This is a genomic window from Flavobacterium sp., from assembly GCF_031423415.1.
GTDB lineage: Bacteria > Bacteroidota > Bacteroidia > Flavobacteriales > Flavobacteriaceae > Flavobacterium.
In genome coordinates this window covers 1-47,676 of sequence record NZ_JANPFL010000054.1, presented here as the reverse complement: position 1 = coordinate 47,676, position 47,676 = coordinate 1, and the positions used below count along the sequence as shown (strand labels likewise).

The 47,676-nt window shown below is 34.1% G+C and carries 44 protein-coding genes, 2 tRNA genes and 1 pseudogene; 33 read left to right on the top strand and 14 right to left on the bottom strand.

What is annotated here, in order from left to right:
- The first annotated feature begins 189 nt into the window (after positions 1-189).
- From RMO83_RS05910 to aroA, 13 genes are all read left to right on the top strand, one after another.
- The gene (locus RMO83_RS05910) at positions 190-1,110 is read left to right on the top strand and encodes a M20/M25/M40 family metallo-hydrolase (RefSeq protein ID WP_310558749.1); all 921 of its coding nucleotides are present in this window, start codon (positions 190-192) and stop codon (positions 1,108-1,110) included.
- A gap of 374 nt (positions 1,111-1,484) precedes the next feature.
- Complete coding sequence (locus tag RMO83_RS05905) at positions 1,485-2,369, top strand: prephenate dehydratase (protein ID WP_310558748.1); 885 nt, start codon at positions 1,485-1,487, stop codon at positions 2,367-2,369.
- A gap of 145 nt (positions 2,370-2,514) precedes the next feature.
- Complete coding sequence (locus tag RMO83_RS05900; protein WP_310558750.1) at positions 2,515-3,660, top strand: aminotransferase class I/II-fold pyridoxal phosphate-dependent enzyme; 1,146 nt, start codon at positions 2,515-2,517, stop codon at positions 3,658-3,660.
- Between the two features lie 42 nt (positions 3,661-3,702).
- Complete coding sequence (locus RMO83_RS05895) at positions 3,703-4,554, top strand: prephenate dehydrogenase (protein ID WP_310558747.1); 852 nt, start codon at positions 3,703-3,705, stop codon at positions 4,552-4,554.
- Positions 4,555-4,657: 103 nt separating this feature from the next.
- Entirely contained in the window at positions 4,658-5,737 is a 1,080-nt protein-coding gene (locus tag RMO83_RS05890; protein WP_310558746.1) for a bifunctional 3-deoxy-7-phosphoheptulonate synthase/chorismate mutase type II, read from the top strand.
- A gap of 166 nt (positions 5,738-5,903) precedes the next feature.
- On the top strand, positions 5,904-6,881 hold the full coding sequence (rsgA, locus tag RMO83_RS05885; RefSeq protein ID WP_310558745.1) for a ribosome small subunit-dependent GTPase A: 978 nt from the start codon (positions 5,904-5,906) through the stop codon (positions 6,879-6,881).
- Between the two features lie 108 nt (positions 6,882-6,989).
- Positions 6,990-7,472: a D-aminoacyl-tRNA deacylase gene (dtd, locus tag RMO83_RS05880; protein ID WP_310558744.1), complete on the top strand. Its 483-nt coding sequence runs from the start codon at positions 6,990-6,992 to the stop codon at positions 7,470-7,472.
- A gap of 53 nt (positions 7,473-7,525) precedes the next feature.
- Positions 7,526-9,433, top strand: a complete 1,908-nt coding sequence (locus RMO83_RS05875) for a DUF3857 domain-containing protein (protein ID WP_310558743.1) — start codon at positions 7,526-7,528, stop codon at positions 9,431-9,433.
- Position 9,434: 1 nt separating this feature from the next.
- On the top strand, positions 9,435-11,444 hold the full coding sequence (locus tag RMO83_RS05870; RefSeq protein WP_310558742.1) for a transglutaminase domain-containing protein: 2,010 nt from the start codon (positions 9,435-9,437) through the stop codon (positions 11,442-11,444).
- A gap of 5 nt (positions 11,445-11,449) precedes the next feature.
- Entirely contained in the window at positions 11,450-12,925 is a 1,476-nt protein-coding gene (locus RMO83_RS05865) for a DUF3857 domain-containing protein (RefSeq protein WP_310558741.1), read from the top strand.
- 72 nt (positions 12,926-12,997) lie between these two features.
- Positions 12,998-13,459, top strand: a complete 462-nt coding sequence (locus RMO83_RS05860) for a hypothetical protein (RefSeq protein WP_310558740.1) — start codon at positions 12,998-13,000, stop codon at positions 13,457-13,459.
- A gap of 49 nt (positions 13,460-13,508) precedes the next feature.
- Positions 13,509-13,835: a nucleotide pyrophosphohydrolase gene (locus tag RMO83_RS05855; RefSeq protein WP_310558739.1), complete on the top strand. Its 327-nt coding sequence runs from the start codon at positions 13,509-13,511 to the stop codon at positions 13,833-13,835.
- A gap of 100 nt (positions 13,836-13,935) precedes the next feature.
- Positions 13,936-15,237, top strand: coding sequence for a 3-phosphoshikimate 1-carboxyvinyltransferase (gene aroA, locus RMO83_RS05850; protein ID WP_310558738.1), 1,302 nt, complete (start codon positions 13,936-13,938; stop codon positions 15,235-15,237).
- Positions 15,238-15,244: 7 nt separating this feature from the next.
- Here the strand turns inward: aroA and RMO83_RS05845 are convergent.
- Positions 15,245-15,318, bottom strand: a tRNA-Pro gene (locus tag RMO83_RS05845).
- 370 nt (positions 15,319-15,688) lie between these two features.
- On the opposite strand from RMO83_RS05845, the gene queA reads away from it, so the two are divergent.
- Positions 15,689-16,738, top strand: coding sequence for a tRNA preQ1(34) S-adenosylmethionine ribosyltransferase-isomerase QueA (gene queA, locus RMO83_RS05840; RefSeq protein WP_310558737.1), 1,050 nt, complete (start codon positions 15,689-15,691; stop codon positions 16,736-16,738).
- Positions 16,739-16,841: 103 nt separating this feature from the next.
- On the opposite strand, the gene RMO83_RS05835 is transcribed toward queA, so the two are convergent.
- The 4 genes from RMO83_RS05835 to RMO83_RS05820 all read right to left on the bottom strand — a co-directional run bounded on the left by RMO83_RS05835 (position 16,842) and on the right by RMO83_RS05820 (position 20,336).
- Positions 16,842-17,936: a hypothetical protein gene (locus RMO83_RS05835; RefSeq protein ID WP_310558736.1), complete on the bottom strand. Its 1,095-nt coding sequence runs from the start codon at positions 17,934-17,936 to the stop codon at positions 16,842-16,844.
- 47 nt (positions 17,937-17,983) lie between these two features.
- A complete protein-coding gene (locus tag RMO83_RS05830) occupies positions 17,984-18,673 on the bottom strand; it encodes a hypothetical protein (protein ID WP_310558735.1) in 690 nt (229 codons plus the stop codon).
- The gene (locus tag RMO83_RS05825) at positions 18,660-19,220 is read right to left on the bottom strand and encodes an RNA polymerase sigma factor (RefSeq protein WP_310558734.1); all 561 of its coding nucleotides are present in this window, start codon (positions 19,218-19,220) and stop codon (positions 18,660-18,662) included. Before RMO83_RS05825 ends, RMO83_RS05830 begins: the two co-directional genes overlap by 14 nt.
- A 138-nt stretch (positions 19,221-19,358) precedes the next feature.
- The gene (locus tag RMO83_RS05820) at positions 19,359-20,336 is read right to left on the bottom strand and encodes a polyprenyl synthetase family protein (RefSeq protein ID WP_310558733.1); all 978 of its coding nucleotides are present in this window, start codon (positions 20,334-20,336) and stop codon (positions 19,359-19,361) included.
- Between the two features lie 316 nt (positions 20,337-20,652).
- Between RMO83_RS05820 and RMO83_RS05815 the strand changes: the two genes are divergently transcribed.
- Positions 20,653-21,519, top strand: a complete 867-nt coding sequence (locus RMO83_RS05815) for a hypothetical protein (RefSeq protein ID WP_310558732.1) — start codon at positions 20,653-20,655, stop codon at positions 21,517-21,519.
- Positions 21,520-21,633: 114 nt separating this feature from the next.
- On the opposite strand, the gene rlmN is transcribed toward RMO83_RS05815, so the two are convergent.
- On the bottom strand, positions 21,634-22,674 hold the full coding sequence (gene rlmN, locus RMO83_RS05810) for a 23S rRNA (adenine(2503)-C(2))-methyltransferase RlmN (protein ID WP_310558731.1): 1,041 nt from the start codon (positions 22,672-22,674) through the stop codon (positions 21,634-21,636).
- 92 nt (positions 22,675-22,766) lie between these two features.
- On the opposite strand from rlmN, the gene RMO83_RS05805 reads away from it, so the two are divergent.
- Genes RMO83_RS05805 through RMO83_RS05795 form a run of 3 tightly spaced genes read left to right on the top strand, consistent with a single transcriptional unit; the run spans position 22,767 to position 23,963 of the window.
- Positions 22,767-23,060: a hypothetical protein gene (locus RMO83_RS05805; protein ID WP_310558730.1), complete on the top strand. Its 294-nt coding sequence runs from the start codon at positions 22,767-22,769 to the stop codon at positions 23,058-23,060.
- Positions 23,050-23,322 (top strand): type II toxin-antitoxin system RelE/ParE family toxin, encoded by a 273-nt coding sequence (locus RMO83_RS05800; RefSeq protein WP_310558729.1) that lies wholly within the window; start codon positions 23,050-23,052, stop codon positions 23,320-23,322. Before RMO83_RS05805 ends, RMO83_RS05800 begins: the two co-directional genes overlap by 11 nt.
- On the top strand, positions 23,322-23,963 hold the full coding sequence (locus tag RMO83_RS05795; RefSeq protein WP_310558728.1) for an O-methyltransferase: 642 nt from the start codon (positions 23,322-23,324) through the stop codon (positions 23,961-23,963). The genes RMO83_RS05800 and RMO83_RS05795 overlap by 1 nt, the downstream gene beginning before the upstream one ends.
- Before the next feature lie 34 nt (positions 23,964-23,997).
- Here the strand turns inward: RMO83_RS05795 and RMO83_RS05790 are convergent, their stop codons facing one another.
- The 5 genes and pseudogenes from RMO83_RS05790 to RMO83_RS05770 all read right to left on the bottom strand — a co-directional run bounded on the left by RMO83_RS05790 (position 23,998) and on the right by RMO83_RS05770 (position 28,677).
- Positions 23,998-24,561, bottom strand: coding sequence for a phosphatase PAP2 family protein (locus RMO83_RS05790; RefSeq protein ID WP_310558727.1), 564 nt, complete (start codon positions 24,559-24,561; stop codon positions 23,998-24,000).
- Between the two features lie 140 nt (positions 24,562-24,701).
- Positions 24,702-25,025 (bottom strand): annotated as a pseudogene (locus RMO83_RS16990) (twin-arginine translocase TatA/TatE family subunit); the annotation flags it as partial.
- A gap of 72 nt (positions 25,026-25,097) precedes the next feature.
- The gene (locus tag RMO83_RS05780) at positions 25,098-27,347 is read right to left on the bottom strand and encodes a M1 family metallopeptidase (protein ID WP_310558726.1); all 2,250 of its coding nucleotides are present in this window, start codon (positions 27,345-27,347) and stop codon (positions 25,098-25,100) included.
- Positions 27,348-27,386: 39 nt separating this feature from the next.
- Complete coding sequence (locus RMO83_RS05775) at positions 27,387-27,887, bottom strand: DUF6702 family protein (RefSeq protein WP_310558725.1); 501 nt, start codon at positions 27,885-27,887, stop codon at positions 27,387-27,389.
- A 67-nt stretch (positions 27,888-27,954) separates the two neighbouring features.
- Entirely contained in the window at positions 27,955-28,677 is a 723-nt protein-coding gene (locus RMO83_RS05770) for a hypothetical protein (protein ID WP_310558724.1), read from the bottom strand.
- A gap of 162 nt (positions 28,678-28,839) precedes the next feature.
- Between RMO83_RS05770 and pepE the strand changes: the two genes are divergently transcribed.
- The gene (gene pepE, locus RMO83_RS05765; RefSeq protein ID WP_310558723.1) at positions 28,840-29,538 is read left to right on the top strand and encodes a dipeptidase PepE; all 699 of its coding nucleotides are present in this window, start codon (positions 28,840-28,842) and stop codon (positions 29,536-29,538) included.
- Positions 29,539-29,572: 34 nt separating this feature from the next.
- On the opposite strand, the gene RMO83_RS05760 is transcribed toward pepE, so the two are convergent.
- A tRNA-Gly gene (locus RMO83_RS05760) sits at positions 29,573-29,648 on the bottom strand.
- A 227-nt stretch (positions 29,649-29,875) separates the two neighbouring features.
- Between RMO83_RS05760 and RMO83_RS05755 the strand changes: the two genes are divergently transcribed.
- Positions 29,876-31,459, top strand: a complete 1,584-nt coding sequence (locus tag RMO83_RS05755) for a L,D-transpeptidase family protein (protein ID WP_310558722.1) — start codon at positions 29,876-29,878, stop codon at positions 31,457-31,459.
- On the opposite strand, the gene RMO83_RS05750 is transcribed toward RMO83_RS05755, so the two are convergent.
- Positions 31,448-32,170 (bottom strand): murein L,D-transpeptidase catalytic domain family protein, encoded by a 723-nt coding sequence (locus RMO83_RS05750; RefSeq protein WP_310558721.1) that lies wholly within the window; start codon positions 32,168-32,170, stop codon positions 31,448-31,450. The two genes, RMO83_RS05755 and RMO83_RS05750, sit on opposite strands and share 12 nt — an antisense overlap.
- A 189-nt stretch (positions 32,171-32,359) precedes the next feature.
- On the opposite strand from RMO83_RS05750, the gene RMO83_RS05745 reads away from it, so the two are divergent.
- From RMO83_RS05745 to RMO83_RS05685, 13 genes are all read left to right on the top strand, one after another.
- A complete protein-coding gene (locus RMO83_RS05745) occupies positions 32,360-34,789 on the top strand; it encodes a DUF5916 domain-containing protein (protein ID WP_310558720.1) in 2,430 nt (809 codons plus the stop codon).
- Positions 34,790-35,010: 221 nt separating this feature from the next.
- Positions 35,011-36,528, top strand: a complete 1,518-nt coding sequence (gpmI, locus tag RMO83_RS05740; RefSeq protein WP_310558719.1) for a 2,3-bisphosphoglycerate-independent phosphoglycerate mutase — start codon at positions 35,011-35,013, stop codon at positions 36,526-36,528.
- A gap of 264 nt (positions 36,529-36,792) precedes the next feature.
- The gene (locus RMO83_RS05735; RefSeq protein WP_310558718.1) at positions 36,793-37,458 is read left to right on the top strand and encodes a hypothetical protein; all 666 of its coding nucleotides are present in this window, start codon (positions 36,793-36,795) and stop codon (positions 37,456-37,458) included.
- Between the two features lie 48 nt (positions 37,459-37,506).
- Complete coding sequence (locus RMO83_RS05730) at positions 37,507-38,292, top strand: DUF2490 domain-containing protein (protein WP_310558717.1); 786 nt, start codon at positions 37,507-37,509, stop codon at positions 38,290-38,292.
- 40 nt (positions 38,293-38,332) lie between these two features.
- Positions 38,333-39,130 (top strand): Fic family protein, encoded by a 798-nt coding sequence (locus RMO83_RS05725; RefSeq protein ID WP_310558716.1) that lies wholly within the window; start codon positions 38,333-38,335, stop codon positions 39,128-39,130.
- A 176-nt stretch (positions 39,131-39,306) separates the two neighbouring features.
- The gene (locus RMO83_RS05720; RefSeq protein WP_310558715.1) at positions 39,307-39,981 is read left to right on the top strand and encodes a TetR/AcrR family transcriptional regulator; all 675 of its coding nucleotides are present in this window, start codon (positions 39,307-39,309) and stop codon (positions 39,979-39,981) included.
- A gap of 2 nt (positions 39,982-39,983) precedes the next feature.
- Positions 39,984-41,642 (top strand): ATP-binding cassette domain-containing protein, encoded by a 1,659-nt coding sequence (locus RMO83_RS05715; protein WP_310558714.1) that lies wholly within the window; start codon positions 39,984-39,986, stop codon positions 41,640-41,642.
- A 6-nt stretch (positions 41,643-41,648) separates the two neighbouring features.
- Entirely contained in the window at positions 41,649-43,007 is a 1,359-nt protein-coding gene (locus RMO83_RS05710) for a biotin/lipoyl-binding protein (RefSeq protein WP_310558713.1), read from the top strand.
- On the top strand, positions 43,007-44,413 hold the full coding sequence (locus tag RMO83_RS05705; protein ID WP_310558712.1) for a TolC family protein: 1,407 nt from the start codon (positions 43,007-43,009) through the stop codon (positions 44,411-44,413). The genes RMO83_RS05710 and RMO83_RS05705 overlap by 1 nt, the downstream gene beginning before the upstream one ends.
- A gap of 40 nt (positions 44,414-44,453) precedes the next feature.
- Positions 44,454-45,272 carry a type I methionyl aminopeptidase gene (gene map, locus RMO83_RS05700; protein ID WP_310558711.1) on the top strand — a complete coding sequence of 273 codons (819 nt, stop codon included), beginning with the start codon at positions 44,454-44,456 and terminating at the stop codon, positions 45,270-45,272.
- Positions 45,273-45,342: 70 nt separating this feature from the next.
- Positions 45,343-45,717 (top strand): GxxExxY protein, encoded by a 375-nt coding sequence (locus RMO83_RS05695; protein WP_310558710.1) that lies wholly within the window; start codon positions 45,343-45,345, stop codon positions 45,715-45,717.
- Positions 45,718-45,793: 76 nt separating this feature from the next.
- Complete coding sequence (locus RMO83_RS05690) at positions 45,794-46,627, top strand: methyltransferase domain-containing protein (protein WP_310558709.1); 834 nt, start codon at positions 45,794-45,796, stop codon at positions 46,625-46,627.
- Positions 46,628-46,829: 202 nt separating this feature from the next.
- A complete protein-coding gene (locus tag RMO83_RS05685; protein ID WP_310558708.1) occupies positions 46,830-47,504 on the top strand; it encodes a DedA family protein in 675 nt (224 codons plus the stop codon).
- Between the two features lie 67 nt (positions 47,505-47,571).
- Here RMO83_RS05685 and RMO83_RS05680 read toward each other — a convergent pair.
- On the bottom strand, positions 47,572-47,676 hold a 105-nt coding region (locus RMO83_RS05680; RefSeq protein ID WP_310558707.1), incomplete at its 5' end, for an IS3 family transposase.

Genomic DNA, 47,676 nt, shown 5'->3' with positions numbered 1-47,676 from the left:
ATAAAGCTGAAATAGAACAATTATCTTTTTTTTGACACCTTGTTTTTAAAAATGACAGAGTATAAAAAATAAACAACTGAATAACAATAAGATAAAAAATAGAAATAGCCGTTTTTATTTTTTATCGGACATTAATGATTTTGAATTTATATATTTACCAATATTCTAAAACTCAAAATTAAATAATAAATGGAAAAAGGAAGTGTATTATTTTTTCTCTTTCTTGGACTTGTAATACAAGCTCAAGAAAAACCGATAATTCAACAACAAGAAATTGTTAGGATCGAAACCGAATTGGCTTCGGATAAAATGCAAGGAAGAGCTATTTTTACAATGGGCATTGATTCGGCTTCGGCATTTATTGAAAATGAATTTAAAAAAATTAATCTTAGCTATTTTAAGGATTTAAAGAATTACCGACAAGAATTTGTTGTCAAACGAAAACCTGCAAATAATATAATTGGCATTTTGCTGGGAAAATCTAGACCTGAAGAATTTGTCATTTTTTCAGCGCATTACGATCATTTGGGAGTTGTTAAAAGCGGAGAAGACAAAGTCTACAATGGTGCCAATGATGATGCTTCAGGAACTACAGCAATAATAGCTTTAGCAAAGTATTTCAAAGAATTGAATCAAAACGAAAGAACAATTATTTTTGTAGCTTTTACTGGTGAAGAAGTGGGCGGTTTTGGCTCAAAGTTTTTCTCTGAAAACATTGATTCAAATAAAGTTGTTGCCATGTTTAATATTGAAATGATTGGCACAGAAAGTAAATGGGGCAAAAATTCGGCTTACATAACGGGTTTCGAAAAATCGGATTTTGGGGAAACTTTGCAAAAAAACTTGAAGGGCTCTAATTTTAATTTCAATCCTGACCCTTATCCAAGTGAGCAACTTTTTTATCGTTCTGACAATGCTAGATTAGCCGCTTTAGGAGTTCCCGCTCACACAATTTCTACTTCAAAAATGGATTCAGAACCGAACTATCACCAATTGAGTGATGAGGTTTCAACATTGGATTTAGATAATATGACCGAAATTGTGAAGTCTATCGCCATAAGTTCGCAGACCATTATAAATGGACAAGATACCCCTACAAGGATTAAATAACTAATTATCATATATGATTATTGAATTAGAGTGGTTTTTTTATGCCGAAAGCACTTAAATTTATTTGCTTAAAAATTCGATTTTAAACTCGATTTTTAAATAATATTCAATGAAAAACGAATTTTGTAGATAATTCTCTTTTTTGTTCAATAAATACAATTATTATTTTGGGTTACCAAAAAATAATTTATACATTCGCAAAGAATTTTTAACAAAAAGCAGAAACATAATGTCAACTAACCGTTTTTATTTTAGCAATACTTACTATTTCTTCTTTAGGAAGTAGGGATTGTCTATGGTTATTTGAAAGATTAAGAAACAAATAAAACTAATATGCAATCCTGATGAAAATCAGGATTTTTTTTTGAATATTTATGAGCACAACAAATAAGCAAACTACTTCCATAGCTTCTCCCTCTCCTTTGGAGAGGGTCGGGGAGAGGATTGCAATCCAAGGCATAATAGGCTCCTTTCACCATCAGGTGGCGCAAGAATATTTTGGTGCTGCTGTAGAAGTTGATGAATGTATGTCGTTTGATAAATTGATTGATAGTTTGCTATCTGGAAAATCAGATCAAGCAGTTATGGCAATTGAAAATTCCATCGCTGGTCCCATTATTCCGAATTATGCCTTGATTGACAAAAACAATTTACACATTATCGGTGAACATTATTTAGATATTCATCAAAATCTAATGGCGCTGAAAGGGCAGCATATTAAAGATATTTTAGAAGTTCATTCCCATCCAATGGCACTGTTGCAATGTATGGAATTCTTGAAAAAATATCCGAAAATTAAATTAGTTGAAGATAAAGATACTGCCGAAACTGCTCGTAGAATTCAAAAAAAACAACTTTCAGGAATTGCCGCAATAGCGAGTAAAACAGCAGCTGAAATGTACGATTTAGATATTTTAGCCCCGGAAATACAAACTATTAATAACAATATGACACGTTTTGTTATTATTAAAAAGGAGAATTCATTTGTTGAGGAAAGCGAAATAAATAGAGCTTCGATAAAATTTGAGTTGGATCATAAACGTGGAAGTTTGGCTGCAGTTTTGAATGTAATGAGCGATTGCAAATTGAATTTAACCAAAATTCAATCCTTGCCAAAAATTGAAACACCTTGGAAATATTCGTTTTTTGTGGACGTTACTTTCGATAAATACGAAGATTACGCCAAAGCAAAATCATTAATGGAAATTATGGCCGAATATTTCAAAGTATTAGGAGAATATAAAAATACAAAACCGTAGCTCCCTAACCCCCGAAGGGGGAATTATGGCGCAAGAAATTATATAATTTTTGAATTAAAAAAACAACAAATTGAAAGATTTACAAAAAAATATCATTTCAGAAAACGCGGCAGTCTCAGCCCCCTCCCCTTTGGGGAGGGCTGGGGTGGGGCTCGCAAAGCGTTTAGATATAGTTGAAGAATATTATTTCTCCTCAAAATTGAGGGAAGTAAGACAATTGGCTTCCGAAGGGAAACCCATCATCAATATGGGAATTGGAAGCCCGGATTTGAGACCGTCACAAGCGGTTATTGATGCCGTTACTTTGGCAATGCAGGAAGAAAATGCGCATCAATATCAAAGTTACCAAGGATTACCAGAATTGAGAACTGGAATGGCTGATTTTTATCAGAATAATTATGGAGTTGCCTTAAATCCGAATACCGAAATTTTGCCTTTGATGGGTTCCAAAGAAGGAATTATGCATATTTCGTTGGCTTTTTTGAACGAAGGAGACCACGTTTTGATTCCGAATCCAGGTTATCCGACTTACTCTTCAGTGACGAATTTGGTTGGAGCAGTTCCAGTTTATTACGATTTAGCAGCAGCTAATAATTGGGAACCTGATTTTGAAGCTTTGGAGAATTTAGATTTATCGAAAGTGAAATTGATGTGGTTGGGTTATCCTCATATGCCAACAGGTGCGAGAGGAAGTTTAGCATTGTTCGAAAAGTTAGTGGCTTTCGCCAAAAAACACAACATATTGTTGATAAATGATAATCCATACAGTTTTGTTTTGAATGATAGTCCAATGAGTTTGTTGCAAGTTGAAGGGGCGAAGGAAGTAGCATTGGAACTAAATTCTCTATCAAAAACATTCAATATGGCAGGTTGGCGAGTGGGAATGGTTTTAGGAAATGCAGCTTGTATCGATGCTGTTTTGAAAGTGAAAAGCAATATGGACAGCGGAATGTTCTTCGGAATCCAAAAAGGAGCGATTGCCGCTTTGAAAAGCGATCAATCTTGGTTCGATTCGATGAACGCTGTTTACAAAAAAAGAAGAATTTTAACGGAACAATTAGCTGAAAAGCTAGGTTGTGAAGTATACAAAGAAGGTGTTGGATTATTTGTTTGGGCAAAATTGCCAGCAGGAATAACTTCATCGGAAGATTTTATTGATAAAATATTATACGAAAAATCAATATTCATAACGCCGGGAACTATTTTCGGCAGCAATGGTGAAGGATATATCCGATTCGCACTTTGTGTAAAAGAAGAAAAAGTACAAGAAGCAATAGATAGATTTGCGTAGAGACGCGATTTATCGCGTCTAAATAATTTGCAATTAAAGAAAATGAAAGTACACGTAATAGGAATAGGATTAATAGGAGGTTCGATGGTTTTGGACATCAAATCAATACATCCAGACGCGACTATTTATGGAATTGACACTAACGAAAGCCATTTGGCGGAAGCCATTGCTTTGGGAGTTGTTGACAAGGCTGCCACATTTGATGATTTGTCGGAAGCCGATTTTGTGATAGTTTCGGTTCCTGTGGATGTTGCCTTGACGCTGTTACCTAAAGTTTTGGATGCTATCGGAGAAAATACAATAGTTTTTGAAGTCGGTTCGACCAAAACGCCTATTTGCGAAGCAGTAACAAATCATCCAAGAAGAAGAAATTTTATTGCCACACATCCTATTGCGGGAACTGAATTTTCTGGACCTTCGGCTGCGATAAAAAACTTATTTCAAGGGAAAACGAATATTATTTGCGAGGTAGAGAAAACAACTTTCAAATTACAGGAAAAAGCCTTGGAATTGTTTAAAAGGATGGGAATGAGAATCCGATATATGGATCCAAAATCGCACGACAAGCACATTGCTTACGTATCGCATTTGTCGCATATTAGTTCGTTTATGCTCGGAAAAACGGTGATTGATAAAGAGAAAGTCGAGCAGGATATTTTTGATATGGCAGGTTCTGGATTCGAAAGTACGGTGCGTTTGGCCAAAAGTTCACCAGCCATGTGGACACCGATTTTCAAACAAAATAAAAAGCAAGTGGTAAAAACATTGGAAGAGTACATTGCCAATTTAACTCATTTCAAAGAGTTATTGGAGCAAGATGATTACGATGCGATTTTCAACGAAATGCAAAGCGTGAATAAAATTAAAGAAATATTAAACGGAATGAAGAAGTAGGCAGTGGTCAGTCCCGAAGCTTCGGGATAGTATTCAGTCGCAGCTTACAGTTAGAAAAAAGAACAACACCTAATAAAACAATAAAAAAATAAAATTAGAAAAGATGGAAAACAAGAAAGAAATGAGAAATTGGTTGAATGAATTCAATTTGACTCATCCATTCGTAATTGCAGGACCTTGTAGTGCTGAAACAGAAGAACAAGTTTTGAAAATTGCTCACGCGCTAAAAGATTCAGATGTAAGCGTGTTTAGAGCGGGAATCTGGAAACCAAGAACACGTCCGGGAGGATTTGAAGGTGTGGGTGAAATTGGATTGAAATGGTTGAAAAAAGCAAAAGCTGAAACCGGTTTGCTAATGGGAACTGAGGTTGCTACTGCTGCTCATTGCAAGTTGGCTTTAGAAGCTGATATCGATGTTTTATGGGTTGGTGCTCGTACGACTGCAAATCCGTTTGCTGTTCAAGAAATTGCCGATACATTGAAGGGAACCGATAAAATTGTATTGATAAAAAATCCAGTAAATCCAGATATGGCTTTGTGGTTGGGTGGTGTAGAGCGTTTGTACATGGCCGGAATAAAAAAATTAGGAGTAATTCATAGAGGTTTTTCTACGTATGAAAAAACAAAATATAGAAACATTCCTGAATGGCAAATTGCTATCGAATTGCAAAATAAATTTCCTGATTTACCATTAATTATCGATCCTTCGCACATTACAGGAAACCGTGATATGATTCTTGAAGTGACTCAAGAAGCTTTGGATTTGAATTATGATGGGATGATTATTGAAACTCATAATGATCCTGAGAATGCTTGGAGTGATGCTGCTCAACAAGTAACTCCAGATGCTTTGAAACAAATTTTCAAGGATTTGAAAATTAGAAAAGTAAGCGGAGATAGTGATTTTGAAAATAAAATGACCAAACTAAGGGCTAATATTGATGTTTTAGATGCCAATTTATTAGAGCTTTTAGGAAAACGTATGAAAGTAGCGGATGAAATTGGTCAAGTGAAAAAAGAAAATAATGTGGCCGTTCTTCAAAACAACCGTTGGAATGAAATTCAAGCAAAAATGATTGCCGAAGGTGCTAAAAAAGGACTGACCGAAGAGTTTATTGTGAGGTTATTCAAGGATATTCACCAAGAAAGTATTGAACACCAAGAGAAAATATTAAATTCATAATTCGGTATTTTAAATAAAATAAGTCCCCATGATTTTTTAAAATTGTGGGGATTTTTTACATGTAAGCAATTCAAAAAAAGCAGACATTAAACTTGAATCGAAAAACATTCATTTATCTTTGCAGACATTCGAATCTAAAATCTAAAATCAGCAATCTAAAATTTCAATGACAGGAACCGTTTATAAATCTACAGGAAGTTGGTACACCGTAAAATCCGATCAAGGCGATTTTATCGAGTGTCGTATGAAAGGAAAGTTCCGGATCAAAGGAATTAAAAGTACGAATCCAATCGCCGTGGGTGATAGTGTAGATTATGAACTCGAAGAAACCTCAGATACGGTTACAGGAACCATTCACAAAATCCACGAAAGAAAGAATTATATCGTCAGAAAATCAGTAAATTTGTCGCATCAAATGCACATTATTGCATCGAATATTGATCGGGTCTTTCTTTTAATCACTATCAATAATCCGCCAACAACGCCTAATTTTATCGATCGTTTTCTGGTAACTGCCGAAGCTTACGGAATAGAAACGGTTTTGGTTTTTAATAAAATTGACACTTTCGATAAGGCAACATTGGACGAACAATTGTATTTGCAGCATATTTATTCCACCATTGGATACAAATGCCTTCGCGCTTCTGCCAAAGAACGTACAGGTATTGACGAATTGAAAGCGATGATGATAGGCAAAGTGAGTATGTTTAGTGGGCATTCTGGTGTCGGAAAATCAACATTGGTCAATGCTTTGGAACCGACTTTGAATCTAAAAACTAAAACCATTTCCGAAGCCAGCAAGCAGGGACAACACACCACAACTTTTGCCGAAATGTATGATTTGAGTTTCGATGCTCGAATAATTGACACGCCGGGGATCAAAGGGTTTGGGATTGTCGATATGGAAAAGGAAGAAATCAGCGGTTATTTTCCGGAGTTTTTTAAGTTGAAAGTCCAATGTAAATTCAATAATTGTTTGCACAAAGAAGAGCCACATTGTGCCATCAAAGCAGCTTTAGAAAAAGATGAAATCGCTTGGTCGCGCTATAATAGTTACCTGAAAATCCTAGAAGGCGACGACGAAAATTACCGCACCGATTCCTTTGACGAAGACCGAAAAGCAAGTGATGAAACGAGGAAATAAGCCCCCTTACCCCCGAAGGGGGAACAGTAATGATGATTTTAAAAAAGGAAAATGAGAAATACTATTTATAACAATTTTACAAATTCCCCCTTCGGGGGTTAGGGGGCTATGAAAACCGTAATCCAAAGAGTTTCTTCCGCCTCCGTTTCCGTCGATGCTACAATTGTAGCCGATATCCAAAAGGGATTATTGGTTCTTGTAGGCATCGAAGAGGCCGATACTCAAGAAGACATCAATTGGCTTTGCCAAAAAATTGCTAATCTTCGCATTTTTAGCCCCACCCCAACCCTCCCCGAAGGAGAGGGAGGAAAAAGTGAAGTGATGAATTTTTCTGTAAAAGACATTAATGGCGATGTCATTGTTGTTTCTCAATTTACCCTTCAGGCTTCGACCAAAAAAGGCAATCGCCCTTCCTATATCAAAGCAGCAAAACCAGAAATTGCTATTCCACTCTATGAGCTATTTGTGAAGCAGTTAGAGGCAGCATTGGGTAAAAAAGTGCAAACCGGAGTTTTTGGTGCCGATATGAAAGTACTCCTCCTTAATGATGGGCCAGTAACGATAATTATAGATAGTAAAAATAAACAGTAATTTAAGATTATTCTTAAGAATGTTTTCCTAATTTTGAAAAAAACATTACTTGTATGAATTCTCTTTTTTATTCGTTTATTCTTTTTTTAATTTCTTCTACAATTTTTGCTCAAAAACCAGAATATTCTATAACACTTATTCCTGATAGTTTAAAGCTAAATGCCAATGCTGTGGTCCGTTTAGATCAAATAGACATTTTGATCACATCGCAACGAAGTATGACTCTGAAGAACAAACGAGTGGTTACGGTGCTCAATGAAAATGGTCAGGACGCTGTTCATTTACAAGAATTTTATAGGAACGGCACCACTATAAAAAACATACAAACCACTTTTTTGGATGCAGCGGGCAACTTAGTGAAGAAAATAAAAAGAAAAGATTTTGTAGATTATTGCGCCACTGATGGCGGCACCGTTTTTTCGGATAGTAGAGTGCTGTTTTACAATTATACCCCTATTCAGTACCCATTTACGGCTGTTTATGAAAGCGAAGTCGAAACTTCGACCACTGCTTTTATTCCGCAATGGCAACCTTTGCGGGCTGATTTAGTAAGCCTTGAGAAATGTATATTGAATGTAAATTATCCTAATAATTTGGGTTTCAAAAAAAAAGAGTTCAATTTTTCTAGATTCAAAATCGAGAAAACCGTGGATAATGCCAATCAGCTTTCTTATACAGTAAATGCTATCCCTGCTCAAAAATACGAGGAACAAAGTCCAGCCTACATTGTTTATCCCAGAGTAATGATGAGTTTAGAACTTTTTCATTTGGAAGGTGTTGATGGTTATGCAAAAACCTGGAAAGAATACGGACAATGGTATGCGGATAAAATTTTAACAGGAACTGCTGCAATACCAGAGGAAACGAAGTTGAAAATAAAAAACTTGATTGGTGCGGAAACCGATCCTCTTAAGAAAGCAAGAATTGTGTATAAATATTTGCAAGAAAAATCAAGATATGTGAGTATTCAAGTGGGTATTGGCGGCTGGAAACCAATGCCTGCAACTGATGTTGACCGTTTGGGTTATGGCGATTGCAAGGCGCTGAGCAATTATGCAAAATCCCTTCTAAGCGCTGTTGGAGTTCCGTCCTATCTCACCTTATTATACGGCGATGGAAACAAACACAATATCGAAGCAGATATGGTATCTATCCAAGGCAACCATATGATTTTAACTATTCCGGATGGCAATAATTATGTTTTTTTAGAATGTACCAGTCAAGATAATCCTTTTGGATTTCAAGCAAACTTTACTGACGACCGCGACGTAGTTATCATCAAACCCGATGGGGCAGAAATTGTTAGAACAAAAAGCTATGAAAATAAAGATAATACCCAAATAAGTATAGGGGAGTATTCTATTTCCGAAAACGGTGATTTTTCAGGTCAGATTACAATGATTTCTACTGGAACACAATACGGTCAAAAATACCATATTGAAACGGCAGCTCCTACCGATAAGGAAAAGCATTATAAAGAGTATTGGGAGAACATTAGTAATTTGAAAATAGAGAAAGCTACTTTTGTTAATGATAAAGAAAAAATAAGTTTTACTGAAAATATCGCCATTAGCGCCGTTAACTATGGCAGTATTACCAATAATAAAATGATGTTCGTGATAAATGCTTTCAACCCAAATTTTAAAACAGTTAGGCGAATTCGGAATCGCAAGAATCCTTTTGAAGTCCCGAGAGGCTACTATGATGTTGATGAAATTGCGATAGCATTGCCTAAAGGATTTGCAATAGAATCTTTGCCCAGTAAATTTGAATTGACCAGTAAATTCGGAGAATACAAAATAGAAATAATAAAAAAAGATGCTCTAAATCTACTATACAAACGTTCGATTTTACTTAAAAAAGGGTTGTATATAGACACTGAGTATGAGGAATACCGTCTTTTTATGGATCAAATTTCCAGATACGATAATTCGAAAATTATACTTTCTAAAAAACTATAAAATGAAAAACAATTTACCATTAATTATTGTATTGTTACTATTTTATTTCGCAACTGTTACTGCCCAAGATTTCAAACTAGGCAAAGTTTCGGTTGCGGAATTAGAACAAAAATTTCATCCTAAAGACAGCTCGGCTGTCGCGGCAATCTTGTTTAAAAAGGGAGATGTGCAGTTTGATTATTCGCCCGAAACTGGTTTCGAAATTATCACTACCGTAAAAACTAGAATCAAGGTGTATAAAAAAGAAGGGTACCACTTTGCCAATTTCAACGTCCCGTATTATCTATACAAAGGGTCAGATGCCAACGTGAAAATAGAAAATGCAGTGACCTATAATTTAGTAGACGGCAAAATGGAGAAAACCAAACTAGGAATTGATGGCATATTTGTTGAAAAAATAAACCAAAACTTTGCACAAAAGAAAATTACAATGCCCAATATAAAAGAGGGATGTGTAATAGAATATGAATATTCAACCAAATCGAATAATATTGGTTCTTTGATGGAATGGCGTTTTCAATATGAGGTGCCAGTAAATTATTCTGAGTTTGCAACCGCTATTCCAGAATATTTTGATTTTAGAATTAGCCAAAAAGGATTTTTCCCTATTGCAATACTCAACAATAGAGAAGGAAGAAGCATCAACTATACAGATCCTAATCGTGTTCAGACCGGCAATAGTGTTTCCTATCAGAATCAAAATCTAAGTTTTACAGAGGCCAAAGCTACGTATTCCGCCAAAGACCTGCCGGCCATAAAAGAAGAGCCCTTTGTAAATAATATGGAAAATTATATTGCAGGTATTGATCACGAGTTGTCCAGTATTAGCTATCCTCAAACTAAAATAAAATATTATTCGACTAATTGGGAAGCAGTAGTAAAAACCATATACGAATATGATAGTTTTGGAGCAGAACTCAATAAGTCGGGGTATTTTGAGGAAGATGTTAAAGCGCTATTAGTAAACTTAAAGACACCATCCGAGATTATCACTGGACTATTAAACCATGTAAAAAATACCGTAAAATGGAACAATAACGCTGGTTACGGTTGCAACGAAGGCGTAAAAGCAGCCTATAAAAACAAAACAGGCAACTGTGCCGAAATCAACTTGATGCTTACCGCTATGTTGCGTTTTGCAGGACTTACTGCTAACCCCGTTTTGATTAGTACACGCGCCAACGGCATTCCGGTTTTTCCTAGCAGGAACGCCTTCAACTTTGTACTTGCAGCTGTAGAAACGCCAGAGGGTTTGGTATTGCTGGATGCTACCGAAAAATATTCTGAACCTAATATTTTGCCCCTGCGAGATTTAAACTGGCTGGGTCGATTAATTCGCAAAGACGCCACTTCTATTGAGGTTGATTTAACGCCTAAAACTTCCGCCTTAGAGGTCAAGAGTATGATGGTTACACTGAAACCCGACGGTGCCATTGAGGGTCAAGCCCGATTTCAACATTCCAACCATGCAGCGCTTGAATTCAGAAAAAAATTCTTAGCACAAGACCCTACTATTTATCTAGAAAATTTAGAAAACAGAAACGGAGCGATCGAAATAAGTGACTACAGCCGCGACAACGACAAGAATTTATCGGAACCAATAATAGAAAAATTCAAATTCAAACAAAACAAAAATGTAGATTTCATTGCTGGTAAAATGTATATCAAACCCATGTTTTTTTTGAATTCAGGCAATAATCCTTTTAAGCAAGAGGATCGATTGTATCCTGTAGATTTTGGTTTCCCGAAACAAGAACGCTACAACATCAGCATCAGTATTCCAGCGGGTTTTGTCGTGGAGTCGGTTCCTGCTTCACTGAATATTGCTGTAAATAAAATAGGGACATTTAAGTTTTTGATTACCAAAACTGAAACTAATATTCAGGTAGCTATTACTAAGGACGTTACCACCGCTATCGTCTCGCCAGATTATTACGCCGATTTAAAAGGCTTTTTGCAACAAATAATGGACAAACAAAATGAAAAAATAGTCTTAACTAAAATCCAATAAATCTTATGAAAACTAACCTACTACCATTTATTTTATTTTTTAGCTTTTTCTTTTCTAATTCCCAAGAATTTAAATTAGGAAAAGTATCGATTGCTGAACTTCAAGAGAAATCGCATCCCAAAGACAGTTCAGCGGTGGCAGCAATTTTATTCAAAAAAGGAGATGTGCGATTTCAATACGATCAAAATAAGGGTTTTGTAATTGTTACAACGGTCAAAACTCGAATCAAGATTTACAAAAAAGAAGGGTATGAATGGGCAAATCAAGAAGTAAGTTATTATATTGATTCTGATTCAAAGGAGAGTGTAAGTTTTGCGGATGTTATTACCTATAATTTAGTAAACGGGAAAATCGAAAAGACAAAGCTGAAAAGTGATGGAGAATTTGCCATAAATGTGAATAAATATTGGAATCGAAAAAAAATAACGATGCCTAATGTAAAAAAAGGTACTGTTCTAGAATACGAATATGAAATAAGGTCGCCAAGGTACGGTTCCTTAAACGAATGGTTTTTTCAGACTAGTATTCCAGTAAATTACTCTGAATACAACACCTATATTCCGGAATATTTTAATTACAATCAAAATCTAACGGGTGCATTTTCTCCAAAAATAAATGTCGAAAAGAAATCAAATTCGATTGTATTGATGAACAAGGAAAGAGAGCAAAATGGTTACGTTTCGCGCACCACTTTTTCTAGCGATAAAATAGATTTTAGCGAAACCCATTCTTCCTATTTATTAGAAAATCTACCAGCGATGAAAGAGGAAGCATTTGTAAATAATATTGATAATTATACCTCTAGGATTTCTCATGAATTAGCAATGACTAAATATCCAAATTCTCCAACAAAAATGTATTCTACTGATTGGGAATCCGTGGTTAAAACCATTTATGATTATGATGATTTTGGGCCAGAACGCAACAAAACTGGTTATTTTGATGATGATATTACTAAATTGCTTACTGGAATCAATCTTCAAAATGAGCGCATTGCAGCGGTATTCAATTATGTCAAATCGAATGTAAAATGGAATAAATTTACCGGATATTCGTGTGATGATGGAGTAAAAACAGCTTATAAAAATAAAACTGGGAATACTGCCGAAATCAATTTGATGCTCACTGCCATGTTACGTTTTGCGGGATTCAATGCCAATCCAGTTTTAATTAGTACTCGCGATAACGGCATTGCTTTTTTTCCGAGTAGAACCGCGTTTAATGCCGTGCTTGCCGCAGTCGAAACTCCAGAAGGATTGATAGTAATGGATGCAACCGAAGTATATTCGGCGCCCAATGTTTTACCTTTACGAGATTTGAATTGGGTGGGACGATTAATTCGCAAAGATGGCACTTCGACCGCTGTAGATTTAATGCCAAATACACTATCTAGAGAAGCAATAAATATGAATGTTGTGTTGAAAAACGACGGTTCAGCCGACGGAAAACTGAGGAGACAACTCACAGACCATGAAGCCTGATCCTATAGAAAGAAACATTTATCAAAAACGAATGATGTTTACTTAGAAGAGTTAGAAACCCAAAATAACAATATGGAGATTAGCGATTATAAAAGAGAAAACGACCTCGACTTATCGAAACCAATAATTGAAACGTATTCCTTTAAGGATAATAGAAATGTTGAGGTGATCAACGGCAAAATTTATATTTCACCAATGTTGTTTTTAGCATCAAAAGAAAATCCATTCAAACAAGAAGCGAGAGAATACCCAATAGATTTTGGGTATCCATCTCAAAATAAGTGCAACATCAGCATCAGCATTCCCGAGGGATACGCAGTAGAATCTATGCCAGCATCGGTAAATATTGGTACAGGTGACGGAATTGGTTCTTTTAAATTTATGATTGTCAACAACGGTACTATAATACAAGTTGCCAGCACAACTACGGTCAATTCCGCCATAGTTTCGGCCGATTTTTATCCGGTTTTAAAAGGCTTCTTCCAGCAAATGATCGACAAACAAAATGAGAAAATTGTTTTGAAGAAAATATAAGGAATCAATTTTTAGATTAAATATCTTTGGGTTTTAAATAAATATACAAATGAACCTAAAAAACTCCCAACTCGTCGTTGACACTTGGATCAAAGAACACGGCGTTCGCTACTTCAACGAATTGACCAATATGGCGCAACTTACAGAAGAAGTAGGTGAGGTTGCCCGAATAATTGCCCGTCGTTACGGCGAACAATCCGAAAAAGAAAGCGACAAAAACAAAGACCTGGGCGAAGAACTCGCCGATGTAGTTTTCGTAGTTTTATGTCTCGCCAACCAAACCGGAATCGATTTGCAAGAAGCTTTCGACAAAAAAATGGACTTGAAATCAGTTCGTGACAAAGACCGCCACAAAAACAACGAAAAGCTGAAATAATTATGAATTGTGATGGAGTAATAGTAAATTGCGCCCCAAAATTAGTTGGGGTCGAAAGTTAGAACTCATAACATAGAACTCATAACTCATAACTACAAATATGAATTTACTACTGCAATCTGCAATCTGCAACCTGCATTCTGATATTAAAATAACTGGTTCAAAAAGCGAAACCAACAGACTATTGTTATTGCAAGCTTTATTCCCATCTATTACTTTAGAAAACACTTCCAATTCGGATGATAGCGAAGTAATGCAAAAAGCCTTGGTTCTCAACACCCAACACCCAGCACCAAATACCCAGAACCCAGAACCCAGCACCCAGCACCCAACACCCAACACCCAAATTATAGACATTCATCACGCAGGTACTGCAATGCGTTTTCTAACGGCCTATTTTGCTGTCAACGAAGGGCGAGAAGTGGTTTTGACAGGTTCGCAAAGAATGACAGAACGCCCGATAAAAGTATTGGTCGAAGCCTTGCAACAATTAGGGGCACAAATTTCTTACGAATATGAAGAAGGCTATCCGCCCATTCGAATCAAAGGACAAAAAATCACAAAGAATAAAGTGAGTATTCCTGCAAATGTAAGTAGTCAGTACATTTCGGCTTTGTTGTTAGTAGCTCCAAAACTAGAGAACGGCATCGAATTGACTTTGGTAGGCGAAATTACCTCTATTCCTTATATCAAGATGACCTTGGCATTGCTGAATGAAATAGGTGTCGAAACTATTTTTGAAGAAAATGTCATCACAGTAAAACCGATAACCCAAAACCCAAAACCACAAACCTTAACTGTGGAATCCGATTGGAGTTCAGCTTCTTACTTTTTCAGTATAGTAGCTTTGTCGGAAGTAGGGACACAAATCACATTGTCAAGTTACAAACAAAATAGTTTGCAAGGCGATTCCGATTTAGTCGAAATTTATGCCAAAATGGGAGTGGAGACTCATTTTGAAGAAAACAAAATAACATTGGTCAAACAACCCAACTTTAAACTTGAAACATTAAACATAGATCTCAATAACACTCCAGACATCGCTCAAACTATTGTCGTAACCTGCCTTGGACTAGGAATAGGTTGTCATCTAACAGGACTGCATACATTGAAAATTAAAGAAACCGACAGATTAGAAGCTTTAAGAATTGAACTGACAAAATTGGGAGCCATTATTTCCGTGACGAACGATAGTTTGACTCTTGCCGCTACAACCGATGTCATTGCGAGGAACGTGGCAATCTCTACTTATAACGACCATAGAATGGCAATGGCATTCGCCCCATTAGCATTAAAAGTGCCTATTATTATCGAAAATGCTGAAGTAGTTTCAAAATCATACCCAGATTTTTGGGAAGATTTACGACAAATAGGTTTTGATATTGAGAACCAAAAAATTTAGAAAAAAGTCGGGATGACTGGATTCGAACCAGCGACCCCTAGCACCCCATGCTAGTACGCTACCTGGCTGCGCTACATCCCGAATGTTGTGCAAATATAGTATATCAATTATAATTTTTGGATAAAAGTAGAAAGAATCAATTATTGTCGCATTGGAACATTTATACATCAAATCTTACCATATAAGGCATATAAGTTCACATAAGCGATACAATCAAAAAACGTAAATGTTCTTATATGTCTTAAATGGTAAAAAAAATCGACACCATTTTGTTCTTTCTACTTATTTGTATAGTGAAAGTAAACTTCGTGACCTGCCGTCTTTACGGCAAAAAGCAAAATAAACCGCAAAACACTTGACAACGCCTATCTCACAATCGTATATTTGCACTTGGTTAAAGTTGAAGGCGAAAAACTTCTAACTTCTAACTTCTAACTTCTAACTTTATCAAATGAAATTATCCCATTTTCAATTCAATTTACCAAAAGAACTTCTTGCAGAATATCCAGCCGAAAACAGAGACGAATCTCGTCTTATGGTTATTGACAGAAAAAAGCAAACTATAGAACACAAAATGTTCAAAGATGTTATCAATTATTTTGATGAAGGTGACGTCCTAATTTTGAATAACACGAAAGTTTTTCCAGCACGTTTGTACGGAAATAAAGAAAAAACGGGAGCTCGAATCGAAGTATTCTTGTTAAGAGAATTAAATTCTGAACAACGTCTTTGGGATGTATTGGTAGATCCAGCACGTAAAATCCGTATTGGTAACAAATTGTATTTTGGTGATGACGATTCGTTAGTAGCAGAGGTAATCGACAATACAACTTCACGCGGAAGAACTTTGCGTTTTCTTTACGATGGTTCTTACGAAGAATTTAGAAATAAATTAACTGAATTGGGTGAAACTCCAATTCCAAAATACATCAACAGAGAGGTAACTCCGGAAGACGCCGAGCGGTATCAGACGATTTATGCCAAAGAAGAAGGATCTGTTGCAGCACCAACTGCAGGTTTACACTTTTCTAAGCATTTGTTGAAAAAACTAGAAATCAAAGGAATTAAATTTGCCGAAGTAACGCTTCACGTAGGTTTGGGAACTTTCAATCCTGTTGAGGTTGAGGATTTATCAAAACATAAAATGGATTCAGAAGAATTAAACATTACGCAAGAAGCTTGTGATATTGTTAATGATGCAAAAGTAAAAAAGAGACGTATTTGTGCTGTAGGAACAACTTCGATGCGTGCTATAGAAAGTTCGGTTTCGTCACAAAGAACACTAAACCCTTATAATGGTTGGACTAATAAATTTATTTTTCCTCCACACGATTTCAGCGTGGCAACTTGTATGATTACTAATTTTCATACCCCAAAATCAACTTTATTAATGATGATTTCAGCTTTTTGTGGACACGATCTAATGAAAAAAGCATACGAGGAAGCCATCAAAGAAGGTTATAAATTTTATTCTTACGGCGATGCAATGTTAATCTTGTAGTTATTGCGATGCGATGCGAGTCAAGAAGCAAAGCAATCTCCTAATTTAAAATAAAAAAATCTCGTCAGCAATGGCGAGATTTTTTTGTTATGATTCAAAAATTCTAATTGAAATCGAAGCGAACACCAAGTGAAATGTTATTTTGATCTACTCCGTTATTTTTGAACAATGGATTTAAATCATATTTCAAGTACAAACTCGTTTCCTTGTAGCCAAGATACGTACTTACGCCATAAATAAAATCATTGGCATTAAAGTCGCCTTTTGTTTTTATTCTAATTTTATCATCGTCAATAGTGTAATACATTTTTTGCTTTGATTTTACTCTAAAACCTCCATAGCCGCCGATTCCAAAACGAACGCCTTTGTGAGAAGAAAAACTAGAATTTCCTAAGTTTGATTTATTGCCCGAAAAGTCGAATTCCAAATGCAAAGGCGCAACTAGATACACATTTTTGAAACGAGAGTCTTCTAATTTGTATGGGAAAATTTCTAGGTTGGTTTGGTTATTCGGAGCTGCTACAAAATAACGATTCCCAGTGGGGCAAATGGTATTGTACATTACAGAAAACCCATATTTCAAATGCAATACATTGTGATTTTTGAAAATTCTTGTATTTTCAGTAAATCCCCATTCGAAGAAACGAGATTGCCAGTAATAAAAGTCAGAGTTGGCAACCACTTTGTTTGTTACTAGATTGTTGGCTCCAAATGCTAAAACAAATTGTGAAGTGGTTCTTTTTTCCGGAGCATTAGCAATAGAGTCCTGTTTTCTTTGATATTTTTCTCTATTTTTCCCAGACGATTTTGAGAAAACGAAAGCAAAAGAGTTTGGTTTATATTCTTCCGCAATCTTGCCATCAACTTTCTGTTGCACTAAATTCTTAAGGTTTTCTTGTTCGAGGCCTATTCTGTTTTCAATGTTTTTAGCTCTAGTTTCGGCTAATTTTTGTTTTTTGGATTCTGCTTCTTCTTTTGTGATTTTGCCATTTTCTAAGTCTACATTAACCGCTTCGACTTCAATTTTTAAAGCTAATTTTTCTTCTTTTGTAATGTTTTCAATCTTTGAGGAGATCAATTTTACTTGCGATTCAAAGGATTGATGAGAGTGTTCGTCTTTAAGGATCGAGTCCTGTGCCTGTATTTTACTGATAAAAAGTAGAATAAATACCGTTAGATAAAAGATAATTTTTGTCATAATGTTAAAATTTTAATTGTTCGTTTTTTGACTATCGATGATGATTATTATTGATTGTTTCTGTTTACTAATGCTTCTCTCGTTTCTTTATATTTCTGGGTTATGGTGTTTAATGCTTTTTCTCTGAATGAAACTTGTAATTCTTCGTCAACTTGATGTAATAATGCTGATGAATTTATTTTTATCGAAGGTTTTTTTAGATCTAAATTTGAATTTTTCTCTACGGATTCAATCAAATTATCAATGTTTTCAGGAGTTCCAGTACAAGTTAAAACAATTTGATTCTCTTGAATCGCAGTATCCAATTCCCCTTTTTTATCTAAACTCGGAATTAAATTTTTAATGATATTTACGCGTTTTCTTTTTGATTGAACTAACGAATTTGTTTCCTGATTTATCTTGATTTTAGACGTAAGTATTTCGGTTTTTGGTGCTAAAATTGTTGTTCTTGAACTTTCTGCAGGGATTGTATTTTTAATTGCAACCGTATTTTTTTTGATGTTTATTGTGTTTTCTTTTTTATTAAAAAAAACAGTTGCAATCAAAAGAAAACCAATAAAACTAGCCGCAATATAAAGCCAATTGAACATGCGTTTTGGTTTCTGAACTTGTCCGCTATCACTCAACGCAGCAACAGTCAACATGGCGTCCAATCGATCCCAAGCCATTGCTGTTGGTTTGATTTCTCGAGAATTCAATTTTTCCTTGAACTGTGTTTCTAATTTATTCAGTTCCATTGCTATAATTTTTTAGCGTCAGTATTTGCTCTTTTAATATTTTTCGAGCGTGTGACAATTGTGATTTTGATGTCCCTTCGTTAATGCCCAACATATTCGAAATTTCCTTGTGTTTGTAACCTTCTATCGCATACAAATTGAAAATTATTTTATATCCATCAGGTAAACTGTCAATTAAAAACTGAATATCATCAACAGAAAATTGGCTTTCAATATTGTTGAAACTGTCTTCAACGTACTGTTCCTCTTCGAGAAAACTAACTTTTTTTTGAACCCTAATATGTGAAATACATTCGTTGACCATAATTCGTCTAATCCAACCTTCAAAACTTCCTTTTTTTTCAAAATTTTTCAAATGAACGAACACTTTCGTAAAAGCAGTAATCATAACGTCTTCGGCTTGATGAATGTCCTTGATATATTGTCTACAAACACTTAACATTTTAGAAGAAAATTTGGCGTATATCTTTTGTTGGGCAAATCGATTGTTGTCGATTGCCAATTGAATGATTTCATTTTCTTGTTGATGTAAGTAAAGTACTTTCAAATTGTATTTATAAAGTGTTTCTATAAGTAAGACGAGATGGGTTGCAAAAAGGTTGCATCGGCAATGAAAAATTTTTACATAAAAATAAAAACCTTAATAAAATTAAGGTCTGAGAAGGTGTAAATTTATTTAAAAAATTTATTTTTTTCTTTCGATGACATAGTTTACCATCAAAATCAAGGCGTCTCGAAACTCAGATTTTGGATAATTGTCTAAAAGTAGAAGTGCTTCTTGCTGGAATTGCTCCATTTTTTGTTCAGCATAGAGCAGTCCATTCTGGTCTTTTACAAATGCAATAACTTCTTTTACCCGTTTCTTGTCTTTATTTTGGTTTTTGATGGAATTGATAAGCCAAGATTTTTCTTTGGAGGTGCAATTATTCAAAACGTGAATTAATGGCAAAGTCATTTTTTGTTCCTTGATGTCTATTCCGGTGGGTTTGCCAATGGCCTCTTCAGTATAATCAAATAAATCGTCTTTAATTTGAAAAGCCATGCCGATGAGTTCTCCAAATTTCCTCATATTCTCGACCTGAATATCATCTTCAATCACTGATTTTGCTCCTAATGCACAACAGGAAGCAATTAATGTTGCTGTTTTTTTTCGGATGATTTCATAGTAAATGTCTTCAGTAATATCAAGTCTTCTGGCTTTTTCTATTTGCAATAATTCGCCTTCACTCATTTCTCGTACAGCCACTGAAATGATTCTCAGTAAATCGAAATCGCCATTGTCAATAGATAGTAACAGCCCTTTAGAAAGTAAATAATCGCCAACAAGTACTGCGATTTTATTTTTCCAAAGTGCATTTATTGAGAAAAAACCCCTCCGTCTATTGCTGTCATCTACCACATCATCGTGAACCAAAGTGGCAGTATGAATCAATTCAATTACTGATGCGCCACGATACGTTCTTTCGTTTACAATTCCCTGCGAAACCATTTTCGCAGTCAAGAAAACAAACATTGGACGCATTTGTTTTCCCTTTCGATTGACAATATAATACGTAATTCTGTTGAGCAAAGCTACTTTTGAAATCATCGATTCGTAGAACTTTTTTTCGAAAAGTTCCATCTCGTTTACGATGGGCTGCTTTATTTGAGAAGTGATATTCATTAGAGTTCAAATATACTGCTTTCGGATTAAATAACGGTATGTACTTTAATTAAGTAACTGTGATTTTTTACTAACTTATTTTGTTAAATAGTGAATATCACTTTTGGAGTATGTAACTTAAAATATAAAAACTGTTTTACAATAAAAACTGCAATTCTTTGTTATTTATTGATATACAAAACGATTAAAAACGTGTAGTTGATCGATTATAAACCTTTTACGCGTTTAAGTTCTAATTTTTTACATAAATTTAAAGTCCCATTTAAACCTTTTGCTAATTTATCTGTCAAAGAATTAAACCTAAAAATTAATTATTATGAAAAACAAAATTTTATTATTCGCTACATTGTTATCCGTGAGTTTTTTTATTGGTTGTAACAATGAATCCGCTACTGAAGCAGCAACTTCAAACGCAATTACGGCTGATGAAACAGTTGTAAATACAGAAATCGATGCCACAGTTGATGATATATCTATCATAACTGAAGACCAATTTGATGTACAAAAAAGTACGGTGGGCAAACTGAGCGCGCCTATTAATAGTATGTTGCCTCCGTGTGTAACTATTACGTCAGTTTTAACCAATGATACTTATACACGAACTATTGATTTTGGTACTCTAGGATGTGCATTACCGAACGGAAATGTTTTAAAGGGGAAAATTATTATTAGTTTTTCTAGAGACTTTACAACTCCAATAAAAGTGATTTCTTACAAATTAGAAGGTTTTTATCACAACGACAAATTAATTGAAGGAAGCAAAACGATTACTCGTGAACTTAAAGCATCTGATTTATTAGCAGCAATACACCCGGTAACTACACATTCTATTGATGTGAAAATCACATTCCCAGATGGTAAAATTTACACAAGAATTGGAACAAGAGTTCGAGAAATGGTTGAGGGATTTGCAACTTTTGCTAATTGGGAAGACAATGTTTTCAAAGTTTGGGGATACCATATCACCACTTTTCCTAATGGTTCAAAGTATACTTGCACTACACAAAAAACACAAGCACTTCTATTTAAAATGAGTTGCAAAATGCCATTTCCAGTTTCGGGTGTTGTTGAAATCGTAAAAAACGATGGAAAAGCTACCTTAGATTACGGCAACGGAGATTGTGATAAATTGGCAACCATTACAATAAATGGAGTTTCAAAAGAAATTGTGCTAAAAAAATAGAATCCTCACTCCTTCCGATAGCTATCGGAACTCTCCAACGGAGAGGGAGTTTAGAAAGTAAACAAAATTTATATTTGATAGAAAAAGGAGTTCACCGCTATGAACCCCTTTTTTTTATGCTTCCTTATTAGCTAATTGTCCGCAAGCTGCATCAATATCTTTTCCACGGCTTCTTCGCACTTTTACAACGATTCCTGTCGCCTCTAATGCTTTTATATAGGCATTGATTGATTCCTCGGAAGCTTGTTGAAATTCTCCGTCATCAATGGGATTGTATTCAATTAAATTTACTTTGCAGGGAACATATTTGCAGAATTTGACTAAGGCATCAACGGATTCTTTATTGTCATTGATTCCTTTCCAAACTACATATTCAAAGGAAATTTTACTTTTAGTTTTTCGGTACCAATATTCCAATGATTCTCTTAAATCTGCTAGAGGAAAATTTTCGCTGAAAGGCATAATTTTGGAACGAATTTCATCAATAGCGGAATGTAAAGAAACGGCTAAGTTGAATTTCACTTCGTCATCTGCCATTTTTTTAATCATTTTCGGAATACCAGATGTGGAAACTGTGATGCGTTTTGGCGACATTCCCAATCCTTCGTTGGAAGTAATCATTTCGATGGCTTTCATTACATTGTTGTAATTCATAAGGGGTTCGCCCATTCCCATAAAAACAATATTCGACAACGGATGATTGTAATACAAACGACTTTCTTTATCTATGGCAATGACTTGGTCATAAATTTCTGCAGGTTCCAGATTTCGCATTCTTTTCAGTCGTGCAGTGGCGCAAAAATTACAATCCAAACTGCACCCCACTTGGCTCGAAACGCAAGCCGTTGTTCGAGTATTGGTGGGAATTAATACACTTTCAACCACCAAACCATCGTGCAAACGAACCGCATTTTTTACCGTTCCGTCCTCACTTCGTTGCATTGTATCGACCTTGATGTGATTAATGACAAAATTATTTTCGAGCATTGTTCGCGTCGCCTTAGCCACATTGGTCATATCGTCAAAACTATGCGCACCTTTGCTCCACAGCCATTCGTAGACTTGGTTTCCACGAAAAGCTTGATCATCATTGGCAACAAAAAAGTCACGTAATTGTTCTTTGGATAAGGCCCGAATGTCTTTTTTTTCCATCATCGTGCAAAGTTAGTTACAAATTTGAATAATTTTGAATTTTTCTGACGCTCAAAATTTTATTTTGTAACTTTGTTTTTGTAAAACCAAAAGCTATGGGACTTCCAGAATTAAAACAGAAAATTCAATTGCAAATCGAAAATGCCGACGAACGTTTATTACGTATCGTTTCTTCTGTTTTTGATAATTATTTAACTGATGATGAGTTTGTTGAAACTACTATTGATAGTGTTTCTGAACCAGTTGTTGCTTATGATATAGCTGGAAAACCATTGACCTTAAAACAGTATAATGAGGAAATCGACAAAGGAATTGCTGATTTTGAAAATGGAAGATATATTTCTCAGGAAGATTTGGAAAAAGAAATAGACAGTTGGTATGATGAATAAATTTAAAATAATTTGGTCATCAGAATCTAAAAGAGATTTAAGAAAAATAAAAAATAATCTATCAAAATCTAGACTAAAAAGTATTTCATTAGCTCCAAGACAAATTGTTTTTCCTGACCAATTTCAAATTGATGAATACAGAAAAGATTGTAGAAGAATAATTGAAGGTAACTACAAAATTTTATATCAATTTAAAAACGATGAAATTAGAATAATTAAAATATTCAACTCTCTTCACGACCCAATAAATAGTTTACTTTAATGCACTTCATTTCCCAAGATTTAGAAAATTATATCGAGCAACATTCCGAAAAAGAACCCGAATTGTTGGCGGCTTTAAACAAGGAAACATATCAAAAAGTCTTGTTGCCTCGAATGTTAAGCGGACATTTTCAAGGAAGAGTTTTGGGTATGTTGGCCAAATTAATTCGCCCCTTGAATATTCTTGAAATTGGGACTTATACGGGTTATTCGGCTTTGTGTTTGTGCGAAGGAATTCAGGAAAACGGAATACTTCACACGATTGACATCAAAGAAGAATTGGTTGATTTTCAGCGCAAACATTTTGACAAATCACCTTGGGGTAAACAAATTGTGCAACATCTCGGGGAAGCTTTGGATATTATTCCAACTTTGGAATTTAAATTTGATTTGGTTTTTATCGATGCCGACAAGGAAAATTACATCAATTATTTTGAATTGATTGTTCCAAAAATGAACAAAGGAGGCATTATTCTTTCGGATAATGTATTGTGGAGCGGAAAAGTATTGGAACCTCTACAAAAGAATGATATCAGCACCAAAATTTTGTTGGAATACAATCTTTTATTGAAAAACGACCCAAGAGTTGAAACGGTTTTATTGCCTATTCGCGATGGTTTGACGGTAAGTAGGGTTTTGTAATTCACCTGAGATTGATTCGTTCCTCGCAATGACCTTAGGTTGGAAAATTTCTTTTCTGCGCTTTTTGATACAATTTGAACATCAAAAATCCCAATAGCGTTCCAAACAAATACCCACAAATAATATCTAAAGGATAATGTAATCCCAAGTATATTCGGCTATAAGCGAAGATTAACGGCCATAAAAAAAGCAACCAAAAGTATTTAAAATTCTTTTTGAAAATCAAGTACAAAAATGTGGTCACAGCCATTGTGTTAGCAGCATGACCTGAGAAAAAACTAAATGATGTTCGGGATTGTACTACTCGAATAATAGAATTTATTTCTGGATTGTTACAAGGGCGAAGTCTTTGAAAACCGTTTTTGAATAAGTTGGTAATTTGATCCGTAAAAAGCAACAAAATAGCCACGAACAAAAGCAAATGCAACGTTTTCTTTGTTCCCAATTCCTTTAAAATTAAGTATAATAAAACCAAAAAAAGCGGTATCCAAGAAGTTTGTTTTGTAATTAATAGCCAGATTCCGTCATATTTTTCCGAGCCTAGACTATTTAAATAAATAAATAATTTTTCGTCGAGCGAAAGGATTTTTCCCAACATTATTTTTTGCGTTTTATGGGTCCAGTGTGTTCTTCAATCTCTGCTGTTTTTGTTGTTGTTTCGGGAATTACAGCATCTTTAGTATTTTCAATTTCTAACGCTTCAGGTGTCGAAGGTTCTGCTGCTGAAGTTAAATTTCCGGTGCTTATACTGCTTTTTACTTTGTCAATTTCGGACGAAAAGTTATCCGAAATTCGTAAGGGATTGGAATCTCCAAGCAAATTGGTTTTGGCAGTATTGATTTCTGAGGTGATATTGTTCGTTAAATCGCTCAACATATTTTGGTCGAAACCATTGGCTTCAGCTCCTTTTTGAATTTCATTTTTGATGTCGTTTGTGGCGTTTTTTAATTGTGCCATTGCTTTTCCCATTGTACGCGCCATTTCAGGAACTTTATCAGAACCGAAAAGCATTAGAACAACAAATAGTATAAAAATTAATTCGCCTCCACCAATTCCAAACATAATCTATTTTTTGAGTTGCAAAGTTACAAAGATGTATAGTTACAAAATAGAGTAATTAAATATTAATTAACATTAATCAAATTTCGATTTCGGCTCAACTTTAGGCCAGCGATTATTGGTTACATCAATATCTGCAGTTTCAAGTTTTGGGTCAATCTGAATAGATCTAATCAGTTTTTCAGTCGCAAAAACTCTTTTAGCTGTTTCATTATTTTTTCTCCAAATTTGCGCGGGAAATTTAAAGTTTTCTTTTGAATTATCGTCATAAGTTATTTCTACGATTATAGGCATCAGCATTCCTCCAGGTTTGTTAAACTCTACTTCATAAAAGTATTTAGGATTTTTCATCGTCGCTTTTTCTTCAACCGTAAATTTTTGAGCGACATAATCCGAAAGCAATTTGACAGAATCAACTTGAAAAGCTTGTTCTTTATCAGCACTTAATTCTAAATTATTGTCTGAAACCAAGTATAGATAAGGTCCGTTTTCTTTGCCAAAGCGTCTTTTATTAATTTTAATATCTTTCAATGCAGTGGTTGGCGTTTCGGTAACGTAATATTGCTTTACTTCTTTAATCCCGATGTCAACATAATCGGTTGAGTAAAACCAACCTCTAAAAAACCAATCTAAATCTACTGCAGAGGCATCTTCCATAGTTCTAAAAAAATCTTCGGGAGTAGGATGTTTGAATTTCCAACGATTGGCATATACTTTGAAAGCATAGTCAAATAGTTCTCTTCCCATGATGGTTTCTCTCAAAATGTTTAAACCTGCTGCTGGTTTTCCGTAAGCATTGTTTCCAAATTCGATAATGCTCTCGGAATTGGACATAATTGGTTCCAAGAAATTTTTATCACCACTCATATAGGGAATAATGTTTTTTGCAGGACCTCGTCGAGAAGGGAAATTTATTCCTAACTCTTGCTCGGCCATATATTGCATAAAGCTATTGAGACCTTCATCCATCCAAGTCCATTGACGCTCGTCTGAATTGACTATCATTGGAAAAAAGTTATGTCCCACTTCGTGAATTACTACTCCAATCATTCCGTTTTTGACCTGTGTACTTGTAAATCCATTTTCATCAGGTCGGCCAAAATTCCAGCAAATCATTGGGTATTCCATTCCTTGGTCTTCGGCAGAAACCGAAACTGCTTTTGGATAAGGATAGTCAAATGTATGTGAGGAATAACTTTTTAAGGTGTGGGCAACCATCAAAGTAGAAGTTTCTCCCCATAGCGGATTACTCTCTTTTGGATAAACTGATTCTGCCATTACAATTTTTCCATTCAATTGCACCGCCATTGCATCGTAAATAAACTTTCTGGAAGTTGCAATTCCAAAGTCTCGTACATTCTTAGCAGTAAATTTCCAAGTTTTTTTCTCGTCCGAAAATCCTTTTTCAGCAATTTCCGCTTCAGCTTGTGTGACAATAACAACGGGTTTGTCAAATGTTTTTTGAGCTAATTCATATCGTTTTACTTGAGCAGCGGTAAAGACCTCGTTTCTATTTATCAATTCACCAGTTGCGTTCAAAACGTGGTCTGCAGGAACTGTGATGTTTACATCAAAATTTCCGAACGGCAGTGCAAATTCCCCACTTCCCCAAAACTGCATATTTTGCCAACCTTCAACATCGTTATACACCGCCATTCTTGGATAGAATTGCGCAATTACATAGAGTTTATTGCCGTCTTTTTCGAACAATTCATAACCCGATCTACCTTCATCTTGTTTGTAATTATTGATATTATACCACCATTTGATAGAAAGAGATATTTTTTCTCCTGGTTTCATCTGAGTTGGCAAATCAACCCGCATCATCGTTTGATTTATTGTATATGGCAGCGCATTTCCTTTGGAGTCCATAATATACTCAATGTTAAAACCGCGTTCCAATCCTTGTTTCAAGAATTTATTAGCAAAACTATTAGGAGTGAATACTTCTTGCGTTTTTTGGTTTTCGGCTAAAGGCGATTGCGAATTTTTTGCAGCTTGATTTTGGTCTAATTGGAGCCATAAATATTGCAATGTATCGGGAGAATTATTATAATAGGTAATGGTTTCCGAACCACTTAATTTCGAATTCTTGTCATCTAACTCAATGTCAATTTTATAATCGGCTTGTTGCTGATAATATGCTGGTCCTGGAGCACCAGATGCCGTACGAAACATATTAGGTGTTGCCAATAAATCATACATTTGACTAAATTTATTGGAATCATATCGTTCAGATTCTTTTCCCGCTTTCTCGGTACTAGTAGTTTGTGCTACAACAAGCATTGGGGAAATAAATAATAATAATATTATGGTGTTTTTCATAGAATGAAAGTTGTTTGTCGTTTGGCTCATAATTTGGAATTAATAGTTTAACAATTGAGAAGTAATTGAATTTAGTAAAAGGAAACTTTTTTTAGCGCCCAAAACGGTAATATTAATCATGTTTTGTTGATCAGAAAAACATTCGATTAAAATGGTGCACTTTACTTCTAGAGTTTTTATTTTAGATATATTTTTAATGTTCCAATAGCACACAAGTTCGTCGCCATCTATTTCTTTACTCAAAAAATTCATAGGCATACCTTGACCATTTACTTTTATCGAAAACCGATCGGATAAATATTTTTCTAACAATAATTTTTCAGGACTACTATTTTCGTTTTCGACAGAAATTTTTTTGTTATAATTTTTTTCAAGTGCCTTATTTAAATCGTCGATATGTATTCGCGAAGTAATTTGAAGCATTTTCTTCTCTGAAGCATAATTTATTTGGTACAAAGCCATATGAAATTTATGAATAGTAGCTGCAGATGTCGTAAATAAAAGGATCGTCAGTAAAAGAGAAACAATTTGTTTTTTCATTTTCCAAAAGTAGTAAATCTTATGACTTTTTCTTTTTTTGCATGAGAAAATAGGTTCTATTGCGGTCTTATTTTTCATTAGAAAGTATTTGGTTGTATTTTGCTGCTAAAGGAATTATCAAAAACTCTATTTTAGTTTTGTTTTTTGACTTTAAAATTTCTGAAATCCTTCCATCTTCTACGCAGTAATATTGAAATCCTTTAATATAATCATTAGGAATTTTTAATGTTTTCGTGAAAAAGGCATCGTCAAAAAGCGAACCAAATAAGACTAATAAATGCTCTTTCTTTTCTACTTCAATTTCTTTTTTTAGCATTGCTGTCCGACCTGATATCATATTTAAAAGAGCATCTCCAGAAGTTGAATTTGCTGTATATAATCTTCGTTCAGCTGGAGTATTTTTTTTTATTCCTTTAGGAGAAATACCCAGCTCGACTGCATTTATTTGTGGATATTTGTTTACGATTACTTCTTCGAGTTCGGTAATTTTCGCGGTCATTTTTATGATAATTACATCTTTTTTCAAATCTTCTTCTTCAACAATTCTTCGGTAATATTCTAAATTTAACGAAGAAAAAACCAATAAGTCATCGGCTTTTGCCAAAATAGAAAAGTTACCATCGCTATCGCTTACAGTGCTTTTTTCATTAACTAAATTAATTATAGCAACTCCAGCAGGATTTCCAGATTCTACTATTATTTTTCCGTGAAGTATTTTTTCGCCAGCAATTTGACCAAAAGTGATTTGGCAAAGAAGTAATAATAGGAATTCAAACTTTCGTAATAGCAATTTTCTGTTTTTTTGGCGCTGTAAAAGTAGGGTACTGTATTCCAAATTAAATAGTAAGGACTTGGTAAAAAAATGTTAATTAAAATTTTCGAAAAGCTACTTTAAAGCTGCGATTTCGTATCTTTAACCAAAACTTATTTTGTTGCGACTATGCCTAAAAATATGATTATTGCAAGTACATCTTCGCTTCACGGTGGCGATTATTTAGACTATTTGTTGGAGGAATTAAAAATCCATTTCGAACACTGTAAAACAATTTTATTTATCCCTTATGCTCGACCTAGCGGCATTACTCACGAAGAATATACAGAGATAGTGGCGCAGGCTTTCGCCAAAATTGGAAAGGCGGTCAAAGGAATCCATCAGTTTGAAGATAATTCAACTGCAATTAAAAATGCAGAAGCAATTTTTGTAGGCGGCGGAAATACTTTTTTATTGGTTACTCAATTGTATAGGAATGATATTATGAATGTTCTTGCTGAAGCTATTAAAAGTGGAACGCCTTATTTAGGAACAAGTGCAGGAAGTAATATTTGCGGCCTAACGATGCAAACCACTAATGACATGCCTATCATTTATCCGCCAAGTTTTAAAACATTAGGAATAATTCCTTTCAATTTAAATCCGCACTATTTAGATGCTGATGCTCAATCAAATCATATGGTAGAAACGCGAGAAACTAGAATAAAAGAATTTCATTCGTTTAATACTATTCCAGTTTTGGGATTACGAGAAGGAAGTTGGCTGGAGGTAAAAGGCAACAAAATAATATTGAAAGGCGATTTGACGGCTCGGCTTTTTAGACAAAATCAAACTCCTACAGAATTGGAAAGCGGATCAGATTTTAGTTTTTTAAAATGAAAAAACCTCATCTCCTGACGGAAGATGAGGTTTATGGAGCGAAAGACGAGGCTCGAACTCGCGACAACCAGCTTGGAAGGCTGGAGCTCTACCAACTGAGCTACTTTCGCATTACAACTGTGCAAATATAAATAATAAGTTGGCTTCTTTGCAAGTTTTTTTTGAAATTCTTATAAAATGGCATTAATTTTTTGTAATGGTTTTAAAACTAAATCATTATAAATTCATTATTTTTCGATAGGCATGATTTTGCAACCTTGGTCAATTCTTTTAAATTTGGTACTGTTTAAAAGGGTAGTTTTTGATTAAAATTTACCAAAACTAAAAAACACAAAAAATGAATAAATTTTTACTTTTTCTATTGGTTTTCACAGTTTTCAGTTGCGAAAAGGAACCGAAAAAAAAGAGTAGCGCTCCAATTCCTAAACTTATTCCGGTGATTATTGCCGATGGGAAGGCGGTGGAGATAGACAGTCTTTCACTAAAGCCTTTCGATAGTAAGGTGCTGAAAGAGTTTTATTTATTGTCGGCTTTTAAGTCGGTTTGGCAATCCAAAAACGATAGAAAAATTATTTTAAGCCAGCTTTTGAATTCCGATGAAGAAGGTCTAAATCCGGCTAATTATAATGTAAATAAGTTGCAGAAATTTGAAAAAAATTACGCCATTTTGAAAGACAAAGAAAGAGCAAATTATGATATTTTACTTACGCACAGCCTTCAAAAATACATTAAGCATTTGAGCAATGGACAATTAAATCCTTGGAATCTTTACAAAAATTGGGATTTAAAGAGGAATGCTTTAGATGTTAACGAAACCATAGCAACTATGATAAAAAGTGATTCGCTAACTTTTAAAATTGAACAATTAAAACCCAATCCTCTTGTTTATAAAAGTCTTAAAAAAGCGCTAAAAATCATTAATAGTTTTCCAAATGATGATTTTACATCAATTGTACTTGCAAACAAAATCGTCTTAAACGACACCAATCCATCCTTAATTGCCATTAAAAAAAGATTGATTTATTGGAAAGATATGGAACCAAAAGACAGTCTTTCTAACATTTACGACAGTGAAGCCAATGACGCGATGAAAAAATTTCAAATTCGTCACGGATTAGCTGCTGATGGAGTTATTGGAAAAGCAACTGTTGATGCGCTCAATTTTTCGAAAAAGAGACGAAAAGAGCAAATTGTTGCCAATCTAGAGCGTTGGAAATGGTTTCCAAAGGAAATGGGAAACGAATATGTGATTGTAAATATTCCTGATTATAAATTGATTTTAGTCAAAGATGGAGATACAATACGAACTCACAAAGTCGTCGTGGGAAGAGACAAAAGACCAACTCCAGTGCTATCGTCAAAATTATCTAATGTAGTTTTGAATCCTACTTGGACAGTTCCGCCAACAATAATAAGGGAAGATGTAATTCCCGCTATTTCAAGAAATCGAAATTATTTGGCTCAAACCAATATGACTGTTTATGACCGAAATGGAAAAGAAGTTTCTGCAAAAGACTGGAAACTTTCGAACGCAAATGGCTACCGTTATGTACAGAGTCCAGGCACTTTTAATTCATTAGGAATGGTAAAATTGATGTTTCCAAATCACTTTTCGATTTATTTACACGATACGAATCACAGAGATTTTTTCGGGAAACAAAAACGTTCGTTAAGTTCTGGTTGTGTTCGAGTTGAAAATCCATTAAAACTTGCGGAATATATACTTGCCGATGAGGTCAACTGGAATATAGAAAAAATTACGGAAACATTGGAAAGTAAAAAAACAAAATACATCAAAATAAAAGATGATGTTAAAGTTCACATTTTATATTGGACCGCTTGGAGCGAAAACAACAAATTGATTTTTAGAGACGACATTTACAATCTTGATACGGATTTGTATCAGAAATTAGGAAAATAAAGCAGAAATTTTTTCGAAACTTCTAGATGGATGGTATATGAAAAGGCAAGATTTGTCTTTTATCGTGCTGACAATTTCCTTTAAAGATTCTTCAGGAATCGCAGGACATCCTTGACTTCTTCCCAATCTTTTATTGTATTTTATGAAAGAATTTGAAACATAATTTGCGGCATGAATGACCACACCTCTTTCTCTTGCGTTATCGTTTACACCTTTTTCTAGACCGTCTAATTTGAGGGACATACCGTGTTTGCCATTGTAAGTTTCACCTGTAAGATAAAATCCCAAACTACTTTTAAAAGAGCTATTGGCATTCGAAAAACTGTTAGCAAATTCCTCACCAGTATTTCTTCCGTGTGCAACTAAGGAATTGTATAAAATAGTGTTGGTGGCCAAATCGATTACCCAAAGTCTTTTAACGTTAGATGACAAACTAAAATCGACTAAGGTCAAAATATCTTTTTGGACTAATCCTTTCTCTTTCAATGAATAAAAACCTTTCAGGGCTTCTTTAAAACTTTCAAGATTCGGTAAGGCAAAATGATTTGAATTTAAGTTGTTGTATAGGGTTACAATGTTTGAATCGGAACTTGGGATCGAAACACTTGCCACTTCTTTTTTTTCTGATTTTACAGGATTAGTAAAATTTGTTTTATTATAAAAGACAGAAAGTAGTAAAAACAATGACACAGGAAATATCTTATAAATCATTGAAACAGTTTAGATTAGAAATTAAATTTGGGTACGCAAATGTACAGTAGAAATATAAATTTTAATGTTAATTAAGAAAAAAATATGATTTTGTTATTTTTAATAGCATAAATCCGAGGTTTTAAAAATCACATTTCGCTTGCTTTTTGTGTTAATTGTACTATTTTTGCTCAACCATTATCTTAATTTATGCCGAAGTTTCAGTTTTTATTTGTACTTTTTTTTGTTTTTTTTAGTCTTAGCACTTCCAGCCAAAAAAAGAAACTTCAGGCTAAATATACTTCGGAGAATATTTCTATTGACGGCAAAATAAATGAAGAAGCGTGGAAAACTGCGGATATTGCTACTGATTTTATTATGTATGAACCCGACAATGGGAAGCCAATCAGCGACAGCAAAAAAACTAATGTAAAAGTCCTTTATGATAATAGTGCGGTTTATGTATCGGCAATATTATACGATGAAGAACCCAACAAAATTGCAAGAGAATTAACGAATAGAGATGAATTTGGTGTTGCCGATGTTTTTTCAGTTTTTATAAACGGAAATAATGATGGGCAGCAAAATTTTCGATTTTTTGTAAGTGCTGCTGGAGTTCAAATGGATTGTTTAGCAACAGAATCAGATGAAGATTTTAATTGGGATGCCATTTGGGATAGTGAAGTGAAACTTACCGATTTTGGTTGGGTTGTCGAAATAAAAATTCCTTATGCAGCATTGCGATTTTCGAATGGCACAAAGCAAACTTGGGGATTAAATTTTAGAAGAGATATTTTGCGAGGTGATTTTGATCAAGTATACACCTGGAATTTTGTTGATACAAAAATTGGAGCTGTAATTACTCAAGAAGGAATTCTAGAGGGAATAGAAAATATAAAAACGCCAACCCGTCTTTTCTTTATTCCTTATACTTCTGCTTATTATCAACAAGATGACTACGTTTCTGACAAGACTTTCAAAGCAGGTATGGATATCAAATACGGGATCAATGATGCCTTTACCCTCGACGCCATCTTAGTGCCTGATTTTGGGCAAACAAAATTCGACAACGCCATTCTTAATCTCGAGCCTTTCGAGCAGCAATTTGACGAAAATAGGTCATTTTTTACAGAAGCAGCCGATTTGTTTTCGAAAGGAAATCTCTTTTATTCGAGAAGAATTGGTGGCGAACCACATACCGAACCTACAGTAAATTCCAATGAAGAATTAACCGATTATCCAAGCTCTACTGATTTATTGAATGCTGTTAAAGTGTCTGGCAGAACAGAAAAAGGACTAGGCATCGGATTTTTGAATGCCATTACCGAAAAAACATTTGCCACATTAGAAAATACGGACACTGGCGAAACACGCAAAGAAATTATTGAGCCTTTAGTGAATTATAATGTTCTCGTTATGGATCAGCGCTTCAATCAAAATTCTTCAGTAACTTTGGTCAATACCAACACGGTTAGGAATGGAGATTTTCGCGACGCCAATGTTTCGGCATTAGTATTCGATTTAAATACCAAAGCCAATACTTATAAATTATCAGGCGATTTTAAATACAGTACAGTCAAGAATAACGATTTTTATACGCTTTTGAATAATGGATTAGAAAATTATGATGGTTTTAAAACCCAATTAAATTTTGCCAAAACAAGTGGAAAATATAGGTATTTGCTTGCTGGAAAATATTTGTCTGAATCATACGACGTTAATGACTTAGGAATTATTTTTATCAATAACTACCATTCTGCTTATGCAGAAATGAGTTATAGAATCATTAATCCAACCAAAATTTTTAACTCTTTCAAAGCTTCTCAAAATGTTAATTTAGAAATTCAAAACACAACTGGAAAATTTCAGGAAGCTTGGTATCAAGCCAAGTTTGCTGCCATTAATAAAAAAAATCAAACTTGGGAAGTGAAAGCGCAAGTAAGTCCATTTGATAGATATAATTTTTACGAACCCAGAGTATCTGGTATATATGTTTTTGTGCCACAAAGTATCCTTGGTTATTTGTACTTTGCGTCAAACGACAACAAAAAGTTTACTATAGATATTGATGGCTCAATTGAAAAATTTAACGAGCAAGGCAGAGCGATATACATGATTTCACCGGCAATCAGTAACCGTTTTAGTGATAAATTTTCATTGTCGTATAATCTAATCTATACAAGAAGAGTCAATGATCGTGGTTGGGTAGGATTTGTTGATGATGATGTCATTTTTGCGGAGCGCAACCGTGAAATTGTAGATCATTATTTTACAGGTAAATATTCGATTACCAATAAAATGTCTGTAAATCTTGTTGCAAGATACTATTGGTCGTATGCTGATAACCACGAATTTTTCACTCTCCAAGACGACGGCCATTTAGCTACTAATACAACTTATGACAAAAATAGAAATAGGAATTTCAATTCTTGGAACTTCGATTTATCCTATTCATGGTGGTTTGCTCCTGCAAGCGAAATCGCTATTTTATATAGAAATTATGCTACAGAAAGCACAAATGTTGTCGAAAAAAGTATCTCTACCAATCTCTCCAATGTGTTTGATGCTAATTTGACTAGTATATTTTCTATTAGTCTTCGCTACTATATCGACTATAATTCCCTGAAAAGGAAGCGATAATGCGCAATTCTAAATTTTCAAAATTTTTATATCGTACAAAATAATCTTCAAAAATTATGTTTTTTCAACATGGTTTTCGAAGATTTTTCATTGCATAAATTGAGAGGTTTTACAACAGATTTTTAAGTATTTGTTGTACTTCTATTTTTTATATATAATAGTAGTTTTGACGTACTTATATTTTTTTGGAAAGGGTTATCTTTGTATAAAAATTTATCAAAATGAGCAAAAAAGTAATCCTTATGATTCTCGACGGTTGGGGAAATTCTCCTGACCCTAAAGTTTCCGCAATAGACAATGCAAACATTCCTTTTATCAAAAGTTTATATACAAAATATCCTGTTGGACAACTTCGAACAGATGGTTTAAACGTAGGTTTGCCTGAAGGACAAATGGGAAATTCCGAAGTGGGACATATGAACCTTGGAGCTGGAAGAATTGTGTATCAAGATTTGGCCAAAATTAATTTGGCTGTAGCCAATAATTCAATGGCACAAGAACGAGTATTGGTTGACGCATTTCAATATGCCAAAGACAAAAACGTAAATCTTCACCTTCTTGGATTGGTTTCTGATGGTGGTGTGCATTCACATACTTCACATTTACGAGGTTTGATTGATGCAACTCAAGCTTTCGGATTGCAAAAAGTATTCGTTCACGCTTTTACAGATGGTCGTGATGTGGATCCAAAATCGGGAGCAACTTACATTCAAAATTTAGAAAATTATATTTCCAATACTTCGGCAAAAATTGCTTCGGTCGTGGGGAGATATTACGCAATGGACCGCGACAAACGTTGGGAAAGAGTAAAAATCGCCTACGATTTATTGGTAAACGGAACAGGAACTCCTTCAAAAGACGCTGTAAAAAGCATCAAAGAAAGTTATGAAAGTAATGTAACCGACGAATTTGTCAATCCTATTATTATGGTTGATAGCAATGATGAACCTTTGGCAACCATTAAAGAAAATGATGTTGTTGTTTTCTTTAATTTCAGAACCGATAGAGGTCGCGAATTGACCGAAACGCTTTCTCAAAAAGATTTTCACGAACAGAATATGCACAAACTCAATTTGTATTATGTTACGTTGACCAATTATGATGAAACCTATGACAACGTAAAAGTGGTTTACAACAAAGACAACGTTACTGAAACTCTTGGAGAAGTTTTAGAAAAAGCAAACAGAAAACAAATAAGAATCGCCGAAACCGAGAAATATCCTCACGTGACATTTTTCTTTTCTGGTGGAAGAGAATTGCCTTTTATTGGCGAAAGCCGAATCTTGAAAAATTCTCCGAAAGTAGCCACTTATGATTTGCAACCTGAAATGAGTGCTTTCGAATTAGCTGATGCTTTGGTTCCAGAATTGAATAAAGGCGAGGTTGATTTTGTTTGTCTTAATTTTGCCAATGGCGATATGGTGGGGCATACTGGTGTTATGAGTGCGGCAATACAAGCTTGTGAAGCGGTTGATAAATGTGTCGAAAAAGTGATAACTGCGGCTTTGGCCAATGATTACACCACGTTAATTATTGCCGATCACGGCAATTGCGAAACGATGATTAATCCTGATGGAAGTCCAAACACAGCACATACTACAAATCCTGTCCCCATTATTTTGGTTGACAAGGAATTGAAAACCATTCATGATGGTGTTTTAGGAGATTTAGCTCCTACGATTTTGGATTTAATGGGAATTGAAAAACCAGCTGTTATGACAAGGCATTCCCTTTTGTAACAGTTACTAATGAATTTATATAGCGAGTCCTGCAAATTTTTGCGGGACTCTTTTTTATTTACACTTTTCCTTAATTGCTTTATTTGTAACAATTGGACAGATGTATTGAAAATTCGAATATGGTAAAACTCATATTCTGAAAATATAAATAAAAGTTAAAATTTCATAATTAATAGTAATGCTATTATATTTGCATATATTTATATTAAATAAACAGACAAGCCGAACACTGTAAAAAAAGTAGGCAACTAAATAAATTTCATTATGAACGCAAAAAAAATATTTTTAGGTTTAGTTGTGGTAACAACTTTAGTGAGTTCTTGTAATCAAGTATCACAAAAAATTAGTGAGGAAAAAGATAAGATTGTTGCCCAAACCAACCAAGAGGTTCAAAAAGTAATTGATGAACTGGGATTGGTTTATGTTGAAGAAGGTGCGCAAACCATCATTACTTACGACGAAGTCAATGCGGCTCAGCAAGCTTGGTGCGATGCTTTAGTGAAAATCGGCACTTTACAAGAAGAGGGAGGAGACTACAAAGCATTTGCGGAGCAAGTTCTATCTGACGCCTATAACTATGACAATGGGAAAGTTTTTTTTAAGCCCACTTTAGCGTATGGATATCAAACGTTTAGAAACGACAAAAAAGGGGCTTTAGCCTATTTTATAGGGGGAGATCTGGAATATCCTAATGACAAAGGATTTGCTCTAACACCATGGGTAAAAGCGCGCTATGATAATGCAGGTAGCAATAATGAAGGAATTCAGATTTACGGATCAATCGCTATTACTATGGGTAACGTGTGGCTAACAGATAAGAATGGTAAAGAAGTTATGGTTGATAAAACTTGGGTTTTTAAAAAGGGAAAAGACGGAAAACTTAGAATTATTGTGCATAAGTCGTCATTGCCATATACACCTGTAAAGTAATTATAACTTGGGTTGAGCTTTTGCTCAGCCCATTATTTTTTTTCAATTATGAAATATAAATTATATTTATTTGTTGTTTTTGGCCTCTTAAACTTTGTTGTTACTGCTCAGAACACTAGGATAAATAATTATAACACTATAGGTTGGTATAATTATTTTGGAACTTTTAAATTGGATGATAAATTCGGTATTCATACAGAATATCAACTCAGGCGTGACAATACCATTTTAGACAAACAACAAGGATTATTGCGTCTAGGCATAAATTATCAATTAACTCCAAAAACACAATTCAGGTTAGGATATGCTTGGATTGAAACCTATCCTTATGGTGAAATTCCAATAAATGGATTTGGAAAAGAATTTACGGAGCATAGAGCTTTTCAAATGGTTACTCTAACTGATAAACTATTAATTTTAGATTTTTCACATCGATTTATGCTGGAACAAAGATGGGTAGGCAGATATTCAAACATAAATTTTTTAAGCGAAGATCAATTTCCTTTTTTGAACCGGTTTCGATACATGTTTAGACTGCAAGTTCCGCTGAAAGGGAAGTCAATAATCAACAAAACTCCTTACTTCGCAATCTACGATGAAATCCTCATCGGATTTGGCAAAAATGTCAATGAAAATATATTTGACCAAAACCGAGTTGGAATACTGCTTGGCTACAGGTTTGATAACACAGTTAGAGTCGAGGCTGGATACATTAATCAGATACTTCAATTGGGCAGAGAAGTTGACGGTCGAAATGTATTTCAGAATAATAACGGACTAATCATTAATGCTAATTTTAGTTTTGATTTATCAAAAAACAATACTGTTGACTAACACCTGTGATTTCATAAATTCAATCAATACAAATAATATTATGCAACTACTTCCTATAGAACTCATCGAGGTTAATCAAAATAAAATTAACGAAATTAATCGCATCGTTAAATCCATTTACAGATTGATTCTTTTTAGCAGATATCATTTAGACGATGATCTTTTAGATATTTATCTTGAAGGAATGCATAATTTCAAAGAACTACTGAGCATCAAAAATGCACAAATGGAAGCACAAAATGAAGATGAAGTGGTCGAATATTTAAAAAACTTAAAAATTGCACTTAACTTTGTTGTTGAAGAAATAATTCTGCACAATAATTTTGAAAAAGAAGTACAATTATTTCAGCTATTGAGATTAATTTCCCCAGAAACGAATAGCATTCATCCCAATAGTTATCGAAAAACGCTTGTTCAAGTTGGTGCTCATATCTGCCCCGAACCTGCACAATTGAATAGCTTAGTGTCTGAGTTGTTTTATAAAATAGATAATATTAAAACGCCAATTATTAAAGCAATTTACTTTCATCACGAATTAATAAGAATTCATCCTTTTGCCGACGGGAACGGCAGAATTACTAGGATTGCCAAAAACTGGATATTGATGTATGATTTATATCCGCCAATTTTTATTAATGATGCCAGTCAAAAATTAGAATACATAACAACATTGGGAAACAGTTTTAGAGAACTTTCGATAAATCCAAATCATTGGAATAAATTCACTGCTGAATTTTTTAATCAAGAACTCGATCGCTTACTCGTAAATGCAAATTTACTTTACGAAAGTGTAAATAAAATAGGCTTGTTTAGAGAAAGTCAAAAGGAGAAAAAATAACAAGCAACAAAAAAGCAATCAAATGCAGCTTGAAAAAATTGCTTTTGAATAGAACTTTTATAAATCAAAGATATTGATGAATCGTAATTAAAATTTAAAAAGTTACTATTTTATTAACATATAAAATTTCGATATCAAAAGTATTACTATTATTTTTGCAAACAAAATGTCGAAAAATGGATCAAATTATATCAAACATTAAAATTCAAGTCAACGATAAACTCTTTGTCAAAGACCCTGTGAGTTCTGCATTAGGAAAAAAAATTATCGAAGAGAGCATACTTTTAATTGACAGTATTGGTTTTGATGATTTTACCTTTAAAAAATTAGGTGAAAAAATTGGGTCGAATGAAAGTTCAATTTATCGTTATTTCGAAAACAAACATAAATTATTAGTGTATTTGTCTTCTTGGTATTGGAGCTGGATGGAGTACAGATTGGTTTTTGCTACAAATAATATTACAGATCCATTTGAAAAATTGCAAATTGCTATAACTATCGTAACTGAAAAAATCGAAGATGATTTTGATACGGAGTATATAAATGAATCTGTATTAAATACTATAATTATACAAGAATTTACAAAATCACTTCATACTAAAGAAGTTGATGAGGAAAACAAGCAAGGCTATTTTTTAATATACAAGAGATTAATTAATAGAATCATACTTATGGTCAATGAAGTTAATCCTGAATATCCTTATGCCAAAAGTTTAATTTCTTCTATAGTGGAAGGATCATTGCATCAACATTTTTTGATGAATCACCTTAAGACTATAACCAATTGTAATGAGACTAAAAAACCAACAGATTTCTACCTTCATTTAATTTCAACTTTATTAAAAAAATAGATATGAGTCCACTAAATCGCTATTATAATTTGTTACTTCTTGACAAAAAAGATATTTTGCAGCTATTTTTTTATGCTATTTTTGCAGGTTTGATCAGTCTTTCTTTGCCACTTGGAATCCAAGCCATTATTAATTTCATTCAATCCGGCAGAGTCAGTGTTTCTTGGGTTGTTTTAGTATTTCTTGTGGTTGTTGGCGTTGCACTTGTTGGGGTCTTGTCGATGATGCAACTTAGGATTACTGAAAATTTGCAACAAAAAATATTTATTAGGTCTTCTTTCGATTTTGCAGGAAGAATGCCCAGGATAAAGTTCGAGGAGTTGTATGGCTCATATCCCCCTGAATTGGCTAATCGTTTTTTCGACACAATGTCCATTCAAAAAGGAACTTCAAAACTGTTGATTGATTTTTCGGCAGCATTACTGCAAATTATTTTTGGTGTTTTACTTTTGTCGTTATATCATCCTTATTTCATTGTTTTCGGTTTTATGTTGCTTGTTTTGTTGTATTATATTTTTAAATACTCATACAATCCAGGATTAGAAACTAGTTTATTTGAATCTAAATACAAGTATAAAGTTGCGGCTTGGTTACAGGAAATGGCTCGAAATAATTTTAGTTTTAGAAATGAATTAAATTATGACTATGCCCTTCAAAAAAATGATTCACTAGTAAGCGAATATCTCAAGTACCGTGAAAAGCATTTTAACGTCGTTAAAAGACAATTTACACAATTAATAATTTTCAAAATAATTATAACCGCTAGTTTGCTTAGTATTGGCGGATATTTGGTTTTGTCACAAGAAATGAATATTGGACAATTTGTGGCTGCCGAAATTATTATTTTACTTGTAATTGGTTCAGTTGAAAAAATAATATTAGGACTTGAAACATTTTATGATGTATTAACTTCGGTAGAAAAAATAGGATTAATAACCGATATGAACCTTGAGGAAGAATCTGCAAAAGAATACAACAGTTGCTTTGCAGCGATATCATTAGAGATAGATAATTTGTATTTTAAATTTCCAGATTCTGATAAGAACATTCTTAAAAAAATAAACCTTCACATCAATCAATCCGAAAAAATTAGTATTGAAGGAAGAAACAGCTCTGGGAAAACGACCTTAATTCGTTTATTATCGGGATTAATTCAGCCTATATCCGGCACATTTTACATTAATGACGATACATTTCAAAAAATCGATTTAAAACAATATCGTTCTCAAATTGGAAGTATAGTGTATGGAGAAACTCCCTTTGAAGGAAGTATTGCAGATAATATAACGTTTAAAGATTCTAATATTACTCAAGAAGATATCAAATGGGCGATCGAAACCGTGCAATTGTCGTCTTTTATCAAAACACTTGCCGATGGATTGAATACTATTGTTTCTCCCGAAGGCAGCCAACTTTCTGCTTCTAATGCTCAAAAAATTCTTTTGGCAAGGAGTATTATTCATAAACCAAAAATATTATTTTATGAAGATCCAACAGATACTATGGATGAGAATGTGGCTAATGAAATTATCGATTTAATAACTGCTCCTGCAAATAAATGGACTATTATTGTTTCCTCGAAAAACCCATATTGGAAAACTAAGTGTACTCGAAATATAGTAATGGACAACGGACAAATTATTTTTGATTCTAAAAATTAAATTACGATGCTAAACATATCTGCACAGAATAGTCAATTCTCTAAAAAATTGGGTCAATATCAGACAATTAAAAATCTAGATAACAGACCGCATTACAAAATTTTAAATAAGATTATAGCCATAGTTTCGGTTTTTGGAGTTATAGTCCTTTTTCTACCTTGGACACAAAACATATCTGGTTCAGGATCGGTTACGACTTTAAAACCCAATCAAAGACCACAGACAATTCAGAGTGTCATTTCTGGGCGTATCGAAAAATGGTATGTAAAAGAAGGAGATTTTGTAAAGAAGGGTGACACAATTATGTTTATTTCCGAAATTAAAGAAGATTATTTTGATCCAAATCTTGTTCAAAATACTAAAAATCAAATAACAGCTAAAAAGTCAGCTTTAGAATCCTATAGTTTTAAAGTTGGAGCTTTATCTACCCAAATCCAATCCATTGAAAATGAAAAAAAGTTAAAAACGGAGCAGGCAATTAATAAAATAAAGCAGGCACGATTTAAAATAAAGAGCGATTCTATTGATCTTGTTGCAGTAAAAACACAAGTGAAAATAGCAAATACACAGTTTAATCGTGCAACGCAATTAAACAAAGAAGGTTTAAAACCGATGACTGATGTGGAAGAAAAGAGATTAAAATTGCAGGAGGTAGATGCCAAGATCATTACTCAGGAAAATAAATTATTAACGAGTAAAAATGAATACATCAATGCCAAAGTTGAAATAAACAGAATTGAAGCCGAATATGCAGAGAAAGTTTCGAAAGCTAGAAGCGATCAATTTACGGCTTTGAGTGATCAATATGATACCGAAGCACAGGTAAATAAACTAAAGAATCAATATGCCAATTACAGTATTCGAAACGGATTGTATTATATAAAAGCGGCACAGAACGGATATGTAAACAGAGCGATACAAGCAGGAATTGGTGAGACAATCAAAGAAGGTACTCCAATCGCCACTATAATGCCATCAACTTACGATATAGCAGTTGAAACCTTTATTAATCCAGTCGATTTGCCGTTGGTTAAAAAAGGAGAAAAAATTAGAGTTTGGTTTGACGGTTGGCCAACTATAGTTTTTTCGGGCTGGCCTGATATGTCATACGGAACCTTTGGAGGGGAGATTGTAGCTGTAGAAAATTTCATTAGCGAAAATGGAAAGTTTAGAGTACTTATAGCACCAGACAGTACCGCTGAAAAATGGCCTTCGCAAGTCAGAGTAGGTTCTGGCGCACAAACTATTGCACTACTTAATACTGTTCCAGTTTGGTTTGAAATCTGGCGAGTATTGAATGGTTTTCCACCAGATTATTACAAAAACAGTACAAAATCAACTAAAGAACCTAAAGAGAAAAAATAATGAAACGCATAATTCTCGCCTTTTTCTTGTTCAATTTTGTTGCATATTCTCAAACGACCGACCCCAAAACGAATGCTTTATCCAAAGAGTTCTCGTTTAATGAATATTTGGGTTATGTTAAAAAATTTCATCCTTTAGTAAAAAACGCTGATTTAGAAATTAATGCTGCACAAGCCAATCTAATGATGGCTAGAGGAGGTTTTGATCCGAAGATAGAAGTTGATTTCGATCAGAAACAATTCAAAAATCAGGAATATTATTCGATTTTAAATAGTAGTTTCAAAATACCAACTTGGTATGGCGTGGAAATTAAGGCGGGATTTGACAACACTGATGGTGTATATTTGGATCCCGAAAACAAAACGCCAACCCAAGGCTTGACTTCGCTTGGGATATCCGTTCCTTTAGGACAAGGACTTTTTATCAATCAAAGAATGGCCGACTTGAGAAAAGCGAAAATTCAACTTCAATTGAATCAAGCTGAAAGAAAACTAGAAGCTATTAAGGTTTTGTACGATGCAGCAGTCGCCTACTTTAACTGGAAAAGAAATTATGACGAAGTCAAGTTGTATGAGACCTATAATACTAATGCTCAAATTCGTTTCAAAGGAGTCAAAGAATTAATTAATCAAGGTGACAAACCCGCTATCGATAGCATTGAAGCTGGTATTATTTTAAAAAACAGATTGTTAAGTCTTGAAGATTCGCAATTGAAGTTATCAAAAGCCAAACTTGAACTTTCAAATTTTATGTGGATTGAAAACAGTATTCCTGTTGAACTTTCTGATTTTTTAATCCCAGAGGAAAAACTAGTACTAACAATACGAGAAACATTAAAAACAAATGATCTTCTTAATGCTGATTTTTCAATTATTAATCATCCCAAAATACTTTCATTAGAGCGAAAAATTGAAATTCTAGATGTTGACAAAAAATTGAAAGCTAATATGCTTTTGCCCAAAATAGATGTTGGATATTCTTACTTATCTGATCCTCGTTATTTTCAAGATTATAATTTCAACGATTATAAAGTAGGAATGAATTTTTATTTTCCACTATTCTTAAGAAAAGAAAGGGGAAGTTTAAAGTTAGCTAAATTTAAAATACAAGAAACTGAATTTGCTCTTAGCCTAGAGAAAGTGCAATTAAGCAATAAAATAAACGCACAAAAAATTGAAATAGAATCACTTATTAAACAAAGAAGTTTAATTGAAGGTTTAGTTAATGATAACCGTGCTATGTTGTTATCTGAAGAACGGTTGTTTACTTTTGGAGAAAGCTCGTTATTTTTGATAAACACTCGAGAAAATAATCTTGTAACTGCGCAATTAGCATCCATTTTACTTGAAAATCGGTTTCTAATATCCAACTCCGAACTTTTTAAAATAATGGCTAATCCTGATTAATAATTTTAAAATTGTATTTTTGCGATCAGAAAATTGAATTATGATTATCCAAAAGACAAGAGAGGAAATAGAATTAATGCGCGAAAGTGCCTTAATTGTTTCAAAAACCTTAGGAATGATAGCTTCTGAAATTAAAGAAGGAGTCACCACATTATATTTAGACAAAAAAGCAGAAGAATTCATTCGTGATCACGGAGCGGTTCCAAGTTTCCTCGGATTATATGGTTTCCCGAATTCACTATGCATGAGTCCCAATTCGCAAGTAGTGCACGGCATCCCAAATAATAAACCATTAGAAAGTGGCGACGTTATTTCAGTAGATTGCGGCGCTTTCAAAAATGGTTTTCACGGCGACCACGCTTATTCGTTCGAAATTGGTGAAGTGGTAGCGGAAACCAAAAAATTATTGCAGGTAACTAAGGAGTCACTCTACGTTGGAATCCGGGAATTCAAACTAGGAAATCGAGTAGAGGATGTTGGAAATGCCATTCAAAAATATACCGAAAGTCACGGATATGGTGTTGTTCGGGAACTTGTAGGTCACGGCTTGGGCCAAAAAATGCACGAAGACCCTGAAATGCCCAACTATGGCAAACGAGGTCGCGGAAAACTTTTCGTCGAAGGAATGGTTGTCGCCATTGAACCAATGATCAATATGGGAACCAAAAACATCAAGCAACACAAAGACGGTTGGACAATCACAACAGCCGATGGCAAACCCTCTGCACACTTTGAGCACGATGTAGCCATCATTGATGGAAAACCCGAATTGCTTTCGACTTTTGCTTATGTGTATCAAGCTTTAGGAATCGTGAGTAACGAGGAAGATGAGTTTAGAAAAGTGCCTTTTGTTATTTAGAAATTTTACACGAATTTCACGAATTAGCACGAATTAAAATCGATAAGAATTTCAGAAGCAATAAATTAATATGGATGACATTTATTTAAAAGAAGAATCATATACAATTATTGGTCTTTGTATGGAAGTTCATAGAATTCTTGGTAAAGGTCATAGCGAAGTGGTTTATAAGGATGCTTTGGAATATGAATTTAGAATTAATTCAATTCCTTTTGAAAGAGAGAGAAGCTATGAAATAGAATATAAGGAGATTATCTTACCTAGAAAATATGTCGCTGATTTTGTATTATATGGCGAAATTATATTCGAAGTAAAAGCGATTTCACAATTAACAAATAGTGATATTAGACAAACATTAAATTATTTGGCATCATCCAAAAATAAATTAGGTCTGTTATCCAATTTTGGAGAAGACAGCCTCAAATACAAACGAATTATTTTATAATCTCAAGTTAGTGAAATTCATTTTAAGCATCAATAATTTGTGCTAATTCGTGAAATTCGTGTCTAAATTTTACCCTATGAAATCAGCGTTCAAACTCATCCTCAATACCATTCCTCGTCCAATTTTAATTCGTCTGAGTTATGTAGCACGTCCCATCATTGCTTTTTCATTAAAAGGTGATAAATATACCGATCCAATTGACGGAAAAAGTTTCAAGTCGATGTTGCCGTATGGTTATGAAAAGCAGCGTAATAATGTGCTTTCGCCAAGTACACTTTCCTTAGAAAGACATCGCTTGTTGTGGTTGTATTTACAGGAACAAACTGATTTTTTTCAATCTGAACCCGTTTCAGATTCTCAAGTTTCAAATTCTAATCGAGTAAAGTTAAGAGATGCTGAAACAAATTCAGTATTAAAAGTATTGCATTTTGCTCCCGAACAAGCTTTTTATAAATTGTTTCGCAAGCAAAAAAACCTTGATTACACTACAACCGATTTGTTTTCGCCATTGGCCGATGTAAAAGCCGATATTTGTAATCTGCCTTTCGGAGACAACCAATATGATGTTATTCTTTGTAATCACGTCTTGGAACACATTCCTGATGATACCAAAGCGATGCAAGAATTGTATCGCGTTTTGAAACCGGGCGGAATGGCGATTCTTCAAATCCCACAAGATTTAAAAAGAGATGTGACATTTTCTGATGATACGATTACCGACCAAAAAGAGCGTGCTAAAATCTTTGGTCAATACGATCACGTACGCATTTATGGTCGTGATTATTTTGACAAACTGCGACGTATGGGCTTCACAGTTGTAGAAGAAGATTACACCAACAAAATCGCTCCAGAATTAGTAGAGAAATATTGTTTGGCCAAAGGCGAAATAATTCCTGTTTGTTTTAAATAAACGTGGTGTTAAAATAAATGAAAAATAGGATTTTGATTGAATAATTCCTTAAAAAAGGAAATCGTTTGACCTTTAGTGAAGAATTACAAGAGCCTATTTTTGTATTAAAAATTTATTAAAAAAACGCAAATCTACTGTCTATATAGTGCTGTTTTGCTAAATTATAATTACTTTCACAACCGAGAATTTTTAAAACATTGATATGAGTAATTTTGATTGGACACAACTAATAAATCCTGAGTTTTATATAAAGATGCAGTTTGGCGGGATAGAAATAGGGTTGTTTGTTATCCTTTTTATAATTTTTGCTGAAACCGGATTATTCGCAGGTTTTTTTCTTCCAGGAGACAGTTTGTTGTTTTTAGCTGGAATTTACAGTGTGTCATTGACTCAACAAATACCGGTAGGCAACGATTTTGCAAATGTCGTATTGCTGTCTTCTTTAGTATCTGTTGCAGGAATTTTTGGTAATATGGTAGGATATTGGTTTGGGGTAAAAGGCGGAACCTACTTATATAATAAAAAAGATACCTTTTGGTTTAAGGAAAAGTATCTTTTGCAGGCGAGAGATTTTTTCGATAAATATGGTGGAAAAGCGATAATTTTCGCAAGGTTTTTACCTATTTTCAGAACCTTTGCACCGATAGTTGCAGGAATTGCATCGATGGACAAAAAGAAGTTTATGTTCAACAACATTTTGGGATCTGTCCTGTGGTCTTTTAGTATGATTTTTGCTGGACATTATTTATCAGCTTTGTTTTTGGACAAATTCGGTATTGATTTGAAAAAACACATAGAATTTATCGTCATAGGAATTGTTCTCGTAACAACACTTCCCGTTTTATGGAAGTTGTTGAAAAAGAGAGTTCATATTTAAAATATTTTTTCACAAAAAAATCCGTTACCCATTTAGACTGAACCCAAAAGTTTGGACAAATTTATAATTAATTTTGATAATAATGAGTTCGATATTGTATCGGGCTCATTTTGTTTAAATTTGACTTGATTCTGTCATTATTGTAATAATTTATATATTCATTTATTTCCTT

Coding starts and splice junctions, on each gene's coding strand:
- RMO83_RS05910 (WP_310558749.1), top strand. CDS start 190: ATGGAAAAAGGAAGTGTATTATTTTTTCTCTTTCTTGGACTTGTAATA.
- RMO83_RS05905 (WP_310558748.1), top strand. CDS start 1,485: ATGAGCACAACAAATAAGCAAACTACTTCCATAGCTTCTCCCTCTCCT.
- RMO83_RS05895 (WP_310558747.1), top strand. CDS start 3,703: ATGAAAGTACACGTAATAGGAATAGGATTAATAGGAGGTTCGATGGTT.
- RMO83_RS05890 (WP_310558746.1), top strand. CDS start 4,658: ATGGAAAACAAGAAAGAAATGAGAAATTGGTTGAATGAATTCAATTTG.
- rsgA (WP_310558745.1), top strand. CDS start 5,904: ATGACAGGAACCGTTTATAAATCTACAGGAAGTTGGTACACCGTAAAA.
- dtd (WP_310558744.1), top strand. CDS start 6,990: ATGAAAACCGTAATCCAAAGAGTTTCTTCCGCCTCCGTTTCCGTCGAT.
- RMO83_RS05875 (WP_310558743.1), top strand. CDS start 7,526: ATGAATTCTCTTTTTTATTCGTTTATTCTTTTTTTAATTTCTTCTACA.
- RMO83_RS05870 (WP_310558742.1), top strand. CDS start 9,435: ATGAAAAACAATTTACCATTAATTATTGTATTGTTACTATTTTATTTC.
- RMO83_RS05865 (WP_310558741.1), top strand. CDS start 11,450: ATGAAAACTAACCTACTACCATTTATTTTATTTTTTAGCTTTTTCTTT.
- RMO83_RS05860 (WP_310558740.1), top strand. CDS start 12,998: ATGGAGATTAGCGATTATAAAAGAGAAAACGACCTCGACTTATCGAAA.
- RMO83_RS05855 (WP_310558739.1), top strand. CDS start 13,509: ATGAACCTAAAAAACTCCCAACTCGTCGTTGACACTTGGATCAAAGAA.
- aroA (WP_310558738.1), top strand. CDS start 13,936: ATGAATTTACTACTGCAATCTGCAATCTGCAACCTGCATTCTGATATT.
- queA (WP_310558737.1), top strand. CDS start 15,689: ATGAAATTATCCCATTTTCAATTCAATTTACCAAAAGAACTTCTTGCA.
- RMO83_RS05835 (WP_310558736.1), bottom strand. CDS start 17,936: ATGACAAAAATTATCTTTTATCTAACGGTATTTATTCTACTTTTTATC.
- RMO83_RS05830 (WP_310558735.1), bottom strand. CDS start 18,673: ATGGAACTGAATAAATTAGAAACACAGTTCAAGGAAAAATTGAATTCT.
- RMO83_RS05820 (WP_310558733.1), bottom strand. CDS start 20,336: ATGAATATCACTTCTCAAATAAAGCAGCCCATCGTAAACGAGATGGAA.
- RMO83_RS05815 (WP_310558732.1), top strand. CDS start 20,653: ATGAAAAACAAAATTTTATTATTCGCTACATTGTTATCCGTGAGTTTT.
- rlmN (WP_310558731.1), bottom strand. CDS start 22,674: ATGATGGAAAAAAAAGACATTCGGGCCTTATCCAAAGAACAATTACGT.
- RMO83_RS05805 (WP_310558730.1), top strand. CDS start 22,767: ATGGGACTTCCAGAATTAAAACAGAAAATTCAATTGCAAATCGAAAAT.
- RMO83_RS05800 (WP_310558729.1), top strand. CDS start 23,050: ATGATGAATAAATTTAAAATAATTTGGTCATCAGAATCTAAAAGAGAT.
- RMO83_RS05795 (WP_310558728.1), top strand. CDS start 23,322: ATGCACTTCATTTCCCAAGATTTAGAAAATTATATCGAGCAACATTCC.
- RMO83_RS05790 (WP_310558727.1), bottom strand. CDS start 24,561: ATGTTGGGAAAAATCCTTTCGCTCGACGAAAAATTATTTATTTATTTA.
- RMO83_RS05780 (WP_310558726.1), bottom strand. CDS start 27,347: ATGAAAAACACCATAATATTATTATTATTTATTTCCCCAATGCTTGTT.
- RMO83_RS05775 (WP_310558725.1), bottom strand. CDS start 27,887: ATGAAAAAACAAATTGTTTCTCTTTTACTGACGATCCTTTTATTTACG.
- pepE (WP_310558723.1), top strand. CDS start 28,840: ATGATTATTGCAAGTACATCTTCGCTTCACGGTGGCGATTATTTAGAC.
- RMO83_RS05755 (WP_310558722.1), top strand. CDS start 29,876: ATGAATAAATTTTTACTTTTTCTATTGGTTTTCACAGTTTTCAGTTGC.
- RMO83_RS05750 (WP_310558721.1), bottom strand. CDS start 32,170: ATGATTTATAAGATATTTCCTGTGTCATTGTTTTTACTACTTTCTGTC.
- RMO83_RS05745 (WP_310558720.1), top strand. CDS start 32,360: ATGCCGAAGTTTCAGTTTTTATTTGTACTTTTTTTTGTTTTTTTTAGT.
- gpmI (WP_310558719.1), top strand. CDS start 35,011: ATGAGCAAAAAAGTAATCCTTATGATTCTCGACGGTTGGGGAAATTCT.
- RMO83_RS05735 (WP_310558718.1), top strand. CDS start 36,793: ATGAACGCAAAAAAAATATTTTTAGGTTTAGTTGTGGTAACAACTTTA.
- RMO83_RS05730 (WP_310558717.1), top strand. CDS start 37,507: ATGAAATATAAATTATATTTATTTGTTGTTTTTGGCCTCTTAAACTTT.
- RMO83_RS05725 (WP_310558716.1), top strand. CDS start 38,333: ATGCAACTACTTCCTATAGAACTCATCGAGGTTAATCAAAATAAAATT.
- RMO83_RS05720 (WP_310558715.1), top strand. CDS start 39,307: ATGGATCAAATTATATCAAACATTAAAATTCAAGTCAACGATAAACTC.
- RMO83_RS05715 (WP_310558714.1), top strand. CDS start 39,984: ATGAGTCCACTAAATCGCTATTATAATTTGTTACTTCTTGACAAAAAA.
- RMO83_RS05710 (WP_310558713.1), top strand. CDS start 41,649: ATGCTAAACATATCTGCACAGAATAGTCAATTCTCTAAAAAATTGGGT.
- RMO83_RS05705 (WP_310558712.1), top strand. CDS start 43,007: ATGAAACGCATAATTCTCGCCTTTTTCTTGTTCAATTTTGTTGCATAT.
- map (WP_310558711.1), top strand. CDS start 44,454: ATGATTATCCAAAAGACAAGAGAGGAAATAGAATTAATGCGCGAAAGT.
- RMO83_RS05695 (WP_310558710.1), top strand. CDS start 45,343: ATGGATGACATTTATTTAAAAGAAGAATCATATACAATTATTGGTCTT.
- RMO83_RS05690 (WP_310558709.1), top strand. CDS start 45,794: ATGAAATCAGCGTTCAAACTCATCCTCAATACCATTCCTCGTCCAATT.
- RMO83_RS05685 (WP_310558708.1), top strand. CDS start 46,830: ATGAGTAATTTTGATTGGACACAACTAATAAATCCTGAGTTTTATATA.